Origin of the sequence: Streptomyces sp. NPDC093149 (genome assembly GCF_044754145.1) — a bacterium.
GTDB lineage: Bacteria > Actinomycetota > Actinomycetes > Streptomycetales > Streptomycetaceae > Streptomyces.
Genome location: NZ_JBIVON010000001.1, coordinates 703,604 through 760,070, shown reverse-complemented (window position 1 = coordinate 760,070; position 56,467 = coordinate 703,604). Strand labels below are relative to the sequence as shown.

General features: G+C 71.3%; 52 protein-coding genes (2 of these 52 cut by a window edge). 24 read left to right on the top strand and 28 right to left on the bottom strand.

Annotated features, from left to right (window positions below; all coding sequences use genetic code 11):
- Positions 1–347, top strand: partial view of a hypothetical protein gene (locus ACIQCZ_RS03660; protein WP_402279306.1) — the final stretch only. It extends 1,453 nt beyond the left edge of the window; 347 of the gene's 1,800 nt are visible here — the last part of the coding sequence; its start codon lies beyond the left edge, outside the window; the stop codon is at positions 345–347.
- Between the two features lie 79 nt (positions 348–426).
- Here the strand turns inward: ACIQCZ_RS03660 and ACIQCZ_RS03655 are convergent, their stop codons facing one another.
- The 5 genes from ACIQCZ_RS03655 to ACIQCZ_RS03635 all read right to left on the bottom strand — a co-directional run bounded on the left by ACIQCZ_RS03655 (position 427) and on the right by ACIQCZ_RS03635 (position 5,411).
- The gene (locus tag ACIQCZ_RS03655) at positions 427–1,548 is read right to left on the bottom strand and encodes a cation diffusion facilitator family transporter (protein WP_402279304.1); all 1,122 of its coding nucleotides are present in this window, start codon (positions 1,546–1,548) and stop codon (positions 427–429) included.
- A gap of 179 nt (positions 1,549–1,727) precedes the next feature.
- Positions 1,728–2,921, bottom strand: coding sequence for an ABC transporter permease (locus tag ACIQCZ_RS03650; RefSeq protein WP_402279301.1), 1,194 nt, complete (start codon positions 2,919–2,921; stop codon positions 1,728–1,730).
- Positions 2,918–3,646 carry an ABC transporter ATP-binding protein gene (locus ACIQCZ_RS03645; protein ID WP_402279298.1) on the bottom strand — a complete coding sequence of 243 codons (729 nt, stop codon included), beginning with the start codon at positions 3,644–3,646 and terminating at the stop codon, positions 2,918–2,920. Before ACIQCZ_RS03645 ends, ACIQCZ_RS03650 begins: the two co-directional genes overlap by 4 nt.
- On the bottom strand, positions 3,643–4,722 hold the full coding sequence (locus ACIQCZ_RS03640; protein ID WP_402279295.1) for a peptidoglycan-binding protein: 1,080 nt from the start codon (positions 4,720–4,722) through the stop codon (positions 3,643–3,645). The genes ACIQCZ_RS03645 and ACIQCZ_RS03640 overlap by 4 nt, the downstream gene beginning before the upstream one ends.
- Positions 4,719–5,411, bottom strand: coding sequence for a hypothetical protein (locus ACIQCZ_RS03635; protein WP_402279293.1), 693 nt, complete (start codon positions 5,409–5,411; stop codon positions 4,719–4,721). The genes ACIQCZ_RS03640 and ACIQCZ_RS03635 overlap by 4 nt, the downstream gene beginning before the upstream one ends.
- A 95-nt stretch (positions 5,412–5,506) precedes the next feature.
- Between ACIQCZ_RS03635 and ACIQCZ_RS03630 the strand changes: the two genes are divergently transcribed.
- From ACIQCZ_RS03630 to ACIQCZ_RS03605, 6 genes are all read left to right on the top strand, one after another.
- Positions 5,507–6,202: a response regulator transcription factor gene (locus ACIQCZ_RS03630; RefSeq protein ID WP_402279290.1), complete on the top strand. Its 696-nt coding sequence runs from the start codon at positions 5,507–5,509 to the stop codon at positions 6,200–6,202.
- Positions 6,199–7,719: an ATP-binding protein gene (locus tag ACIQCZ_RS03625; RefSeq protein WP_402279288.1), complete on the top strand. Its 1,521-nt coding sequence runs from the start codon at positions 6,199–6,201 to the stop codon at positions 7,717–7,719. The genes ACIQCZ_RS03630 and ACIQCZ_RS03625 overlap by 4 nt, the downstream gene beginning before the upstream one ends.
- Positions 7,716–8,210: a hypothetical protein gene (locus ACIQCZ_RS03620; RefSeq protein WP_402279286.1), complete on the top strand. Its 495-nt coding sequence runs from the start codon at positions 7,716–7,718 to the stop codon at positions 8,208–8,210. Before ACIQCZ_RS03625 ends, ACIQCZ_RS03620 begins: the two co-directional genes overlap by 4 nt.
- Before the next feature lie 504 nt (positions 8,211–8,714).
- Complete coding sequence (locus tag ACIQCZ_RS03615) at positions 8,715–9,371, top strand: hypothetical protein (RefSeq protein ID WP_402279284.1); 657 nt, start codon at positions 8,715–8,717, stop codon at positions 9,369–9,371.
- A gap of 160 nt (positions 9,372–9,531) precedes the next feature.
- On the top strand, positions 9,532–10,143 hold the full coding sequence (locus ACIQCZ_RS03610; RefSeq protein ID WP_402279282.1) for a TetR/AcrR family transcriptional regulator: 612 nt from the start codon (positions 9,532–9,534) through the stop codon (positions 10,141–10,143).
- On the top strand, positions 10,140–11,177 hold the full coding sequence (locus tag ACIQCZ_RS03605) for a DMT family transporter (protein ID WP_402279280.1): 1,038 nt from the start codon (positions 10,140–10,142) through the stop codon (positions 11,175–11,177). The genes ACIQCZ_RS03610 and ACIQCZ_RS03605 overlap by 4 nt, the downstream gene beginning before the upstream one ends.
- Positions 11,178–11,421: 244 nt before the next feature.
- Here ACIQCZ_RS03605 and ACIQCZ_RS03600 read toward each other — a convergent pair whose 3' ends face one another.
- The gene (locus ACIQCZ_RS03600) at positions 11,422–12,093 is read right to left on the bottom strand and encodes a PH domain-containing protein (RefSeq protein WP_402279278.1); all 672 of its coding nucleotides are present in this window, start codon (positions 12,091–12,093) and stop codon (positions 11,422–11,424) included.
- Between the two features lie 124 nt (positions 12,094–12,217).
- On the opposite strand from ACIQCZ_RS03600, the gene deoC reads away from it, so the two are divergent.
- Genes deoC through ACIQCZ_RS03585 form a run of 3 tightly spaced genes read left to right on the top strand, consistent with a single transcriptional unit; the run spans position 12,218 to position 15,576 of the window.
- On the top strand, positions 12,218–13,219 hold the full coding sequence (gene deoC, locus ACIQCZ_RS03595) for a deoxyribose-phosphate aldolase (protein ID WP_402280207.1): 1,002 nt from the start codon (positions 12,218–12,220) through the stop codon (positions 13,217–13,219).
- Between the two features lie 13 nt (positions 13,220–13,232).
- On the top strand, positions 13,233–14,681 hold the full coding sequence (locus ACIQCZ_RS03590; protein ID WP_365694126.1) for an aldehyde dehydrogenase family protein: 1,449 nt from the start codon (positions 13,233–13,235) through the stop codon (positions 14,679–14,681).
- Positions 14,671–15,576 carry an aldehyde dehydrogenase family protein gene (locus ACIQCZ_RS03585; RefSeq protein WP_402279275.1) on the top strand — a complete coding sequence of 302 codons (906 nt, stop codon included), beginning with the start codon at positions 14,671–14,673 and terminating at the stop codon, positions 15,574–15,576. The genes ACIQCZ_RS03590 and ACIQCZ_RS03585 overlap by 11 nt, the downstream gene beginning before the upstream one ends.
- Before the next feature lie 69 nt (positions 15,577–15,645).
- Here the strand turns inward: ACIQCZ_RS03585 and ACIQCZ_RS03580 are convergent, their stop codons facing one another.
- Complete coding sequence (locus tag ACIQCZ_RS03580) at positions 15,646–16,062, bottom strand: hypothetical protein (RefSeq protein WP_402279273.1); 417 nt, start codon at positions 16,060–16,062, stop codon at positions 15,646–15,648.
- Between the two features lie 63 nt (positions 16,063–16,125).
- Between ACIQCZ_RS03580 and ACIQCZ_RS03575 the strand changes: the two genes are divergently transcribed.
- Complete coding sequence (locus ACIQCZ_RS03575) at positions 16,126–16,833, top strand: uridine kinase (protein ID WP_402279270.1); 708 nt, start codon at positions 16,126–16,128, stop codon at positions 16,831–16,833.
- A gap of 304 nt (positions 16,834–17,137) precedes the next feature.
- Here ACIQCZ_RS03575 and ACIQCZ_RS03570 read toward each other — a convergent pair whose 3' ends face one another.
- Positions 17,138–17,950: a SigE family RNA polymerase sigma factor gene (locus ACIQCZ_RS03570; RefSeq protein ID WP_402279268.1), complete on the bottom strand. Its 813-nt coding sequence runs from the start codon at positions 17,948–17,950 to the stop codon at positions 17,138–17,140.
- Between the two features lie 192 nt (positions 17,951–18,142).
- Here ACIQCZ_RS03570 and afsQ1 point away from each other — a divergent pair, with 192 nt between their 5' ends.
- The 5 genes from afsQ1 (at position 18,143) to ACIQCZ_RS03545 (ending at position 21,981) form a co-directional block, all read left to right on the top strand.
- Positions 18,143–18,820 (top strand): two-component system response regulator AfsQ1, encoded by a 678-nt coding sequence (gene afsQ1, locus ACIQCZ_RS03565; protein WP_206433404.1) that lies wholly within the window; start codon positions 18,143–18,145, stop codon positions 18,818–18,820.
- A complete protein-coding gene (locus ACIQCZ_RS03560; protein WP_402279265.1) occupies positions 18,817–20,355 on the top strand; it encodes an ATP-binding protein in 1,539 nt (512 codons plus the stop codon). The genes afsQ1 and ACIQCZ_RS03560 overlap by 4 nt, the downstream gene beginning before the upstream one ends.
- Complete coding sequence (locus ACIQCZ_RS03555) at positions 20,352–20,969, top strand: hypothetical protein (RefSeq protein ID WP_402279262.1); 618 nt, start codon at positions 20,352–20,354, stop codon at positions 20,967–20,969. The genes ACIQCZ_RS03560 and ACIQCZ_RS03555 overlap by 4 nt, the downstream gene beginning before the upstream one ends.
- Positions 20,970–21,137: 168 nt before the next feature.
- Positions 21,138–21,686, top strand: a complete 549-nt coding sequence (locus ACIQCZ_RS03550) for a VanZ family protein (protein ID WP_402279260.1) — start codon at positions 21,138–21,140, stop codon at positions 21,684–21,686.
- A gap of 94 nt (positions 21,687–21,780) precedes the next feature.
- Entirely contained in the window at positions 21,781–21,981 is a 201-nt protein-coding gene (locus ACIQCZ_RS03545; RefSeq protein WP_402279258.1) for a PspC domain-containing protein, read from the top strand.
- A 71-nt stretch (positions 21,982–22,052) separates the two neighbouring features.
- Here the strand turns inward: ACIQCZ_RS03545 and ACIQCZ_RS03540 are convergent, their stop codons facing one another.
- Both ACIQCZ_RS03540 and ACIQCZ_RS03535 read right to left on the bottom strand, forming a co-directional pair.
- Positions 22,053–22,370: a hypothetical protein gene (locus tag ACIQCZ_RS03540; RefSeq protein WP_402279256.1), complete on the bottom strand. Its 318-nt coding sequence runs from the start codon at positions 22,368–22,370 to the stop codon at positions 22,053–22,055.
- Positions 22,371–22,505: 135 nt separating this feature from the next.
- Positions 22,506–23,660, bottom strand: coding sequence for an adenosine deaminase (locus ACIQCZ_RS03535; protein WP_402279253.1), 1,155 nt, complete (start codon positions 23,658–23,660; stop codon positions 22,506–22,508).
- 103 nt (positions 23,661–23,763) lie between these two features.
- Between ACIQCZ_RS03535 and ACIQCZ_RS03530 the strand changes: the two genes are divergently transcribed.
- On the top strand, positions 23,764–24,525 hold the full coding sequence (locus ACIQCZ_RS03530; protein ID WP_402279251.1) for an alpha/beta hydrolase family protein: 762 nt from the start codon (positions 23,764–23,766) through the stop codon (positions 24,523–24,525).
- A 299-nt stretch (positions 24,526–24,824) separates the two neighbouring features.
- On the top strand, positions 24,825–25,370 hold the full coding sequence (locus tag ACIQCZ_RS03525) for a hypothetical protein (protein ID WP_402279249.1): 546 nt from the start codon (positions 24,825–24,827) through the stop codon (positions 25,368–25,370).
- A 33-nt stretch (positions 25,371–25,403) separates the two neighbouring features.
- On the opposite strand, the gene ACIQCZ_RS03520 is transcribed toward ACIQCZ_RS03525, so the two are convergent.
- Positions 25,404–26,357: a LysR family transcriptional regulator gene (locus ACIQCZ_RS03520; RefSeq protein ID WP_351086452.1), complete on the bottom strand. Its 954-nt coding sequence runs from the start codon at positions 26,355–26,357 to the stop codon at positions 25,404–25,406.
- A 62-nt stretch (positions 26,358–26,419) separates the two neighbouring features.
- On the opposite strand from ACIQCZ_RS03520, the gene ACIQCZ_RS03515 reads away from it, so the two are divergent.
- The 3 genes from ACIQCZ_RS03515 (at position 26,420) to ACIQCZ_RS03505 (ending at position 29,798) form a co-directional block, all read left to right on the top strand.
- A complete protein-coding gene (locus ACIQCZ_RS03515) occupies positions 26,420–27,739 on the top strand; it encodes an MFS transporter (protein ID WP_402279246.1) in 1,320 nt (439 codons plus the stop codon).
- Positions 27,740–27,988: 249 nt separating this feature from the next.
- A complete protein-coding gene (locus ACIQCZ_RS03510) occupies positions 27,989–28,705 on the top strand; it encodes a L,D-transpeptidase family protein (protein WP_365694451.1) in 717 nt (238 codons plus the stop codon).
- Positions 28,706–28,811: 106 nt separating this feature from the next.
- Positions 28,812–29,798: a sigma-70 family RNA polymerase sigma factor gene (locus tag ACIQCZ_RS03505; RefSeq protein ID WP_402279243.1), complete on the top strand. Its 987-nt coding sequence runs from the start codon at positions 28,812–28,814 to the stop codon at positions 29,796–29,798.
- 91 nt (positions 29,799–29,889) lie between these two features.
- Here the strand turns inward: ACIQCZ_RS03505 and ACIQCZ_RS03500 are convergent, their stop codons facing one another.
- Entirely contained in the window at positions 29,890–30,258 is a 369-nt protein-coding gene (locus tag ACIQCZ_RS03500) for an STAS domain-containing protein (RefSeq protein WP_402279241.1), read from the bottom strand.
- A gap of 361 nt (positions 30,259–30,619) precedes the next feature.
- On the opposite strand from ACIQCZ_RS03500, the gene ACIQCZ_RS03495 reads away from it, so the two are divergent.
- Positions 30,620–33,895: a S8 family serine peptidase gene (locus ACIQCZ_RS03495; protein ID WP_402280206.1), complete on the top strand. Its 3,276-nt coding sequence runs from the start codon at positions 30,620–30,622 to the stop codon at positions 33,893–33,895.
- 116 nt (positions 33,896–34,011) lie between these two features.
- Here ACIQCZ_RS03495 and ACIQCZ_RS03490 read toward each other — a convergent pair whose 3' ends face one another.
- The 13 genes from ACIQCZ_RS03490 to ACIQCZ_RS03430 form a co-directional block, all read right to left on the bottom strand.
- A complete protein-coding gene (locus tag ACIQCZ_RS03490; protein ID WP_402279239.1) occupies positions 34,012–34,602 on the bottom strand; it encodes a Uma2 family endonuclease in 591 nt (196 codons plus the stop codon).
- A 115-nt stretch (positions 34,603–34,717) separates the two neighbouring features.
- Positions 34,718–35,995, bottom strand: coding sequence for a thymidine phosphorylase (locus tag ACIQCZ_RS03485; RefSeq protein ID WP_351074351.1), 1,278 nt, complete (start codon positions 35,993–35,995; stop codon positions 34,718–34,720).
- 182 nt (positions 35,996–36,177) lie between these two features.
- Positions 36,178–36,576, bottom strand: a complete 399-nt coding sequence (locus tag ACIQCZ_RS03480) for a cytidine deaminase (protein WP_351074352.1) — start codon at positions 36,574–36,576, stop codon at positions 36,178–36,180.
- Positions 36,573–37,862, bottom strand: a complete 1,290-nt coding sequence (locus ACIQCZ_RS03475; protein WP_402279236.1) for an ABC transporter permease — start codon at positions 37,860–37,862, stop codon at positions 36,573–36,575. The genes ACIQCZ_RS03480 and ACIQCZ_RS03475 overlap by 4 nt, the downstream gene beginning before the upstream one ends.
- The gene (locus ACIQCZ_RS03470) at positions 37,859–38,974 is read right to left on the bottom strand and encodes an ABC transporter permease (protein WP_402279233.1); all 1,116 of its coding nucleotides are present in this window, start codon (positions 38,972–38,974) and stop codon (positions 37,859–37,861) included. Before ACIQCZ_RS03470 ends, ACIQCZ_RS03475 begins: the two co-directional genes overlap by 4 nt.
- On the bottom strand, positions 38,971–40,581 hold the full coding sequence (locus ACIQCZ_RS03465) for an ABC transporter ATP-binding protein (RefSeq protein ID WP_402279231.1): 1,611 nt from the start codon (positions 40,579–40,581) through the stop codon (positions 38,971–38,973). The genes ACIQCZ_RS03470 and ACIQCZ_RS03465 overlap by 4 nt, the downstream gene beginning before the upstream one ends.
- 284 nt (positions 40,582–40,865) lie before the next feature.
- Positions 40,866–41,906, bottom strand: coding sequence for a BMP family protein (locus ACIQCZ_RS03460; RefSeq protein WP_376276198.1), 1,041 nt, complete (start codon positions 41,904–41,906; stop codon positions 40,866–40,868).
- A gap of 138 nt (positions 41,907–42,044) precedes the next feature.
- Positions 42,045–43,271 (bottom strand): amidohydrolase, encoded by a 1,227-nt coding sequence (locus tag ACIQCZ_RS03455; protein WP_402280205.1) that lies wholly within the window; start codon positions 43,269–43,271, stop codon positions 42,045–42,047.
- Between the two features lie 199 nt (positions 43,272–43,470).
- Positions 43,471–44,082 carry a hypothetical protein gene (locus tag ACIQCZ_RS03450; RefSeq protein ID WP_402279228.1) on the bottom strand — a complete coding sequence of 204 codons (612 nt, stop codon included), beginning with the start codon at positions 44,080–44,082 and terminating at the stop codon, positions 43,471–43,473.
- A gap of 209 nt (positions 44,083–44,291) precedes the next feature.
- Positions 44,292–45,347: a hypothetical protein gene (locus ACIQCZ_RS03445; protein WP_402279226.1), complete on the bottom strand. Its 1,056-nt coding sequence runs from the start codon at positions 45,345–45,347 to the stop codon at positions 44,292–44,294.
- 11 nt (positions 45,348–45,358) lie between these two features.
- Positions 45,359–46,294: an N-acetylneuraminate synthase family protein gene (locus ACIQCZ_RS03440; protein WP_402279223.1), complete on the bottom strand. Its 936-nt coding sequence runs from the start codon at positions 46,292–46,294 to the stop codon at positions 45,359–45,361.
- A gap of 47 nt (positions 46,295–46,341) precedes the next feature.
- Complete coding sequence (locus tag ACIQCZ_RS03435) at positions 46,342–47,562, bottom strand: cytidylyltransferase domain-containing protein (protein WP_402279220.1); 1,221 nt, start codon at positions 47,560–47,562, stop codon at positions 46,342–46,344.
- A gap of 20 nt (positions 47,563–47,582) precedes the next feature.
- On the bottom strand, positions 47,583–48,932 hold the full coding sequence (locus tag ACIQCZ_RS03430) for a DUF6716 putative glycosyltransferase (RefSeq protein ID WP_402279216.1): 1,350 nt from the start codon (positions 48,930–48,932) through the stop codon (positions 47,583–47,585).
- Positions 48,933–49,141: 209 nt separating this feature from the next.
- Here ACIQCZ_RS03430 and ACIQCZ_RS03425 point away from each other — a divergent pair, with 209 nt between their 5' ends.
- Together ACIQCZ_RS03425 and ACIQCZ_RS03420 are read left to right on the top strand one after the other, a co-directional pair.
- The gene (locus ACIQCZ_RS03425) at positions 49,142–50,131 is read left to right on the top strand and encodes a glycosyltransferase family 2 protein (RefSeq protein WP_376465115.1); all 990 of its coding nucleotides are present in this window, start codon (positions 49,142–49,144) and stop codon (positions 50,129–50,131) included.
- Positions 50,128–51,507 (top strand): polysialyltransferase family glycosyltransferase, encoded by a 1,380-nt coding sequence (locus ACIQCZ_RS03420; protein WP_402279213.1) that lies wholly within the window; start codon positions 50,128–50,130, stop codon positions 51,505–51,507. The genes ACIQCZ_RS03425 and ACIQCZ_RS03420 overlap by 4 nt, the downstream gene beginning before the upstream one ends.
- A 76-nt stretch (positions 51,508–51,583) precedes the next feature.
- Here ACIQCZ_RS03420 and ACIQCZ_RS03415 read toward each other — a convergent pair whose 3' ends face one another.
- The 3 genes from ACIQCZ_RS03415 to leuE all read right to left on the bottom strand — a co-directional run.
- Positions 51,584–53,935 (bottom strand): glycosyltransferase, encoded by a 2,352-nt coding sequence (locus ACIQCZ_RS03415; RefSeq protein ID WP_402279211.1) that lies wholly within the window; start codon positions 53,933–53,935, stop codon positions 51,584–51,586.
- A complete protein-coding gene (locus tag ACIQCZ_RS03410) occupies positions 53,932–55,446 on the bottom strand; it encodes a hypothetical protein (protein WP_402279209.1) in 1,515 nt (504 codons plus the stop codon). The genes ACIQCZ_RS03415 and ACIQCZ_RS03410 overlap by 4 nt, the downstream gene beginning before the upstream one ends.
- Positions 55,447–55,802: 356 nt before the next feature.
- Positions 55,803–56,467: the 3' portion of a leucine efflux protein LeuE gene (leuE, locus tag ACIQCZ_RS03405; protein ID WP_402279206.1), read on the bottom strand. The gene runs 1 nt beyond the window's last position; the window shows 665 of its 666 coding nt (coding positions 2–666); only part of the start codon is in view: it crosses the right edge, with 2 bases visible at positions 56,466–56,467; the stop codon is at positions 55,803–55,805.

The following is a 56,467-nucleotide window of genomic DNA, read 5'->3' as shown; positions in this document are numbered from 1 at the left end:
GCAGCAACCCGGCCGACGAGGCGATGCCGTCGCCCTCCTCCATGGCCGAGCCGCTGACGCAGGACGCGTCCGCGATACGGCGGCTGCTGCACGACAAGGGGCAGCTGCAGCGGCTGGACTACAAGGTCGACACCGACTGGTGGAACGCCTCACTGGGTATCGGATTCGGTCTCTCCGCGGGCCGGTTCAGTCTCGGCTTCAAGCTCTTCGGGATCGACATCACCCACGAGCACCGGCAGCAGACCCTGACCGGCAACCCGGCCTACGCGAGCGCACCGGGGCCGGACGGCACACGGCCGTGGAAGGACTTCACGAACTGCTCCCGCACCAGGCCCGTCACGGCCTGAGCGGCTCCGGGGCCCGGCCGTGGTCACCCCCGGCCCCCGGCCGGGGGCCGGGGGCCGGGGGCGACCACGACCAAAGGCCTCATCGGCCGATCGTCCCAGCCGTCACCGGCGGTGGCCCCGGCCGCTCGGCATGGTGGACGAGGGCCGCGTGCGGGTCCCTGCTGCCGATGGGGGCGTGGTCGGTATGGACGGTCGCGGCGGTCAGCCGCTCAATCGCGTGGATCAGGGCGTGCTCGGCGTCGACGGCCAGCTCATGCGCCTGGACGACCGTCAGCCGCGGATCGACCACGATGTCGGCCTCGGCGCGCAGGACATGGCCGATCCACCGCATCCGCACCTGTCCGATGTCCAGAACCCCCTCCACACCGCGCAGCGCGCGCTCCGCGGCTTCGACCGAGGCGGGGTCGACCGAGTCCATCAGACGCCGGTAGACCTCGCGGGCGGCGTCCTTGAGCACCAGCAGGATGGCGAGAGTGATCAGCAGACCGACGACCGGGTCCGCCGCCCGCCATCCGAGTGCGGCGCCGCCGGCCCCCAGGAGGACGGCGAGCGAGGTGAAGCCGTCGGTACGGGCGTGCAGGCCGTCGGCGACCAGCGCGGCGGAGCCGATCCTCCGGCCGGTCCGGATGCGGTAGCGGGCGACCCACTCATTGCCGACGAACCCGGTCAGGGCAGCCGCGGAGACCGCCCACAGATGGGTCATGTCACGGGGGTCGAGCAGCCGGTCGACGGCCACCCAGGCGGCCAGGGCCGCGGACGCCGCGACGGTCACCACGATGAGAACGCCGGCCAGGTCCTCGGCGCGGCCGTAACCGTAGGTGTAACGGCGGTTCGCCGCCCGCCGCCCGAGCACGAAGGCGATGCCCAGCGGGACGGCGGTCAGCGCGTCGGCGGCATTGTGGATCGTGTCGCCGAGCAGCGCCACCGAGCCGGACAGGGCGACGATCGCGGCCTGGACCACGGTGGTCGCCCCCAGGACCGCCAGGGAGATCCACAGGGTGCGCATCCCCTCGCGGGAGGTCTCCATCACCGCGTCGACCTTGTCACCGGCCTCATGACCGTGCGGCGTGAACACATGGGCGAGCCGGTGCCGCAGCCGCGTCGGCAGCGCGCCTCCCGCCCCGTGCCGGTGCTCGGTGCCGGTGCGGCCGGGCTCGTGATGGTGGTGGTCGCGTGTACGCGTGTGCCGATTGCCCTCCATGACCTCACCGTGGCACAGGGAATCGATTGCGGCTACCACCGTCATACGCCCTGCGACCAGGTGCGATGTCCTCGCATGTGCGGCTGGGGCGCGTGTGGCACGCCCACCCCGGACCAGCGGTCGCGCATCCGGCGTCGCGCACGTGGGGCGCACGGGGCGCCGCCCCGTACGCCCCCGCCTCACGTCGCGTTCAGCGCCACCGTCGGGTGGAGACGGGAGGCGCGGATCGCCGGATAGAGGCCGGCGATCACGCCGATCAGGAGGGTGGCTGCCAGGCCGCCCGCCAGGGACCAGGGCGGGACCACCGCCGTCCAGCCCTGGACCCGCGCGAAACCGAACGTCGCTGCCGCGCCCATCAGCGCGCCCGTCGCGCCGCCCAGGGCCGACAGCAGCAGCGACTCGGTGAGGAACTGGAGCCGGATCGCGCCCCGGGTCGCGCCCAGCGAGCGGCGCAGGCCGATCTCCTGGCGGCGTTCCAGGACGGAGATGACCATGGTGTTGGCGACGCCCACCCCGCCCACCAGGAGGGCCACCGCGCCCAGGCCGAGCATCAGGGTCGTCAGGCCCTTGTCGGTGGCGGCCTTGGCGGCCAGCGCGTCCGAGGGGCGGGAGACCCTGACGCTCGCCTCGTTGCCGGGACTGATGGTGCGGGCCAGGATCGCCCGTACGTCCTCCACCGAGGCGTCCGTGGAGCGCTCGAAGACGGTGGTGGGGTGGCCGTCGAAGCCGAAGTAGCTCTCGGCGGCCGGGAATCCGACCATGGCCACCCGGTCCAGGGTGGGGACCAGTTCGAGCGGCTTGAGGATGCCGACGACGACCACACGGGTGTCGTTCATCATGATCGTCTCGCCGGTGCGGGTGATGCCGAGGCGCTGCGCCGCCACCGCGCCGAGGACCGTCACGGGGAGGCGTTCGTCGGCCGGGTCCAGCCAGGCGCCCGTGTCGACCTCGCCGCCGAGCGTGGACAGCAGGTCGATGCGGGCCGCCTGGGCGGTGACGCCGGCGGTGCGCTCCTGGGGGACCACGTCGCTGCGGCGGATCCGGGCGTCGACGTCGGCGGTGGCCGTGGCGTGCTGCACCGGGCCGACGCGCTCCACCATCGCGACCGCGTTCCTGGGGAGCTTGACCGGCTTTCCCATGGGGTCCTCGCTCGCCTCGGCGGTGAGGAGGTTGGTGCCGAGACGGTCGAGCTGGGCCATCAGGCCCGCGCGGCTCGACTCGGACAGGCCGACGACCGCGACCATGGTCGCGATGCCGATGGCGATGCCGAGCGCCGAGAGCACCACGCGCGCGCGGCGGGCACGCAGGCCGACCGCGCCGACGCGGAGGATGTCGCGGGGGGAGAGACGGGCGGGTCTGAGGTCGTTCCTCATGGGCCGGCCCCTTCCGTGCGGGGGGCGGGGCGCGCGCCGGAGCGCGAGTCCGAGACGATCTCGCCGTCCTTGAACCGGACCCGGCGCGGCAGCGAGTCCGCGATCTCGTTGTCGTGGGTGATCACGCAGATGGTGGTGCCGGACGCGTTCAGCTCGTGCAGCAGCTCCATGACGATCTTCCCGGACGCGGTGTCCAGTGCCCCGGTCGGTTCGTCCGCCAGCAGCAGCCGGGGCTCCCCCACCAGGGCGCGGGCGATGGCCACGCGCTGTTTCTCGCCGCCGGACAGCTCGTTCGGCGTGTGCGAGCAGCGGTGTTCCAGCCGGACCCCGGCGAGCGCTTCCCGCGCACGCGCACGCCGTTCCCTCAGCGGAACGCCCGCGTACAGCAGCCCGTCGGCGACGTTGTCCACCGCGTCGCGCCCCGCCGCCAGGTGGAAGTGCTGGAACACGAAGCCGATGTGGCGGGCGCGCAGCGCGGAGAGCCGGGAGTCGGAGAGCCGGGACACGTCGTACCCGGCGACCTCGACGGTGCCCGTGGTGGGCTTGTCGAGGGTGCCCATGACATTGAGCATGGTGGACTTGCCGGAGCCGGACGGGCCGACGACGGCGAGCAGTTCGCCCGCTTCGACGGTGAGGTTCACTCCGCGCAGGGCGTGGACGCCGCCGGGGTACGACTTGGTGGCGTCCCGCAGTTCGATCACCGCGTCGTCCGATGAGACCGTCATGACTTCGCCGCTCCGACCTTCATGCCCTCGCGCAGGTCCGGGCCGCTGACCTCGATCTGTCCGTCGGCGGTCATGCCCGTCTCCACCCGCACCGTCCTCGAGGTGGTGCCCGTCACGACCTGGAGGCCGTAGCCGCCGTTCTCGCCGCGCAGGGCGACGACCGCCTCGACGGGGACCGCGAGGACACCCCTGTGCGCCTCGCTGACGAACTTCACGCTCGCCGACGCCTTGGCGTCCTCGCCGGACGCGGCGCCGGCCCCGCCGTCCAGGACGACCTCGACGGTGATGCCGTCCTGCGCGCCCGCTCCGCCCCCGGACGCGGGCTCCTCGGGTCGCACCGTCCCGGCGACCTTGCCGGACACGGTCCTCCCGCTCGGCAGGGTGACCTCGACCTTGGTTTTCCCGGAGACGAGCGCGCCGTCGGTCTGGTCCAGTTCCGCCCGTACGACGGGCTTGGTGGAGGCGATCGTCAGGACCGGGGTGTCCGGTCCGACCTGGTCGGCGAGCGCCGCGTCGGCGGCGACCACCTTGACCCGGCCGGGCTGGAAGACGACATCGCCCCTGCCGACCCTGCCGGTGGCCTCGCGGTTCAGGGACTTCTGCCACTGCTTGACGGCGGCCTCGGTGTCCTTGTCGTACCAGATGTCGACGAGCAGCTTCGACCCGTACCCCAAGTCGCGCAGATTGCGCTCCAGTTGGAGTACGTCACTGCCGCGGTCGCCCACCTTCATCTCGCGGAACATCGGGACCGGCCCATACAGGAGGGTGACGGGCTTGTCGTTCAGCTCGTACAGCGCCTGCCCCATGGCCACCGTCCTGCCTTCGGAAGCGGCGACCGTGACCGTGCCCTCGACGGCGGACTTGACGGGGCGGCGCTGCGCGAAGTCGAGCCTGCCGTCGACCGTCTTGGACTGCACGAGGTCGGTGCGTACGACGGTCGCGGTGGCCGGCGGCAGGTCGCCGCCCTTCCCCGAGGCGCCCGCGTCGCCGCCGTCGCCGAGGAACAGGACGCCCCCGGTGACGGCGGCGGCGACGGTCACCGCGCCGAGCGCGAGAGGAATGCCGCGGTGCTTCACTGCATGCCGTCCAGACCGTCGAGCAGCTTCGACTTGCACGCCTCGCGGGCCTGCTTGTACGACGGTGAATCCGAATCGATGGACGGGGACCCCGGGTTCGGGTCGCCGCCGGGGATCGCGTTGCCGCCGCTCATGGTCGGGTTGGTGAACCTGGAGACGCCGTTGTCCCGCATGCACTTGGCGTGCGCGAGCATCGACTCGTAGGACTTCTGCTGGTCGCGCTTGGGCTCGACCGCCATGACGGCCTGCAGTTCGGGCACGCACACGTTGTTCTTTCCGGCCTTGATGCCGTCATTGCGGCCGGGCTGGGAGCCGAGCTCGTTGACCTTCGTCCAGTCGAGGTAGCCGCTGAGCTTGGGGTCGGGGTACTCCTCGTAGCCGCCCTTGGCACGCATGCACTGGACGAACTTCGTCTGTGCGTCGTAGAAGGCGCTCTTGCCCGCGGGCCCGGTGCTCGGCCCGCTCCCGCCCTTCGTGGCGCCCGCGGTCGGCGCGTCCGGTACGTCGGCGATCGTCGCGTTCTTCTTCGCCCCGTCGGCGCTGTCGTCACCGCCGCCGCACGCGGCGCAGAGGGCGAGTACGGGCACGGCCACGAGGGTGGCCACACGCAGCCGGGCGGTGGCGCGGGGGTTCGTCCTGAGGAAGCTCATGCGCTTCACGCTCGCCGCCGCGGATGATGGCCCGTCCATGGGCACATGATGGGAACGTAACAATGCCCTCGACCTGCGCGTCCGCCCCCGTACGGAGTGGGCGGGAAGGTCCCGGCGTGCTCATAATCGGCCCCATGCCGCATGTACTGCTCATCGAGGACGACGCGTCCGTACGGGACGGAATGGAGCTCGTGCTGCGCCGGCACGGGTACGACGTCGACACCGCCGCCACCGGCGAGCAGGCCCTCGCCCTGCTGGACGGTCCCGGGGGCGGGAAGGTCGAGCTGGCCGTGCTGGATCTGATGCTGCCCGGCATGGACGGCTTCGAGGTGTGCCGTCGCATCCGCGCCAGGACCACCGCCATGCCGGTCATCATGCTGACCGCGCGCGGCGACGACTCGGACATCGTGACCGGCCTGGAGGCGGGCGCCGACGACTATGTGGTCAAGCCGGTCACCGCCCCCGTGCTGGAGGCCCGCATCCGGGCCGCGCTGCGGCGCGCGGAACCGTCCGGGCAGGCGCAGAAGGCGGACGCCGGCTTCGCCGGGCTGGTGATCGACCGCGCCGGACTGACCGTCACCAAGCGCGGCGTCCCCATCGCGCTGCCGCCCGGCGAGCTGCGGCTGCTGCTGGAGCTGTCGGCCTCCCCCGGCCGGGTCCTCAGCCGCGAGCAGCTCCTCGAATCCATCTGGGACCACACCTTCCTGGGCGACTCCCGGCTGGTGGACGCGGCGGTCGGCCGGCTGCGGGCCAAGATCGAGGACGTGCCCGGGAAGCCGCGGTACATACAGACGGTGCGGGGCTTCGGCTACCGCTTCGGGCCGCTGTGAGCCGTACGGACCGAGGCGGGCGCGGCGCCGCGACGACGGGGCGCACCCGGCGGCTGGTCGGCGGGCTGCGCACCCGGCTCGTCGTCACGTTCGTCGTCGTCGCCCTCGTCAGTGCGGTGACCGCGACCGCCCTCGCCTACCGGGACGCCCGCACCGCCGTCCTCCAGCGCACCCAGAACGCCGCCGTGAACGACCTCCGGGAGCGGGTCACCGCGGTCGCCGCCGACTTCGACGTACCGCCCGACCAGCGGGCGCTGGCCCGGTTCGCGGTGAAGGTCTCGGACGGCATCGGCTCCCGCATCGTGGTCGCCCGCTACCAGGACCTCGTCGCGGTCTCCGACTCGCTCGCCGACACGGAGGGACGGATCACCGCCGAACTGCGCGCCGCCGTGCGCGCCGGGGGCGGGGCCCGGTTCCAGCGGGTGATGTGGCGGGGCGAGCCCTATCTGGTCGTCGGCATGCCGGTGCGGTACGCCGACGGGGACCAGCGCACCTCCGGCCTGGAGGTCTTCGCGATCACCGATCTGCGGGCCGAACGCGACGACACCGCCGCCCTGCTGGACTCCGTGCGGACGGGCGTCGCGCCGGTGGTGCTGCTGGCCGCCGTCCTGGCGCTGCTGGCCGCGGGGACGGTCCTTCGTCCGGTACGGAAGCTGGGCCGGGCCACCCGTGAGCTCGCGGCCGGAGACCTCGGCAGCCGGGTCGCCGTCACCGGGCACGACGAACTGGCCGACCTGGCAAGGACGTTCAACGAGTCCGCCGACGCGCTCCAGGCCTCCGACGCGGAACTGCGCGAGCAGGAGGCGAAGGCACGCCGCTTCGTGGCGGACGTGTCGCACGAACTGCGCACCCCCCTCGCGGCGATGACGATGGTGGCCACCGTCCTGGAGGAGGACGCCGACCAGCTCCCGCCGGACGCCGCGCGGGCGGCGCGCACCGTCGGCGCGGAGACGGCACGGCTGGCCCGGCTGGTCGAGGACCTGATGGAGATCTCCCGCTTCGACGCCAAGGCGGTACGGCTGAACGCGACCGAAACGGACCTCGCCGACACCGTGCGGGCCTCGCTGGCGCTGCGCGGCTGGACGGACCGGGTGCGGACAGATCTCCAGGAGGACGTACGGGCGGTCGTCGACCGGCGTCGCATCGACGTGATCGTCGCGAATCTGGTGGGCAACGCGCTGCGGCACGGAGCCCCGCCGATCACGGTGACCCTCGGGACGGCTCTCGCGGCGGACGGGGCATGGGTGACGCTGGAGGTCGCCGACCGCGGCCCCGGGCTGCCGCCGGGGGCCCGGGAGCGGGTCTTCGACCGGTTCTACAAGGCGGACGAGGCCCGTACGCGCGGCACGGCCGACGACAGCGGACAGGGCAGCGGGCTCGGCACGGCGATCGCGCTGGAGAACGCGCGGCTGCACGGCGGCACGATCGACGTGGCCGACGCGGCCGATGGACCACGGAGCGGCGCGGTGTTCACACTGCGGCTGCCCCTGCGACGTACGGAGGAGGACGCGGAGTGAAGGTCCGGCAGGGAGTCGTGGTGGCCGCACTGGGAATCGCCCTCGTGGGCTGCGGCGTCCAGCCGACCGGGGTGATAGGCGCGGGCGAGTCCGCGTCCGGGCCGACGCGCGGAATCCGGCTGTACTACGCGTCCGCCGGTGGGCTGCGCGGAGTGCCCGTGCCGGACGTCGATATCAAGAACCTCGCCTCGGTGGTGAAGCTGCTCCTCCAGGGGCCGCCGCCCTCCGCGCAGGACGACGGGCTCACCTCTTTCGTCGAGCTCCCCGGCTTCTCGGCGACCGGAACGGGCACCCGGGTCACGCTGCGCCTCGACGGCCCCTATCCGCAGACGGGGCGCGACCAGGGCACGGGGCAGCTGGTGTGCACGCTGGCACGCGCCCAGTCCGTACTCGACCGGAAGGTCAGGACCGACGACGTCGAGGTCACCGTGCGGCCGTCCGAAGGCGCCGCGCTGGGCCCCTACCGGTGTGCGGACTTCCTCAACAGGTGAGGCGGGCACGCGGGTTGACGGTGGGTCTCCGGTTGGACGGCCGCGTCGCCGTCCACGATCCGCACCGTCCCGTACCGCGCCGTGAGCATGAAGCCGATGCCTCGGCCACCCGAACGGATCAAGTGCCGAGCGCATCGGCGAAGGCACGGCCCCGTGCACGGCCGACGGGGCCGGGCCGACGCCCGTACCCGCAGGCAGCCCGGACGGGAGAGGGGCCCGGCGGCTCCCGCCCGGACCGTGTCAATGAACGACACGCCGCTTCCGGGCCGAGCGGGTGCCGGAAGGTCGCCCGGACAGGCGAACGACGCATCAATTCACCTGCGCACAAAGGATTCCGATGGGCCGTCGGATTGCACCTGAATGGCATACGGGTGGCCGCCGTCCCGACCGGCACCGCGGGATCAGCATTTCGACACGCCCGATATGACAGGTATGGGGGGTGAAAGTACGTTCAGTCACGGGTCGACTGCGCAGCCGACCTCTCTCTGAGACAGGAGAAGTGACATGGCTAAACGTTCCACCGTGATCGTCGGCACGGTCGCGGCCGCCGCGGCCCTGATCGCCACCGGCAGCACCCTCACCTCGGCCGCCACCTCCGAGCCGACCCAGGTGGCCCCGGCGGCCCCGGCGCCCCCGATCGTCCAGCAGGCCGCCGTCCCCGCCCCCGCGCCCGCCGCCGTCCCCGACGGTGCGGCCGACACCGGAAAGGGCAACGGAGGCGGGGGCGACGAGGGCAGAGGGGACGACGAGGGCCGGGGCGGCGAAGGAGGCAGAGGCGACGAAGGCGGCAGAGGCGGCGACGATCGCGGCTACGGCGAGGGCCGGGGCGGCGGCAGGGGCGGCGAAGGCCGCGGCGGGCGCGAGCGCGAGGGCTGGATCCACTTCAACGATCGCACGTACTCCGCGACCCCCGGCGGCTGCATCACCGCCGCCAGCGGCCTCGGCTCCACGAGCTTCAACATCTACAACGACAGCTGGCGGACGGTGGAGGTCTTCAGCGGGGCGACCTGCGACAACGGCGCCCCCGTCGCCACCGTCGGACCGCACGGTGCCACCAATGGCGTGTTCCCGCGGCGCGTCGAAGGAGGCATCTTCGTCCCCGACGGGGTGGGGGCGAGCTTCCGGGTGATCGGGCACGACGACTACGACTACGACTGGTGACCGAGCCGCCCGCATGACATGACACGGACCCCGGCCCGCCGGAATCGGGCCGGGGTCCGCGCACGAGCAGCCCCCGAGGCGGCTTCGACGACCGGATCCCGGCAGCGCCGCCCTTCTATTATTAGGTAGACTGGTCTACCTAATCTGGAGAGGGGCAGGAATGACCGATCCGAAGGCCGGCGACAAGCAGCCGGTGACGCGGCGACGCGGGGCGGCACGAGGACGGATCCTCGACGCCGCGGCGCGCCGGTTCTATGCCGACGGCGTGGCGGCGACGGGGATCGACACGATCACGGCCGAGGCCGGTGTGGCGAAGATGAGCCTCTACAACAACTTCGCCTCCAAGGCCGACCTCGTCTCCGCCTACCTCCAGGCCCGGCACGAGGAGTGGCTCGGCCTCTACCGACAGCGCCTGGCCGGGACGCGGAACCCGAGGGAGGGCGTGCTCGCGGTCTTCGACGCGTACGCGGACCACGCCGATCTCGCCTATGAGCACGGCTTCCGAGGATGCGGGCTGCTCAACGCCGCTGCCGAGCTGCCCAACGGACACGAGGGCCGGACAGTGGTGCGCCACCACAAGGAGCAGGTCGAGGACCTGCTCGTCACCCATCTCCGGCAGCTGCTGCCCGGCCAGGACGAGCGGGCCCGTGCCACGGCGGAGCATCTGGCGTTCCTGCTCGAAGGGGCCATCGTGCGCGCGGGCCTCGAAGGAGACGGCGTGCGCATGCGACGGGCGCGCGACATGGCGGCCCGCCTGGTGGACGGCCTGTGATCCGGCAGGCCGGGCGCGCCTTCGGACCCGGCGCGGGCGCGTTCGCCGTGCTGCTGGCCTCGGTGCTGTGGGGCACCACGGGCACCGCGGCCACCTTCGCGCCGCAGGTGGGGCCCCTGGCGATCGGCGCCGCGGCGATGGGCCTGGGCGGCCTGCTGCAGGCGCTCGTGGCCGGGCGTCGCATCGCACAGGCCCGCGCGGGGCTCGCGGCGCAGTGGCGGATCGTGCTCGTCGGGGGATCCGGCGTGGCGCTGTACCCGCCGGCGTTCTACACCTCCATGCATCTGGCCGGTGTCGCGGCGGGAACGGTCGTCTCGATCGGCTCGGCCCCGCTGGCCTCGGCCTTGATCGAACGGATCGTCGACCGGCGGCGGTTGTCCCGGCGATGGATGGCCGGGGCCGCCCTGGGACTGGCCGGCACCGTGCTGCTGTGTGCGGCCGAGGCCGCGCGGGGCGGTTCCGTGACCGGTGCGGGGTCCGCCCGGCAGACCGTCGCCGGCGTGGGGCTCGGGCTGGTCGCGGGCCTGGCCTACGCCGTGTACGCGTGGGCGGCGCACCGTCTCATCACTCGCGGCATCGCCTCCCGCGCGGCCATGGGAGCGGTGTTCGGGCTGGGCGGGCTGATGCTCGTGCCCGTGCTGTCGGCCACCGGCGCACCACTGATCGCCTCCTGGACGAACGCGGGCGTCGGCCTCTACATGGCACTGGTGCCGATGTTCATCGGATACGTCCTGTTCGGGTTCGGCCTGGCCCGCATCCCCGTGAGCACCGCGACGACCCTGTCCCTGCTGGAGCCCGCCGTGGCGGCGGTGTTCGCGGTGCTGGTCGTGGGCGAGCACCTGCCCGTCCTCGGCTGGACCGGGATCGCGCTCGTCATCGCCTGCCTCGGCGTACTGACCGTCCCCACCCGGCCCCTTCGAGCCCCTCGGCGTGTCACGGCGGGAACGCCGTCGCCGATTCCCCGGCGCCCGCGACACCCTCGGCGCCTTCGGACCGTGCCGCCGCCGACGGCCCGGCCGGCCGACGAGGGGTAGAAGCCGGGCACCGCCCCGTACGGATGCGCCCCGGCACCGCTTCAGAGCCTGTCGGGTGGCCTCCGACCGGGCGGCCACGCCCCGGTACGCACACTTCCCGCGTCGTCGTCGGTCGCCGGGGCTCCTTCCCCGAGCTCTCAGCCGCGTTCGAGCAGGGGAGATCCCATCCGACTCCCTCCTCCGCCTCGGAACCGCACGCACCGGACCGCGCCCGCCGTCCGGTCCGAGGCCACCCGACAGGCTCTCAGCCGGTCGCGAACAGCACCACCAGCAGCACCGCGCCCACCACCGCCGGTGCGATCAGCTCGTACGCCCAGCGCACCGAGACCGCGGAGGCCGAGGTCTCCTGCGATTCCGCGGACTTCGCCGTGCCCGCAGCCGCACCCGTCTTCGCGCGCTCCACCAGCTCCCGCAGGTCCGCCATGGTCCGGTCGGCCGTCGCCATGCGGGACTTGCTGTCCTGGACGTCGGCGTGCACCGAGGTCCTGCCGTACGGGTCCTCCACCGACTGCCGGGACTGCTGCCGGGCCGCCCTCTTCCGCTGGCGCAGCGACACCGGCACCGCCCACATCTGGTACTTGGTGCCGCCCTCGGTGAACAGCTCGCTCGAATACCCGGCCCGCAGATCCGCGACCGCGGTCCACGGCATGCTGATCGTCCGGAACGGGTTGCGGATCCTGATGCGCTGCTCGTTGGCGAACACGACGGGCCGCAGCGTGAACGCCACGACCAGCGGCACCGCCGTCAGCATCCCGGCCAGCGCCAGCCACGGCACCCGCCCGTGGCCCCGGAACGCGGCATCCCCGCCGATCCAGCAGATGAGCACAAGCAGCAGGACACCACCGACGATCCCGGCGGGCGACCGGAAGGTCCGGTCGGCGTAGGTCGGCTCGGCGGGTGGTGTGGGGCTCGTCATGGGCCCGATTCTGCCTGACGCGCGCAAGGGGTGCCGGGGCGCCCGCCCCCGTACCGCACTACGCTCGGACGAGCTGGCCCCCTGTACAGGCCGCTACGCGCGTAGATATGCTCCCCTGGTGACCATGCCCACCACAGCTCCCTCCCCCGAGCTCTCAGCTGCGTTCGAGCAGGGAGGTACTCCCCTCTCCGACGCGACCGCGTCCGACAGTGCGCTGCGCCGCTTCCTGCACGGGTTGCCCGGCGTCGACGCCGTCGGCCTCGAAGCGCGCGCCGCGTCCCTCGGAACCCGTTCGATCAAGACGACGGCCAAGGCGTACGCCATCGACCTGGCCATTTCGATGATCGACCTGACGACGCTGGAAGGCGCGGACACCCCGGGCAAGGTCCGGGCCCTCGCCGCCAAGGCCGTCCACCCCGACCCGACCGACCGCACGACCCCGCGCACCGCCGCGGTCTGCGTCTACCCCGACATGGCGGCGACCGCCGTCGCCGCGCTGGCCGGTTCCGGCGTGAAGGTGGCGTCCGTGGCGACGGCCTTCCCGGCCGGCCGCGCCGCGCTCGACGTCAAGCTCGCGGATGTCCGCGACGCCGTGGCCGCCGGGGCCGACGAGATCGACATGGTGATCGACCGGGGCGCCTTCCTCTCCGGCCGCTACCTCAAGGTCTACGAGGAGATCCTCGCCGTGAAGGCGGAGTGCGCGCGGCCCGACGGCGCCGACGCCCGGCTGAAGGTGATCTTCGAGACCGGCGAGCTGTCCACGTACGACAACATCCGCCGTGCCTCCTGGCTCGGCATGCTGGCGGGCGCGGACTTCATCAAGACGTCGACCGGCAAGGTCTCCACCAACGCCACGCCCGCGAACACCCTGCTGATGCTGGATGCCGTGCGCGACTTCCGGGCGCAGACCGGCGTACAGATCGGCGTGAAGCCGGCCGGCGGCATCCGCACCTCCAAGGACGCGATCAAGTTCCTGGTGCTGGTGAACGAGACCGCGGGCGCGGACTGGCTGGACAACCACTGGTTCCGCTTCGGCGCCTCCAGCCTGCTGAACGATCTGCTGATGCAGCGCCAGAAGCTCAGCACCGGCCGCTACTCCGGCCCCGATTACGTGACGGTGGACTGAGAACCCCATGACCATGGACAAGCAGACATCTGCATTCGAGTACGCACCAGCTCCCGAGTCGCGCTCGGTCGTCGACATCGCGCCCTCGTACGGCCTGTTCATCGACGGTGAGTTCACCGAGGCGGCCGACGGCAAGGTCTTCAAGACTCTCTCGCCGAGCAGCGAGGAGGTGCTCTCCGAGGTCGCGCAGGCAGGCGCCGCGGACGTCGACCGGGCCGTGAAGGCGGCCCGCAAGGCGTTCGAGAAGTGGTCGGCACTGCCCGGTTCCGAGCGTGCCAAGTACCTGTTCCGGATCGCCCGGATCATCCAGGAGCGCAGCCGCGAGCTCGCCGTTCTCGAAACCCTCGACAACGGCAAGCCGATCAAGGAGACCCGCGACGCGGACCTCCCCCTGGTCGCGGCGCACTTCTTCTACTACGCGGGCTGGGCCGACAAGCTGGACCACGCCGGTTTCGGCGCCAACCCCCGCCCCCTCGGCGTCGCGGGCCAGGTCATCCCCTGGAACTTCCCGCTCCTGATGCTTGCCTGGAAGATCGCCCCGGCGCTCGCCACCGGCAACACGGTGGTCCTCAAGCCCGCCGAGACGACCCCGCTCTCCGCGCTGTTCTTCGCGGACATCTGCCGCCAGGCCGGCCTGCCCAAGGGTGTCGTGAACATCCTCACCGGGTACGGGGACGCGGGCGCCGCGCTCGTCGAGCACGAGGACGTCGACAAGATCGCCTTCACCGGGTCGACGGCGGTCGGCAAGGCCATCGCGCGCCAGGTCGCCGGCACGGACAAGAAGGTCACCCTCGAACTGGGCGGCAAGGGCGCCAACATCGTCTTCGACGACGCCCCGATCGACCAGGCCGTCGAGGGCATCGTCACCGGCATCTTCTTCAACCAGGGCCAGGTCTGCTGCGCGGGCTCGCGACTGCTCGTGCAGGAGTCGGTCCAGGACGAGCTGCTGGACGCGCTCAAGCGCCGGCTGTCGACGCTCCGGCTCGGCGACCCGCTGGACAAGAACACCGACATCGGCGCGATCAACTCCGCGGAGCAGCTCGCCCGGATCACCGCACTCGTCGGGACGGGTGAGGCGGAGGGCGCCGAACGCTGGAGCGCCCCCTGCGAACTCCCCTCCTCCGGCTACTGGTTCGCCCCGACGCTGTTCACCAACGTCACCCAGGCGCACACCATCGCCCGCGACGAGATCTTCGGCCCGGTGCTGTCCGTGCTGTCGTTCCGCACGCCCGACGAGGCCGTCGCCAAGGCCAACAACAGCCAGTACGGCCTCTCGGCCGGCATCTGGACGGAGAAGGGCTCCCGCATCCTCGCGGTGGCGAACAAGCTCCGGGCGGGTGTCGTCTGGGCCAACACGTTCAACAAGTTCGACCCGACCTCGCCCTTCGGCGGCTACAAGGAATCGGGCTTCGGCCGCGAAGGCGGCCGTCACGGCCTGGAGGCGTACCTCGATGTCCGATAACCGTCTGAGCGTCTTCAAGACCTACAAGCTGTACGTCGGGGGCAAGTTCCCCCGCTCCGAGAGCGGCCGGGTGTACGAGGTGACCGACTCCAAGGGCAAGTGGCTGGCGAACGCCCCCCGGTCCTCCCGCAAGGACGCGCGGGACGCGGTCGTGGCCGCCCGCAAGGCGTTCGGCGGCTGGTCGGGCGCGACGGCGTACAACCGCGGCCAGGTCCTCTACCGCGTCGCGGAGATGCTGGAGGGCCGCAAGGAGCAGTTCGTACGCGAAGTGGCGGACGCGGAGGGCCTGTCGAAGTCCAAGGCGGCGGCCGTCGTGGACGCGGCGATCGACCGCTGGGTCTGGTACGCGGGGTGGACCGACAAGATCGGCCAGGTCGTGGGCGGGGCCAACCCGGTCGCGGGCCCGTTCTTCAACCTGTCCACGCCCGAGCCGACCGGAGTGGTCGCGGTCCTGGCGCCCCAGAAGTCGTCGTTCCTGGGGCTGGTCTCGGTGATCGCCCCGGTGATCGCGACCGGCAACACGGCGGTCGTCATCGCCTCGGCGGACTCCCCCCTCCCGGCCCTGTCCCTGGGCGAGGTGCTGGCCACCTCCGACCTGCCGGGCGGTGTGGTGAACATCCTGTCCGGGGGGACGGCGGAGATCGCGACACCGCTGGCGTCCCACCAGGACGTGAACGCCATCGACCTCACGGGCGCGGACACGGCGCTGGCGAAGGAGCTGGAGATCGCGGCGGCGGACAACCTGAAGCGGGTGTTCCGCGCGCAGGCCACGAACGAGGACAGCGCCTCCGACTGGTCGGCCGATCCCGGCACCCACCGCCTGACGGCCTTCCTGGAGACGAAGACGGTCTGGCACCCCACGGGTGCGCTGGGCGTCTCGGGGTCCTCGTACTGAGCCGTGCGACCGCGGCCCGCTCCCCGGGAATCCCCGAAGGAGCGGGCCGCGCCCGCGTGCGCGCGCTTCTCAGCCGTGCAGCGCTCCTGCCGCCTGCCCGGCCACCGGGAGGTCCTTCAGCGCGCCGCCGCTGGTCAACGGGTCGGTGACGGCGGCCGTGGAGAGCGGCTTGAAGTCGGCGACCTGCGTCCCCACCGCGTTGTCCAGCGGGTCCGTGCCCGTACCGGCCAGCGGGTCGAGCCGGAGATGCGTGACCGGTGCGACGCCGCTCCTGAGCGACTGCCCGACCGCCCCGGTCACCGCGTCGCCGGCCGCCTCCGAGACCCCACCGAGGCTGCTGTCGGTGCCCGCGGCCGGAGCGAGGGGCAGCGGCGCCGCCTGGGCCGCCGCACCCCCCGCGCCGATCGCGGCACCCACCGCGGTGACGGTCAGACCTGCCCGCAGCAGGGCGCGGCGCCGGGACTTGGAAAGTGCGTGACGTGCCATGGATTTCCCACCTGATCGAGAAGATCGAGTAACCATCTGGGCACGTAGAGTAGTTGAGGTGTGATGCTCGATACCAACCCGACCTCCGGGGGATCCCCTGCGCGGGTCAATGCCTCACACTCGTGTCCTGTGAATTCCCAACCTCCCCCGACCCGCGTCGTGCTGCTCGCGGGCCCTTCCGGCTCCGGCAAGTCCTCCCTGGCCGCCCGCACCGACCTGCCGGTGCTGCGTCTGGACGACTTCTACAAGGAGGGCGACGACCCCACCCTGCCGCTCGTTCCCGGCAGCACGGACATCGACTGGGACTCCGCGCAGTCCTGGGACGCCGATGCGGCGGTGGCCGCGATCACGGAGCTGTGCCGCACGGGACGCACCGACGTCCCGGTGTACGACATCGCCACGAGCTCCCGTGTCGACCGGGAGGCCTTCCACATCCAGCGCACCCCGCTGTTCGTGGCCGAGGGCATCTTCGCGGCGGACATAGTCGAACGGTGCCAGGAGCTGGGCGTCCTCGCGGACGCGCTGTGCCTGCGCGGCCGCCCCTCGACGACATTCCGCCGACGGCTGCTGCGGGATCTGCGCGAGGGGCGCAAGTCGGTGCCGTTCCTGCTGCGGCGCGGGTGGCGGCTGATGCGGGCGGAGCGGCGGATCGTGGCGCGGCAGACGGCGCTGGGCGCGTATCCGTGCGGCAAGGAGGAGGCGCTGGGTCGGCTGGCCGCCGCCGCGGCGGGCCGGTGCCGACGGGCGCCCGCGGCACGGGGGACGGTCTAGGTGTTCTGCCCATGGAGGTTGGTGACGGGGTTCACGGCTGAGTGATCTTGAAATGGGTGAGGGCCTTTCTGGTCGCGGTGCAGATGTCGCAATCCACACCGAACCCGGAAGGCCCTCATCCGTTCAAGATCCCTCAGCCGAGATCTCGCTCACCTGTCCACAACCTCCCCGGACAGAACACCTAGCTGCCATGACGACGGGGTCGGACGGGCCCCCAGCCCGTCCGACCCCGCAGCACTTCCCCCGTGCACCACCGCCTCCCCCGAAGCGGCGGCCCCCCTCGTCCCCCGTATCCCCCGTCCCCTCAGGCCACCAGCTCGCCGAAGGACTCCTCCTCGTCACGGCCGAAGCTGAGGACCTCGTCCTCGCGCAGCCGGCGGAGCGACCGCCAGATGCTGGACTTCACCGTGCCGACACTGATGTCGAGGATGGCCGCGATCTCCGGGTCGGTGCGGCCCTCGTAGTAGCGCAGGACCAGCATCGTGCGCTGGAGCTCCGGCAGCCGCGCGAGCGCCTGCCAGAGCACGGCGCGCAGTTCCGTGCCCCGCATCGCGTCCGTGTCGCCCGCCGTCTCCGGCAGCTCCTCGGTCGGGTACTCGTTGAGCTTGCGCCTGCGCCAGGCGCTGATGTGCAGATTGGTCATGGTGCGGCGCAGATAGCCGCCGACCGCCGCCTTGTCACTGATCCGGTCCCACGCACGGTAGGTCGAGAAGAGAGCGCTCTGCAGCAGATCCTCGGCCTCGAACCGGTCACCGGTCAGGTGATAGGCGGTTGCGTACAGGGAGGCGCGGCGCTCCCGGACGTAGGCCGTGAACGCCGTTTCGGCGTCCTCGACCTGTGCCGGGGCCTTCCGCTCCCCCGTGACCTCCCCGTACGCGGCTCCCCCGTTGCTCCCCCCGCCGTTTCCCCCGTTGCCCCCCACGGACGCGTCGATCACCGTCATGTACGACGTGTGCTGACGCCCGGCGCCCCGAACGCACCCCCGCCCGCCGCCGAGCTCTCGGCTCCGGTCGAGCAGGGAGGCGCCCCCCACGGCACCGGATTTCTCGGTGCTCCTGCCGACATCGTGGAGACGCGTGACAACTGCGCTTGCGGTGGTGCTGTGAGTTGCGTTCATCTCGCGCCCCCCATCGGTGGAGTCCGTCCGTTCCTTGTGCCAATGAGCTTGCCGGGGCAGTTTCATCGGGCTGTCCGCCGACTGTCACAGCCCTGTCACAGGGCCTGCCGTCGGCGCGTCGCCGGTGCGCCGGATGTATGAGTCGGCGCCAACTGTCGAACTGGGGCTCCACCATGGGTCAGAATGACCAGCGTGCCTTTCCTGTTGCTGATCGAGGACGACGACGCCATCCGCACGGCCCTCGAACTCTCGCTGTCACGCCAGGGCCACCGTGTGGCCACCGCGGCGACGGGAGAGGACGGCCTCAAACTGCTGCGTGAGCAGCGGCCGGATCTGATCGTGCTGGATGTGATGCTGCCCGGCATCGACGGTTTCGAGGTGTGCCGGCGCATCCGGCGCACCGACCAACTGCCGATCATTCTGCTGACCGCGCGCAGCGACGACATCGACGTCGTGGTGGGACTCGAGTCCGGTGCCGACGACTATGTGGTGAAGCCCGTGCAGGGCCGGGTGCTCGACGCCCGCATCCGGGCGGTGCTGCGCCGCGGTGAGCGCGAGTCCACCGACTCCGCGTCCTTCGGGAGCGTGGTGATCGACCGTTCCGCGATGACCGTGACCAAGAACGGCGAGGATCTGCAGCTCACGCCGACCGAGCTGCGACTCCTGCTGGAGCTGAGCCGCCGGCCGGGCCAGGCCCTGTCACGGCAGCAGCTGCTGCGGCTGGTCTGGGAGCACGACTACCTCGGTGACTCCCGGCTCGTGGACGCCTGTGTGCAGCGGCTGCGCGCCAAGGTGGAGGACGTGCCGTCCTCGCCGACCCTGATCCGTACCGTTCGGGGTGTGGGCTACCGGCTGGATTCGCCTCAGTGAGTGATGCCGTCGAACGGACCCTGCTCACCGGGCTTCGCTGGACCAGTCTGCGGCTGCGTCTCGTCGTCGTGTTCGCGCTGGTGGCACTGACCGCCGCCGTGTCCGCCTCGGGGATCGCGTACTGGCTGAACCGCGAGGCCGTGCTGACCCGCACCCAGGACTCCGCCCTCGGGGACTTCCGTCAGGAGATGCAGAACCGGGCGGCCTCGCTGCCGCCGCAACCCACCAAGGACGATCTGCAGAACGCCGCCGTGCAGATGGCGAGCAGCTCGCCCGGCTACAGCGTGCTGCTGGTCGACGAGCGCGACCGCGGCAAGCCGATCGTCGGCAACTCCGACCTGGACACCTTCACGCTCGACAACGTGCCGCTGTCGCTGCAGAAGGCCGTCAACAAGAAGCAGCCGATCGAGGCGGGCAACAAGTACGCGTACCACCTCTTCTGGCAGCGGACCAGCATCCGCGGCACGCCGTATCTGGTGGGCGGGACGAAGATCATCGGCGGCGGCCCGACCGGTTACATGCTGAAGTCCCTCGACCAGGAGCGTCAGGATCTGAACTCGCTCGCGTGGTCGCTGGGGATCGCCACCGGGCTCGCGCTGGTCGGCTCGGCGCTGCTCGCGCAGGCCGCCGCGACGACCGTGCTGCGCCCCGTTCAGCGGCTCGGGGACGCCGCGCGCAAGCTCGGCGAGGGCAAGCTCGACACCCGGCTCGTGGTCTCCGGCACCGATGAACTCGCCGATCTCTCCCGTACGTTCAACCGGACCGCGAGTTCGCTGGAGAAGAGGGTCGCGGACATGAGTGCGCGGGACGAGGCGAGCCGGCGGTTCGTCGCCGACATGTCGCACGAACTGCGCACCCCGCTCACCGCGCTGACCGCCGTCACCGAGGTGCTGGAGGACGAGGCGGACAGCCTCGATCCGATGATCGCGCCGGCGGTGCACCTGGTGGTGAGCGAGACCCGGCGCCTCAACGACCTGGTGGAGAACCTGATGGAGGTCACCCGCTTCGACGCAGGCACGGCCCGGCTCGTCCTCGACACGGTCGATGTCGCCGACCAGGTCACCGCCTGCATCGACGCCCGCGCCTGGCTGGACGCGGTGGATCTGGACGCCGAGCGCGGCATGCTGGTCCGCCTCGACCCCCGGCGGCTCGATGTGATCCTGGCGAATCTGATCGGCAACGCCCTCAAGCACGGCGGTTCGCCGGTGCGGGTCGCGGTGCGGACCGAGGGCGACGAACTCGTCATCGAGGTCCGCGACCACGGCCCCGGCATCCCCGAGGACGTCCTGCCGCACGTCTTCGACCGGTTCTACAAGGCCAGCGCCTCCCGGCCGCGCTCCGAGGGCAGTGGCCTCGGTCTGTCGATCGCCATGGAGAACGCGCACATCCACGGCGGCGACATCACGGCCGCGAACTCACCGGACGGCGACGGCGCGGTGTTCGTCCTGCGGCTGCCGCGCGACGCCGAGCCGCTCACCCGTTCCGACGGGGACCGCGACCCGGGCAACCAGGACGAAGAGGGCGAGGCGACATGACGGGCGGCAACCGCCGGGCGGCCCGGTCGGCCGTGGCGCTGGCCGGTGCCGTGACCGCCGCCGTGCTGGCCACGGGCTGCGGGATCAGGACCACCTCCGTGCCGGTGGACGCCGGGGCGGCGCCGTCCCGGGTGCCGTGCTCGATGTCCGCGCAGGACGTCACCACCCAGGCCCTCCAGGGCATCCCCGTACAGATCTATCTGGTCTGCTCCTCGCAGCTCGTCACGGTGGACCGCACGGTGCGGGTCGGGGACGCGAAGTCGGACCGGATCCGGCTGGCGCAGACGCTCCTGGAGGAACTGGAGCGGAAGCTGTCCGCCGACGAGCGGCGGGCCGGGTTCACCACGGCCGTGCCGGCCGGGCTGCGGATCGGCCCGGCCCGCAGCGGCGACCGGCAGGGCACGCTGCGGCTCAGCGAGCAGCCGGAGGATCTGCCGGCCGAGGCGCTGGCCCAGATCGTGTGCACGTACGCGGAGAGCAAGACGCTCGCCCCGCAGGGCACGGTGGTGCTGGCCGGGCCCGGCACATACGCGCCGCGCGGGTATGTGTGCACCGCGGAGACGAAGGCGCGGCCGAAGGCCGTGCCGACGCCGGCGGCGCAGCCGAAGGCCTGAGAGCGCGGGAATGCCGGGGCGCGGGAGACGTCCGGGGGCCGGTTCGCCGTTCCCGCGCGCCGGGTGGACCGGGCCCGGCCCGAGCCGGTCGGGGCGCCGAACGGGCCGGGCGACGGGTTCGTCGGGCTCGGCGGAACCGATCCTGCCGCCCGGCGCGTCTTGGGGGGCGTGCGTCAAGGTTCGGGCAGTCGAGCTGCCACCCACTTCCGCGCGGCCGGGATCTCTCTCCTCCTCGCGCATCTGCTGCTTGTCGGCTGGCTGACGCTGCGCCCCCTCGACGTGCCGTGGACGACGGCCTCGAACCTCCACCCGCTCGCCGGCATCAGAGCGGACCTGTCGCTCGGCCCGGCCGAGGCCACCCGCCGGATCGGCGCGGGACTGCTGCTGCTGGCCCCGCTCGGCGTACTGCTGCCGATGGCCGGAGGGCGGCTGTTCGTCTCCCCGTGGGCCTCGATGGCCCGTACCGTCGCGGCCGGGGCGATGATCTCGCTCGCCATCGAACTGCTGCAGACCGGAGTGCCGGGGCAGGTCGTCGACGTCGACTCGCTGTTGCTGAACACGATCGGTGTGGCGCTCGCCCATCTGCTGGTCGTACCCGTGTGCCGGGCGCGGCTGCGCCGCAGGAAGCAGCGGCGGATCAGGGTGATGCCCCGCCCCAGGGACGAGCCGGCTCAGGGGCCGACCCCGACGATTCCCAGGGTCGGCATCGCACCGTAGAGCGATGCTTTGCCCCTGTTCGCCGGGCGACCATGGATGCATCGGGAGCACGACGGAGCTGCTCCCTCAGCAACGGTTCACGAAGGAGCCCGCCATGGCCGCACTCGCCCGCCCCCTCGAAGGACGCATGATCGGTGGAGTGTGCGCGGCGCTGGCACGGCGCTTCGGCACCTCCGCGGGAACCATGCGCGTCATCTTCCTGCTCTCCTGCCTGCTGCCGGGGCCGCAGTTCCTGCTCTACCTGGCGCTGTGGGTGCTCCTCCCCGCCGAGACGACCTCGTCCACCGCCTGGTGAGGCGTCGCATCACATGCCTGTGGGGCGGACACCCGGTTCGGGTGTCCGCCCCACAGGCATGTGTACGGGGATCAGCCGCCGAGCGGGAGGCCGTTGGTCGACAGACCGCCGGTCTTCAGGCCACCCGCGGGCAGACCGCCGAGCAGGCCCTTGACCGGCGCGGTGGCGCCGCCGACGAGCTTCTGCTGGCCGGTGCCGAGAAGCTTGGTGGTCGCGTCCTGGGCCGGCAGGGTCCGGGTGGCGGTCTCCAGCGCCGAGCCGGCGGCCGGCAGGGTGGTGGCCGCGGCGTCGGTCGGCAACACGGCGGCGGAGGCGGTGCCCGCGGCGGCAGCGGCGAAAGCGGCACCGAGCGCGGCGACGCCGAGAGTCCTGACGGCAGACTGCTTCATGTGAAATTCATCCTTGGGGAGGGGGAAGTGAGCGGCTCCGAAACGTAGTCAGCCCACTACCCGTCCCGCAAACACGCCCCACCCGGGCAACGGCAGGGAATTCGCCCTCCCGGCCGTTCTCCCCGAAAGTGTGAATCAGTCCCCGGAAGTCGAAGAGACGCTGGTCGTGGCGGTCTGCTCGAAGAGCCACTCGGACTTCAGCTCCGCATATCCGGGCTTGATCACATCATTGATCATCGCGAGACGTTCATCGAAAGGGATGAACGCGGATTTCATCGCATTGACGGTGAACCACTGCATGTCGTCGAGCGTGTATCCGAAAGTCTCGGTCAGCTTCTCGAATTCACGGCTCATGGTCGTACCGCTCATCAGCCGGTTGTCCGTGTTCACGGTGACCCGGAAATACAGCTTCCGCAGCAGCCCGATGGGGTGCTCGGCGTAGGAGGCGGCGGCGCCGGTCTGGAGGTTGGAGGTGGGGCACAGCTCCAGCGGGATGCGCTTGTCCCGTACGTAGGAGGCGAGTCGGCCGAGCTTCACACCGCCGTCCTCGGTGACCTCGATGTCGTCGATGATGCGGACGCCGTGGCCGAGCCGGTCGGCGCCGCACCACTGGAGGGCCTGCCAGATCGACGGCAGGCCGAAGGCCTCGCCCGCGTGGATGGTGAAGTGGTTGTTCTCGCGCTTGAGGTACTCGAACGCGTCGAGGTGCCGGGTGGGCGGGAAGCCCGCCTCCGCGCCCGCGATGTCGAAGCCGACGACGCCCTGGTCGCGGTAGCGGTTGGCGAGTTCGGCGATCTCCAGGGAGCGGGCCGCGTGCCGCATCGCGGTGAGGAGGGCGCCCATGCGGATGCGGTGCCCGTCCCGGCGGGCCCGCCGCTCGCCCTCGCGGAAGCCCTCGTTGACCGCTTCGACGACCTCTTCGAGGGTCAGCCCGGCTTCCAGGTGCTGCTCGGGGGCGTACCGCACCTCGGCGTAGACGACACCGTCCGCGGCCAGGTCCTCGGCGCACTCGGCGGCCACCCGGAACAGCGCCTCACGGGTCTGCATGACGGCGCAGGTGTGGGCGAACGTCTCCAGATAGCGCTCCAGCGACCCGGAGTCGGCCGCCTCGCGGAACCAGATGCCGAGCTTGTCGGGCTCGGTCTCGGGGAGTCCGTCGTATCCGCTCGCGAGGGCGAGGTCGACGATCGTTCCCGGGCGCAGGCCGCCGTCGAGGTGGTCGTGGAGAAGGACCTTGGGGGCACGTCGGATCTGATCCTGGCCGGGCACATGGAGGGTCGGGCTCATCATTTGGGCACTCTAGCGCCTACGCGCGTAGATTGTCGCTTGCCGATACGTAACAGTGACCGCGAATACGGGTGGAGTACACCTGTCCTTCTGACACTGTTCTGTCATGGCACAGCGCGCACTCCCCCTGCCTGCTGCGAGGCTGGGACGGGCCGTCAGGACGGCCGGAGCACCATCTGCGGTCAGCGGCGTGGTTCTGCTGCTCCCGGACGGCGAGGCCGACTCGCACCGCCGCCCCTCCCCCCTTTCGTACGCCCTCCAGCTGCCGCTGGCCCGGACCCTGGCCCGCGCGGGCCAGGAGGACGGGCTCGCCGCGCATGTCGTGCGCTACAGCTGCCGGGGCTGGAACACGACCGACGCGCAGCTCGCGGCGGACGCCCGTTGGGCGGTGGACGAGGTCGTACGGCGCTACGGCGACGTCCCCGTCTGCCTCGTCGGCCACGGCATGGGCGGCCGGGCCGCGCTCCGGGCGGGCGGCCACGCGGCGGTCGGCTCCGTCCTGGCGATGGCTCCGTGGCTGCCCGAGGACGCACGGGACGAGCCGGAGCCGGTGAAGCATCTGGTGGGCCGGCACGTCCTGCTCGTCCACGGCACGAACGATGCCCGCACCGATCCCGAGCTCTCCTTCCGGCTGGCCGAACGGGCCAAGAAGGCCAACCGTGACACCTGCCGTTTCGAGGTCCACTCGGACGGCCACGGTCTGCGCCAGCACCGGGCCGAAGTGGCGGCCCTGGTCACGGACTTCGTCCGCGGCTCGCTCTTCGGCCGGGCATACGCCCGCCCGGTGGCGGACGCCCTGGCGGCGCCGCCACCGCTGGGGCTGCGGATGCCGCTGGCCGCGGGGTTCGGCAGGTCGTTGCGGGACTGAGGCGACCAACTGGCGGGGGCCGAGCGGCACAGGGTGTGGCCGCACCCGGTCGGCCGCGCAACCGGCTTCACGGCGAACGGAGTTGAGTACGGGCACTCATGCCTCTCACGACCACGGCTCATAGGTTGATCACACGATGAGCAGCCATGAACAGCGACGACACGAGGGGGGCTCATGAGTACCGGGATCCACAGCGCGAGTACCGCCTTCGGGAGGCGGCCGACGGTCCGCCCGGTGACGGCGGCCAAAGGTGCGGTGCACACGGCGCCAGAGGGCGGGACGGCGAAGGTGAGGCGCTCGTGACCGCGGTGAGGGTACGCGTGCTGGAGGGGCCGCCACTGGTGGAGTGGCTGTGCGCCGAAACGGCCCTCACCTGGGTCTGCGTCACCGTCGTGGGTGTCCTCGGCCCTTGGGGGGACCATCCGACGAGGTGGTTCCTCCCCACCTGCCTGCTGCTGCCGGTCGTGCTGCACTACGCGCTGCGGGGCCGGTTCGCCGTACGACTGGACGATGCCGGGATCACGGTCGTCCGGCCCTGGAGCCGTCGGCGCGTGCCCTGGGCGGAGGTGGGCGGGATCCGGTTCACTCCGCTCCCGGTCGGGGAGGACGACATCGCCTGGTGGGCCGTGACGACGACCGTGGGGGCCGCACGCACACTGCCCCTGGCCACCGTCCGCGACACCGACGAACCGGCGTTCGACGCCCTGCGCCGGCACGGGCTGCTGTTCCGGCCGTTCGCCGACCGCGGCCTCGGTGTGCTCGGCACGCCGGAGGACTCGCGCGCACACGCGTACTTCGAGCGGGCCGTACGCGCGGCCGGGGGCCGGTCATCGGGTGGACGGTGAGCCGGGACCCTCTCCGGCGCCGTCCCGGCCCGGTCAGTCCGGCAGCAGATGCCCCCGCCTCGACAGCAGGAAGCGTTTGAAGGCGGCCACCGGCGGGGTGTCCGGGTGGCCGTCCAGCCAGGCGACGCCGATCTCGCGGGCCGCCCTCGGGGCCGTCACGGTGAGCTCGACGACGCCGGGGCGGGCCACCGCGGGCGGCGGCAGCAGGGCCACACCGAGACCCGCCGCGACCAGGCCGCGCAGGGTCTCCGCCTCCTCGCCCTCGAAGGCGACGCGTGGTGTGAACCCCGCCTCCGCGCACAGGTCGTCGGTGATCCGCCGCAGGCCGTAACCCGGTTCGAGGGTGACGAACTTCTCGTCGGCGGCCTCCGCCAGGCGGATGCGACGACGCGAGGCGAGCCGGTGGTCCTCGGGGACGACAAGACGCAGCCGCTGTTCGTCGAGGCGGCGAGCGACCAGATCCGGGGCGTCCGGGACGGGTGAGGTGAGGCAGAGGTCGAGGCCGCCCGCCCGGAGGCGTTCGATCATCGCCTCGCCGTAGTTCTGCACGAGCTGGAAGCGGACCCGGGGGTGGTCGGCGCGGAAGGCGCGGAGCAGGGCGGGCACGGTCTCGGAGCCCATGGTGTGCAGAAAGCCGAAGGCGACCTTGCCGGTGGCCGGGTCGGCGTCGGCCCGTACCGAGTCGGCGGCCTTCTCGACCTCGGCGAGGGCCCGCTCGGCGGAGCCCAGGAAGGTGCGGCCCGCGGGGGTCAGGGAGACGGTGCGGCCCTTGCGGGCGAACAGGGCGACCCCCAGGTCCTGTTCGAGCCTGACCATCGACCGTGAGAGCGTCGACTGCGGGACGCCGAGCTCGTGCGCTGCGCGGGTGACGTGCTCGTGCCGGGCGACCGCCTCGAAGTGGGCCAGCCTCGGCGCGAGGACCGCGCGAATGTCTTCTTCGTAACTGCTCGGTGACAGCCGTGGCCGTGAGCTGCGTTCATGCACCATGGGATTGATTATCGCCAATTCGTGCATTGGACGCATGAAACCGGGGAGCCTACTTTCGAACCATGCCTCCTGCCAGTACCGGGGCGTCCACCCTCACGGTGGCCGCCTCGCCCCAGCCGTCCCCCGTCGCCGCTGCCGCCACCACCGGCCCCGCCGGACCGGACCGTCTCGAACCCGGCCGCCCCGGTTACCGCCGGATGAGCTTCGCGCTCTTCGCCGCCGGTGTCGCGACCTTCGCACTCCTCTACTCCACCCAGGCCCTGCTGCCCGCCGTCTCCGCGTCCCTCGGCGCCACGGCCGGACAGGCCAGCTGGACGGTCTCCGCCGCGACGGGCGCCCTGGCGCTGTGCGTGCTGCCGATGAGCGCGCTCTCCGAGCGCTTCGGGCGACGGCAGATGATGACCGCCTCCCTGACGGTCGCCGTGCTGGTCGGGCTGCTCGTGCCCTTCGCTCCCTCGCTGGGCTGGCTGATCGCGCTGCGCGCCGTCCAGGGCGCGGCACTGGCCGGGCTGCCCGCCTCCGCGATGGCCTACCTGGCGGAGGAGGTACGGCCGAAGGCGCTGGTCGCCGCGATCGGACTGTTCGTGGCGGGGAACAGCATCGGCGGGATGAGCGGCCGGATCCTGACCGGCTGGATCGCCCAGCTGTGGGGCTGGCGGGCGGCGCTCGGAGCGGTCGGGCTGCTGGCCGTGGCCTGCGCGGTGGTCTTCCACTTCATGATCCCCGCGGCCCGGCACTTCACCCCGGGCTCGCTGAACCCGAAGGCCCTGGCGAAGACGGTGGGCGGGCATCTCGCCGACCCCCTGCTGCGCCGGCTGTACGCGATCGGCGCGCTGTTCATGACGGTGTTCGGCGCGGTCTACACGGTGATCGGCTACCGACTGGTGGAGGCGCCGTTCAACCTCCCGCAGGGGATCGTCGGCTCGATCTTCCTGGTCTATCTCGTCGGTACGGTCTCCTCCGCGGCGGCGGGCAAGCTGGTCGCCCGGCTCGGCCGCCGGGGCGCGCTGTACCTCGCCGTCTCCACCACGGCCGCCGGTCTGGTGCTCTCGCTCGCCGACCGGCTGGCCGCCGTACTCCTCGGCCTGGTCCTGATCACCGCGGGCTTCTTCGCCGGACACGCGGTCGCCTCCTCGTCCGTGAGCCGTACGGCGACGAAGGGCCGGGCACAGGCGTCGGCGCTCTACCAGTCCGCGTACTACCTGGGCTCCAGCGCGGGCGGCACGCTCGGCGCGGTCGCCTTCCACGCCGGGGGCTGGGCCGGGACCGTGTCGTTGGGGCTCCTCGCCGTCCTCGGCGTCGTCTCGATCACGCTGTACGGCTCACGGGCCGCGCGCGCCGAGCGCCGCCGGCTCCTGCCGGTGGCGTCCGTACAGAACTGAGACATACGAGGCACAACCATCCACTCCCCGACGCGCGTCTAGTGCTGTGGCCGGAAAGGTTTACCAGGAGGCTCGCGGCGTCCGGTGCGGTGCGTCGCAAGGCGGAGGATCGCCCTCGTGCCGGCCGCACTCGGGTGATGCGACAACGCGGCGAGGTGCCGTGCCGGGCGTCGCGAGCCGGTGAACCTTTCCGGCCACAGCACTAGCAGGCGGAATCACCTCACGGCGCGCGAAGGGAAGTTGGCGTACATGAGAGTCGCAGGAATATTTCGGGGGGTCCGGGCGCGGCGTGCGGTCGCGCTGTCCGTCGCCGGTCTGACGGCGGCGCCCGCCCTCGTCCTGGGCACCGGCGGATCCGCGCAGGCGGCGTCCTGCACGACGTCCACCGGGCCGTACCAGAAGCAGGTCGAGAAGTATCTGCACCGACCGGTCGACGGCAAGCAGTCGGCCGCCGACTGCAAAGCGATCCAGTCGTTCCAGCGCACCTACGGGGTCACTCCCACGATCGGCTACGCGGGACCGGTCACCTGGCGCACGATGAAGACGCTCACGGCCCAGAAGGAAGCCGGCAAGACCCCGAACAAGGCCAAGAAGTGCCCCACGAACAAGGGGCGGATAGCGTGCGTGGACCTGACCCGGCAGCTGAGCTGGATCCAGGACGGCAGCAAGCTGAAGTTCGGTCCCGTGCCGGTACGGACCGGGCGGAACGGGTACGAGACGCGCACCGGGTCGAAGAAGATCTACCTGCGGCACATCAACCACGTCTCGTCGATCTACCACGTGTCGATGCCGTACTCCCAGTTCTTCGACGGCGGGCAGGCGTTCCACTCGGTGGGCGTCAGCATGTGGAACCCGCCGGGGTCGCACGGTTGCGTCAACATGCGGGACGCCGACGCGAAGTCCTACTGGAAACTGCTGAAGAACGGCGACGACGTGTACGTGTACGGGCGCAAGCCCGGAACGTGACCTGATCGTGGGCCGCTTCGCTGCTTCCCGCCGTCGTTGTCAGTGGCCTGCGGTAGCTTCCACAGTGCTGAAGTGAGTGGCGTCACAGCACAACAGGGGTGGAGCGATGAGTGATCTGGCAGCGGCGGACATCGACAGCCGTCTGGAGGGACACCGGGTCGAGCTGACCGGTTACTGCTACCGGATGCTCGGCTCGGCCTTCGAGGCCGAGGACGCGGTGCAGGACACGCTGGTGCGTGCCTGGCGCAACTTCGACAGGTTCGAGGGGCGTTCCTCGCTGCGGTCCTGGTTGTACCGCATCGCCACCAACGTCTGCCTGGACATGCTGAACGCGGGCAAGAAGCGGGCCCGTCCGGTCGATCTGACGGGCCCGACGCCGCTCGCCCGAGCAGCGCTCAACCCGCTGCCGGAGAACACCTGGCTGGAGCCGATGCCGGACGGGCGGATCCTGCCCACGACGGCCGACCCGGCGGAGACCGCCGTGGCCCGGGAGTCGGTGCGGCTCGCGTTCGTGGCCGCGTTGCAGCATCTGCCCCCCAAGCAGCGGGTGGTGCTGATCCTGCGCGAGGTGCTCGCCTGGAAGGCGAGCGAGGTCGCCGAGCTGCTCGACACCTCGGTCGCCTCGGTCAACAGCGCCCTCCAGCGGGCGCGCGCGACCCTCTCGGAACGCGAGGGCCTGGTCCCCGACAGCGCGGATCCGCTCGACGAGGAGCAGCGCAGGCTCCTCGAGCGCTACGTCGCGGCCTTCGAGGGGTACGACATGGCGGCGCTGACCGCGCTGCTCCACGAGGACGCCGTGATGACCATGCCGCCGTTCGACCTCTGGCTCCAGGGGCACGACGACATCACCGGCTTCATGGTCTCCCACGGTGCCGGCTGCGCGGGCTCGCGGCTGGTGGCGACGGAGGCGAACGGCGCCCCGGCGTTCGCGCACTACAAGCCGAATCCGGACGGACCGGGGTTCGTGCCGTGGGCGGTGCAGGTCATCGACATTTCGGACGGCGTCATCACCGGGATGCACTGCTTCCTGGACACACCGCGCTGGTTCCCGCTGTTCGGTCTGCCGGATCACCTCGACGCGGACGCCGCGTGAGGCCCGGCATACGAGACGGGCGGACGTAGAGAGGGCGGGCCGGTTCGGCGGGCCGGCGAACGGGCCGGCCCGCCCCGGGCCGCGTGCCCGCTCAGGCTCCGCCGTCTCCGGCCTCGTACCGCACGTCCACCACATCGGCCAGCCCCACCAGGTCGAGCAGGCACCGCAGTTCCGGCGGTGCGTTGCGCAGCCGGAGCCGTCTGCCGCCCGCCCGGCGTGCGACGAGCCCCAGCCGCGCGATCGCCTCGACCAGGGCCAGATCCGGCTGCACGACTGCGCCGACATCGCAGTCCACCTCGGCGTCCGGGTCGTGGACGGCGCGCTCGGCGCCGTCCAGCAGCGACTCCAGCTCGGCGCAGAGTCCCGGCACGGAGTCCCGTCCGACGCGGCCGGTGACGACAAGAACGATCGGGCTCATGGCTTCCACATCAGGGTGACCGGTCCGGCGGCCGAAACTCATCGCTGCCCCGCTCCGTACTTTCCCGCCGTCCCGGACCGGCCCATGTCCCCGAATCCGCTCATCGGCTGCTCCCCCGTGCCCGGCACACACCCCTCGGTCGCCCTCGCCCCGCCGTCCGGTTCGCCCGCGCACCGATGAACTTCCGTCAACTCCGCTTGCCTGTGCGGTTTCTGTGAACCTTTTCGATCAATTCTCCCTCTAGGTAGGTGAACCGGCCGACACCGGCTTCTCAGCGGTGCCGACTGACCAGTGGCCCCTCATCGGGCCGCCTGATTCTCCAGGGGGAGAGTTGCGCAAACACGTGAGAAACGCGTGTGTTTCGACCATCGCCACGGCGGCCGCCGTGGCGCTCGCAGCCGGGATGACCACGCCGGCCGTGGCACAGCCCGATGCCGCGCGGTCCACGGGCGCCAAGTCCGTGGCCCGGCACCAGCTGACGCTGATCACCGGCGACCGCGTCTCGGTGGACGCCAAGGGCCGGGTCGTGGGCTTCCGGCCCGCCAAGGGGCGTGAACACATACCCGTGCAGCGTCAGATACGTGACGGGCACACCCTGCTGGTCCCGGCCGACGCACACCGGCTGATCAGCTCCGGCAAGCTGGACCGACGGCTGTTCGACGTCACCGAGCTGAACCGCGCGGAGAACCGCCGGGCGCAGAAGGCGGGCCTGAAGCTGATCGTCGCCTACCGGGGCGACCGGGCCGCGACGGCAAAGGCGGAGGTCCGTGACGCGGGCGCCACCCGGGTCGACCGGGCCCTGAAGACCCTGAACGCCGAGTCGGTGACCACCCCGACCCGCGACGCGAAGGACATCTGGCAGGCACTCACCAGCAAGCCCTCGAACGGCGCCCAGCGCACCACGGCCGCCGGTGTCGACCGGGTCTGGCTGAACGGCGTGCGCAAGGCGAGCCTCGACAAGAGCGTGCCGCAGATCGGCGCACCGACCGCCTGGAAGGCCGGATACACCGGGAAGGGCGTCAAGATCGCCGTCCTGGACACCGGGGTGGACGCCACCCACCCGGACCTCAAGGGCCAGGTCCTGGAGACGAAGAACTTCACCCCCTCGCCCGACACCAAGGACCGGGTCGGACACGGCACGCACGTCTCCTCGATCGCGGCCGGCACGGGCGCCAAGTCGGGCGGCAAGTTCAAGGGCGTGGCCCCGGACGCCAAGCTCATCGAGGGCAAGGTGCTCGACGACGACGGCTTCGGCGACGACGCCGGCATCCTGGCCGGGATGGAGTGGGCGGTCGCACAGGGCGCCGACATCATCAACCTGAGCCTCGGCGGCGTCGACACCCCCGAGATCGACCCGCTCGAAGCGGCGGTCAACAAACTGTCGGCCGACAAGGGCGTGCTGTTCGCCATCGCGGCGGGCAATGAGGGCGACGGCGCCGGTACGGTCGGCTCCCCGGGCAGCGCGGACGCCGCCCTGACCGTCGGCGCGGTCGACGACAACGACGAGCTGGCCGACTTCTCCAGCCGTGGCCCGCGCATCGGCGACGGTGCGATCAAGCCGGATGTCACCGCCCCCGGCGTCGACATCACGGCCGCGGCCGCACCCGGCTCCGCCATCGACCAAGAGGTCGGGCAGAACCCGCCGGGCTACCTGACCATCTCCGGTACGTCGATGGCCACCCCGCACGTCGCGGGCGCCGCGGCGCTCCTCAAGCAGCAGCACCCGGACTGGAAGTACGCCGAGCTCAAGGGCGCGCTCACGGCCTCGACGAAGCCGGGCGCGTACACCCCGTTCGAGCAGGGCTCGGGACGGATCGCCGTCGACCGGGCGATCGCGCAGACCGTCGTCGCGGACCCGGTCTCGGTGAGCTTCGGCGTGCAACAGTGGCCGCACACCGACGACACCCCGGTCACCAAGAACGTGACGTACCGCAACCTCGGTACGACGGACGTCACCCTCGACGTCGCGGTCACGGCCACCGGACCGAAGGGCAAGCCCGCCCCGGCCGGCTTCTTCACCCTCGGCGCCGACAAGGTGACCGTCCCCGCGGGCGGCACCGCCGACGTACCGCTGACCGTGAACACCAAGCTCGGCGGCACGGCCGACGGCACCTACTCCGCGTACGTCGTCGGGACCGGTGACGGCCAGACCGTGCGCACCGCGGCCGCGGTCGAGCGCGAGATCGAGTCGTACGACCTCACGGTCAAGTTCATCGGACGTGACGGCAAGCCCGCCAAGTACTACGAGTCCGATCTCTTCGGCATGTCCGGCTCGGCACGCGATGTGTGGGTGTCCCCGACGGGCGAGGGCGGCACGGCGAAGGTCCGCGTCGCCAAGGGCGGTTACGTGATGAACTCCGCCGTCTACGTCGACCCGGAGAACAGCGCCAAGGGCGTCGACTGGTTCGCCCAGCCGATCCTGAACCTCACCAAGAACACCAGCGTGACGCTCGACGCGCGCAAGACGAAGCCGGTGAGCTTCACCCTGCCCACCACGGGCACGAAGGCCCAGCTGGCGGCGCCCGACCTCCAGTTCGTCACCAAGGACAGCGGCTACGGCTACGGCTGGCTCCTCGACTCGTACCAGGGGTTCCGCACCGCGCACGTCGGCCCGAAGGTGACCGACGGCTCGCTCTCCCAGCACTGGCTCGGCAGCTGGACCAAGGGTGCCTCGACCCGGTACGACATCGCGGTCGGCGGCCCGGTGACCCAGGCGGCGACCGGATACAGCCGGAAGTTCACCACCGCTCAGATGGCCAAGGTCCAGACCTCTCTCGGCTCGCCCGCCAAGGGCAAGACCGGTGGGATCGCGGCCTGGGGCTCGCTCCCCGGTTCGTCCTCCGGCTGGACGGCCTGGTCCAGCCAGAAGCTCCCCGGTACCAACACCGCCTATGTCTCCACCGCCGACAAGGTGCGGTGGAACTTCGACTTCAGCCAGGAAGGCGGACTGGACGAGGACGGCTACCCGGTGACCGAGGCGATGTACTCCCTCGGTGACCCGCAGACCCTCAAGGCGGGCAAGACCTACAGCAAGAAGGTCAACACCGCGGTGTTCGGCCCGGCGCTCGGCGCCGGATACGGGATCTTCCGCGACGGCAACGACATCGTCGGCGCGCTGCCCCTGACGGCCGACGGCAGCGGCAACATGGGCTCCTCCACGTACAGTTCGGTCAAGACCGTCCTGTACCGCAACGGCACCAGGATCGCCCAGAACGCGGACCCGCTGGAAGGCTACACCCCCATCACCGTGCCGTCCGCGGCCGCGGACTACCGGCTGACGACCTCGGTCCGGCGCAGCACCAAGGTCTCGGCCGTCTCCACCCGGATCGACGCGAGCTGGACCTTCCGGTCCAAGAAGAGCGCCGACTCGACCCAGCTGCCGATCTCCACGGTCCGCTTCACGCCCAATGTGACGCTGGACGGCAAGGTCACCGCGGGCAGGACCGCCTCCGTGCCGGTGAAGGTGCAGGGCGCCGCAGCCGGCAAGAACCTGAAGTCGCTGACGGTGTACGTCAGTTACGACGCCGGCAAGACCTGGAAGAAGGCCACGGTCAAGGCGGGCAAGATCTCCGTGAAGAACCCGGCCAAGGGGAAGTCCATCTCCTACAAGGCCAATGTCACGGACAAGAACGGCAACAAGTCCTCCGTGTCGGTCTACCACGCGTACTTCGGCAAGTGAACGGCCTGCCGGTGAGCCGGTAGGCGCACCGACAGCATGAGAGCGGCCCGTCGGGGCGGATTCCTCCGCCCCGACGGGCCGCTCGCGCACGCGCGGGACCGGCGCGGAGCCGCTTCTCAGCTGACCGGAAAGACCTCGGTGTCCAGCACCAGCGCGAACGGCTCGGGAAGCGTCAGCTTCTGCCCGTACTCGACCGCGTCCAGGACCCGGTACGTGCCCTCGGCGGGTTCCCCGTACAGGGTGGCGGTGGGGCGGCCGGAGTGCCAGGGGTCCAGGAGCAGGAAGAGCTCGACTCCGGCCTTCGCGTATCCGTGTGCCTTGCCGATGCGGTCGTGGTTGGCGTTGGCCTGCGAGGTGATCTCGACGACGAGCCGGGCCTCTTCCGCCGGTACACGGTTGCCCGGCCCGGTCGCCACGGCACGCGGCACCACGACGAGATCGGGGATGTAGAGCCCGGCCCGGCCCGGCACGGCGACGCCGAGGGTCTGATAGATCCCCCAGTCCTCCGGGATCACGGAGTAGAGCCTGCGCTGCAGCAGCTCCGCGGTGGTGTTGTGGTCCTTGGACGGCGGTGGCGACACGGTGACGATCCCCTCGATGATCTCCACCTTGCAGCCCTCGGGTGCGTCCGTCTCCTCCCAGATCCGGACGAGGTCGTCCCAGTCCTGGCCGTGGCCCGGCGCGGGGTCGACGGTGAGTGCGCCCATGGCGGTCTCCTCTATCGGTGCGTCACCGAGTCCAGCATGCCGAACGGGACCGGCGGCAGTCCACCGGTCCCGTTCACCCGTACGAGTAAGAGCGCCGGGCGCTCCGAGCCGCAGGTCAGGCGATACGTTCCCGCACCACGGGGGTGGCCGTGAACTCCGTGCCCTCCGGAGCGATGTCGTACGAGGAGGGCAGTGCCTTCAGCGCGTAGTCGAACTTCTCCGGGGTGTCGGTGTGCAGCGTCAGCAGCGGCTGTCCGGCCGTGACCGTGTCGCCGGGCTTGGCATGCAGCTCGACGCCCGCGCCCGCCTGCACCGGGTCCTCCTTGCGGGCCCGGCCCGCGCCGAGACGCCAGGCCGCGACGCCGATGTCGTACGCGTCCAGGCGGGTCAGCACACCGGTGGACGGGGCCGTCACGACGTGCTGCTCACGGGCGACCGGGAGCGCGGCGTCCGGGTCGCCGCCCTGGGCGGAGATCATCCGGCGCCAGACGTCCATCGCGGAGCCGTCGGCGAGGGCCTTCTCCGGGTCGGCGTCCTTGAGCCCGGCCGCGTCCAGCATCTCGCGGGCGAGGGCCAGGGTGAGGTCGACGACGTCCCTGGGACCGCCGCCGGCCAGCACCTCGACCGACTCGCGCACCTCCAGGGCGTTTCCCGCGGTCAGGCCGAGCGGGGTGGCCATGTCGGTGAGCAGCGCGACCGTCCGCACTCCGCTGTCGGTGCCCAGCGCGACCATGGTCGAGGCCAGTTCGCGGGCGTCGTCCATGGTCTTCATGAAGGCGCCCGAGCCGACCTTGACGTCCAGGACGAGCGCGCCGGTGCCCTCGGCGATCTTCTTGGACATGATCGAGCTGGCGATCAGCGGGATGGCCTCGACGGTGCCGGTGACATCGCGGAGCGCGTACAGCTTCTTGTCGGCGGGGGCGAGCCCGTCACCGGCGGCGCAGATCACGGCGCCGGTGGTGTCCAGGACGCTCAGCATCTCCTCGTTGGTGAGGTGGGCGCGCCAGCCGGGGATGGACTCCAGCTTGTCGAGCGTGCCGCCGGTGTGGCCGAGTCCGCGTCCGCTGAGCTGCGGCACGGCGGCGCCGCACGCGGCGACCAGCGGGGCGAGCGGCAGGGTGATCTTGTCGCCGACGCCGCCGGTGGAGTGCTTGTCGGTGGTGGGCCGGGAGAGCGACGCGAAGTCCATGCGCTCGCCGGAGGCGATCATCGCGGCGGTCCAGCGGGCGATCTCGGTGCGGTTCATGCCGTTCAGCAGGATCGCCATGGCCAGCGCGGACATCTGCTCATCGGCGACCTCACCGCGGGTGTACGCGTCGATGACCCAGTCGATCTGCTCGGGGGTCAGCTCGCCTCGGTCCCGCTTGGTGCGGATGACGGAGATGGCGTCCATGTCCTGGGAGTCCTTCCGGCCGGTACGTACGCAAGAGTCCTGGATGACTCTACGCGCATAGAGGGTGGAGAGAGGGGTGGCCCTCCCGACGGGCGGGAGGGCCACGGTGGTTCGGCTGCGGATGCCCGCCGGTCCGGTCGGCCCGGACGCTCAAGACGGGCCGGCCGGGCCGACCGGACCGGCTACTTCAGATGGCCCGGCCCGAACGCCTGCGGCAGCATCTCGTCGAGCGTGCGCAGTCCGTCCGGCGTCTCCAGGATCAGCTCCGGCCCGCCGAACTCGTACAGCAGCTGCCTGCACCTGCCGCACGGCACGAGGATCTCGCCCGCCCCGTCCACGCAGGTGAAGTGGGTCAGCCGCCCGCCGCCCGTGGCGTGCAGCTGGGAGACCAGACCGCACTCGGCGCACAGCCCGATGCCGTACGAGGCGTTCTCGACGTTGCAGCCGGACACCGTACGCCCGTCGTCGACGCGCGCCGCCGCACCGACCGGGTAGTGCGAGTAGGGGACGTACGCACGCGTCATGACCGACCGCGCGGCGCTCCGCAGCGCCGCCCAGTCGACCTCCGCGCCGGCCGTCACTTGCCCTGGCCCTTCCGGTAGCGCATGCCGTCCGCCTTCGGCATCCGCAGCCGCTGCGCGGAGAGCGAGAGGACGAGCAGCGTGACGATGTACGGGGTCGCGCTCACGAACTCGGTGGGCACCGTGTCCGTACCGAGGTACCAGACCAGCACCGCGGCGGCGACGACCGCGCTGACCACGCCCTGGACGAAGCTCTTGCGGTAGAGCTTCCAGGCCGCGAGCACGGCCAGCATGACCACGAGCAGCAGGAGCAGCGCGTGGACGGACTCGCCGCCGTTGCGCAGCTGGAGCGCGTCGGCGAAGCCGAACAGCCCGGCGCCCATGGCCAGTCCGCCGGGCCGCCAGTTGCCGAAGATCATCGCGGCGAGACCGATGTATCCGCGCCCGCCGGTCTGGCCCTCGTTGTAGATGTGCGAGGTGACGAGCGAGAGGAAGGCACCGCCGAGGCCGGCCATGCCGCCGGAGACGATCACCGCGATGTACTTGTAGCGGTAGACGTTGACGCCGAGCGATTCGGCGGCGACCGGGTTCTCGCCGCAGGAGCGCAGCCGCAGCCCGAACGAGGTCTTCCACAGCACGAAGAACGTGAGGGCGAAGAGGGCCACGGCCAGGATCGTCAGCAGCGACACATTGGTGACCAGGCCGCCGAGGACGCCGGCCAGGTCGGAGACGAAGAACCAGTGGTGCTTCTCGATGGAGTGCAGCCAGTCGGAGAGGCCCGGGATCGTCACCGAGGTGATGTCGTCGGCCGGCGGGGACTGCTTCGGGCTGCCGCCCTTGGCCGCCGCCTCGCCCGAGTTGAACCAGAGCTTGGCCAGGTAGGTGGTGAAGCCGAGCGCCAGGATGTTGATGGCGATACCGGAGATGATGTGGTCGACGCCGAAGCTGACGGTCGCGACGGCGTGCAGCAGTCCGCCGAGCATGCCGCCGATGACGCCGGCCAGCACGCCGAGCCACGGGTTGGTCTGCCAGCCGGCCCAGGCGCCGAAGAACGTGCCCAGGATCATCATGCCCTCGAGCCCGATGTTGACCACACCGGCCCGCTCGGCCCAGAGGCCGCCGAGACCGGCGAGCCCGATCGGCACGGCCATCGCGAGCGCCGCGCTGATCTGTCCGGCGGAGGTGACGTCCGCGGCGCCGGTGATGGCGCGTACGGCGGACAGCGCGAGCAGCACGCCCGCGACGATCAGCAGTACGACGGGGAAGGAGAGGCGGGTGCGGCCGCCCTTGCCGCCGGAGACCTTGGGGGCCGCGGGGGGCGGAGTGGAAGTCGCCGTGACGGTCACGCCGACACCTCCTGCTGGTCGGAGTTACGGGCGGCCTGTGCGGCTAGTTCCGCGCCGACCTTGCTCTGCTGGCGCTTGAGTCCGTAGCGGCGGACGACTTCGTAGGCGATGACGACGCACAGGACGATGACACCCTGGATCACGCCGACGATCTCCTTGTCGTACCCCTCGAATTCGAGCTTGCCGGTACCGCGCTCCAGGAATCCCCAGAGCAGCGCGCCGAGCGCGATGCCGACGGGGTGGTTGCGGCCGAGGAGGGCGATGGCGATACCGGTGAAGCCGATGCCGACCGGGAAGTCGCCGCTGTACTCGTAGCTGTCGTTGAGGAGGGTCGGCATACCGATCAGACCGGCCACGGCGCCGGAGATCAGCATCGAGGTGACGACCATCTTCTTCACGTCGACACCGCTGGCCTCCGCCGCGGAGCCGGACTGGCCGACGGTGCGCAGGTCGAAGCCGAACCGGGTGCGCGAGAGCGCGAACCAGTAGGCGATGCCCGCGACGACCGCGACCACGATGAAGCCCCAGACGGGCGACGGGGTGGTGGGGAACTCGAAGAAGTGCGCGGACTCCGGGAGCGGCTTGGTGGAGATCTTCGTGCCGGCCTTGTCCAGGTGGCCGAGGCGGCCCTGCTGGAGCAGGTAGCCGATGACCGCCGTCGCGATGGCGTTCAGCATGATCGTCGAAACGACCTCGCTGACGCCCCGGGTGACCTTGAGGACACCGGCGATACCGGCCCACATGGCGCCGACGATCATCGCGGTGAGGATGATCAGCGGGATCTGCAGGGCGCCGGGCAGGGTCAGCGCGCCGCCCACCGCCGCGGCGAAGAAGGCCGCGAGACGGTACTGGCCGTCCACGCCGATGTTGAAGAGGTTCATCCGGAAGCCGACGGCCACCGCGAGACCCGCGAGGTAGTACGTCGTCGCCTTGTTCAGGATGTAGACCTGGCTGTCCGACTTCAGTCCGTAGTCGAACATGATGCCGAAGGCGCTGAACGGCTCCTTGCCGGTGGCGGCCAGCACGAGTGCGGTCACCAGGAAGGCGACCACGATCGCGAGTACGGGGGCCGCGATCCCCAGGAGCAGCCGCTCCTTGTCGATCTTCTTCATCGGTCCTCTCCCCCGTCCCGGGGGTCGGTGTCGGTGCTGTCGGCACCCGGGGCGTCCGGTGCTCCGGCCCCGTCCGGTGCTTCTGTTGCGTCCGGTGCTTCGAGGTGCCCGGTGGCCGCGCCGGTCATCGCCGAGCCGAGCTCCTCCGGGGTGATGGTCGCCGGGTCGGCGTCCGCGACCAGCCGGCCGCGGTACATCACGCGCAGGGTGTCGGAGAGCCCGATCAGCTCGTCCAGGTCGGCGGAGATCAGCAGGACCGCCAGTCCCTCGCGGCGCGCCTCCCGGATCTGGTCCCAGATCTGCGCCTGTGCGCCGACGTCCACTCCGCGGGTGGGGTGCGCGGCGATCAGCAGTTTCGGAGCGTGGCTCATCTCCCGGCCGACGATCAGCTTCTGCTGGTTGCCGCCGGAGAGGGAGGCCGCGGTGACCTCGATACCGGGGGTGCGGACGTCGTACTCGCGCACGATCCGCTCGGTGTCGGCGCGGGCGCCCTTGAGGTCGAGGAACGCGCCCTTGCTGTTGGGGCGTTCGGTGACATGGCCCAGGATGCGGTTCTCCCAGAGCGGGGCCTCCAGCAGCAGTCCGTGCCGGTGGCGGTCCTCGGGGATGACACCCATGCCGTTCTCGCGGCGCTTGCGGGTCGGCGTGCGGGAGATGTCGGCGCCGTCCAGGGTGAGCACACCGTCGTCGAGCTGACGCATGCCCATGATGGCGTCGACCAGTTCGGACTGGCCGTTGCCCTCGACGCCCGCGATGCCGAGGACTTCGCCCTTGTGGATGGTGAAGCCGATGCCGTCGAGCACCGACCGCACCACACCGTCCGGGTCCGTGGCGGTCAGCCGCAGTCCCTCGACGGTCAGCATCGGAGTGTCGGTGACGGTCGACTCGCGGGTCTCCGGGGACGGGAGCTCGCTGCCGACCATCAGCTCGGCGAGCTGCTTGGTCGTGGTGTGCTTCGGGTCGGCGGTGCCCACCGTCGTACCGCGCCGGATGACGGTGATCTCGTCGGCGACGGACAGCACCTCGCCCAGCTTGTGCGAGATGAAGATGACGGTCAGGCCCTCGGCCTTGAGCTCGCGCAGGTTGTCGAAGAGCGCGTCGACCTCCTGCGGCACGAGGACGGCGGTGGGCTCGTCGAGGATGAGGGTGCGGGCGCCGCGGTAGAGGACCTTGAGGATCTCCACGCGCTGCCGGTCGGCGACCCCGAGGTCCTCGACCATGGCGTCCGGACGGACACCGAGACCGTAGGCGTCGGAGATCTCCTTGATCTTGGCGCGGGCCCGGTCGCCGATCCCGTACAGCTTCTCGGAGCCGAGGACGACGTTCTCCAGGACGGTGAGGTAGTCGGCGAGCATGAAGTGCTGGTGCACCATGCCGATACCGCGGTCGATGGCGTCGCCGGGGCTGTGGAACGAGACCTGCTCGCCGTCCACCGCGATGGTGCCCTCGTCCGGCTTCTGCATGCCGTACAGGATCTTCATCAGAGTGGACTTGCCTGCACCGTTCTCGCCGACGAGAGCGTGGACGGTGCCGCGGCGCACGGTGATGTCGATGTCGTGGTTGGCCACGACCCCGGGGAACCGCTTGGTGATGCCGCGGAGCTCCACGGCATGGGGACTGCTGGACGCGTTGATGGCGCACTCTCCTTGGCAGGAGCGGAGGGCGGAGGCGGTGGGACGGAGGCGGTGGAGCGGTGGGACGGAGGCGGTAGAACGGTGAAAGGTACCGCGCCCGGCGGATGCTACGCGCGTAGCGCCACCGAATCGTTGGCCACCTGATGACAGGTGGCGGACAGTGTGTGCACGGCTACGGCACGTCGGCCGGACCCGTACGTGAAATCGGGGCCCGAGTGAAGCCGAAGCGGCTCACCCGGGCCCCGATCGACGGTGGATCAGGTCGTGGTCTTGACCGTGATGGAACCGTCGACGATCTTCTTCTTCGCCTCGTCGAGCTTGGCCTGGATGTCCTTCAGGTGGTCACCCGTGGTGGTCAGGCTGACGCCGCCCTTGGCCAGGGAGTACGTCTGCGTGCCCGTCACCGGCTTGCCGTCCTTGACGGACTTGACCAGGTCGAACACGCCGGTGTCGACGTTCTTGACGACGGACGTCATGATCGTGTCCTTGTACTTCGCCAGCGCCGGGTCGAGGGCCTGGTCGGAGTCGACACCGATGGACCAGGCGCCCTTCTTGCCCGCGACGGCCTCGATCGAACCGGCACCGGAGCCGCCCGCGGCGGCGAAGATGACGTCCGCACCCTTGTCGAGCATGCCCTTGGCAGCTTCCTTGCCCTTGTCGGGGCTGCCGAAGCCGGACAGGTCCGAACCGGTGGACAGGTACTGGATCTGCACCTTGGCCTTCGGGTTGGTGTCCATGACACCCTGCTGGAAGCCCGCGGCGAACTTCTTGATCAGCGGGAGGTCGACACCGCCTATGAAGCCGACCTGGCCGTCCTTCGACTTCAGCGCGGCGGCGACACCGGCGAGGTAGGAGCCCTGCTCCTCGGTGAAGACGATGCTGTCGACGTTCTTCACGTCGGAGACCGAGTCGACCAGACCGAAGTTGACCTTCGGGTACTTGGCGGCGACCTTGTCAACCGCGTCCTTGTACGCGAAGCCGATCGCGACGACCGGGTTGTAGCCGCCCTCGGCGAGCGACTCCAGGCGCTGCTCGCGGTCGGCGGGGGTCTCACCGGTCTTGGCGGTGAGCTCCTTCGTCTCGGCACCGAACTCGGACTTGGCCTTGTCCAGACCACGCGCCGCGGAGTCGTTGAACGAGTTGTCGCCACGGCCGCCCACGTCGTAGGCCATGCCGATCTTCATCTTGCCCTTGTCGGAGCCGGAGCTCTCGGTGGACGACTCGCCACACGCGGTGGCGGTGAGCGCGAGGGCCGCGGTGACAGCACACGCGGCAGTGATCTTGGATACCCGGCGCAAGGGAAGGCTCCTTCAAACCTGACCGAAGCGCCTCTTCCGGCGCTGGTTTCGCGGCGATCGTAACGCGCGTAGATGTCAGATAAAGCCCTGTACGGAAGCCGTTATCGGATCGTCGCGAACCAGAGGTGACGAGTCCGGTTACGGATGGTTGCCGTCGAGCAACGCGCAGGCAGTGAAGAGCTCCACCGCCACCGTGATCGCCTCCTCGTCCGCGTCGAAATCACCACGATGCAGGTCGAGACGGGCGGTGTCGCCGGGCGTGCGGACCCCGAGCCGGGCCATGGCCCCCGGGACCTGTTCCAGGTACCAGGAGAAGTCCTCACCGCCGAGGCTCTGCTCGGTGTCCTCGATCGCATACGAACCGCGCCGCGCGGTCATCGCGCCCGCGAGCAGATCGATCACGGCGGCGTCGTTCACGACCGGCGGGACGCCCCGGACGTAGTCGATCACCGTCTTGGCGCCGTGCATCCCGGCCACCTCGTCGATCGCCGCGTGCACGAGGTCCGGCGCCTCGCGCCAGGCCGCCAGGTCCAGGCAGCGCACGGTGCCGGAGAGTTCGGCGTGCTGCGGGATCACGTTGCAGGCGTGCCCGGCCTCCAGTCGGCCCCAGGTGACGGCGAGCCCGGCCCGCGCGTCGACCCGGCGGGCCAGCAGTGCGGGCACCTCGGTGGCGACCTTGGAGGCGGCGGTGACCAGGTCGGTGGTCAGATGCGGCCGGGCGGTGTGCCCGCCGGGGCCGTCGAGGCTGACCTCCAGCCGGTCGCAGGCCGAGGTGATCGCCCCGACCCGCAGCCCGATCCGCCCCACGTCCACCTTCGGATCGCAGTGCACCCCGATGATCCGCCCGACGCCCTCCAGCGCCCCGGAAGCGATCGTGTCGGGCGCACCGCCCGGCAGCACCTCCTCGGCCGGCTGGAAGATCAGCCGCACGGGGTTCGGCAGCAGCCCCTGCCGGTCCAGCTCGGCGAGCACGAGCCCGGCGCCGAGAACCGCGGTGGTGTGGATGTCGTGCCCGCAGGCGTGCGCCCGGTCGGGGACGGTGGAGCGGTACGGGACGCCCGCCTTGGTGTCCGGGATGGGCAGGGCGTCGATGTCCGCGCGCAGGGCGAGCATGGGCCGCGTGTCGCCTTCCCGGCCGCCCACGTCGCACAGGAGTCCGGTCCCGGTGTCGAGTACCCGTGGTTCCAGTCCCGCCTTCTCCAGCCGGGCCTTGATGGCCGCGGTGGTACGGAACTCCTGGTTGCCCAGCTCGGGGTGCATGTGCAGGTCGCGCCGGAAGGCGATCAGTTCGGCACTCAAGGACTCTGACAGGGCGCCGGGCAGCGCCTCGTCCCCGGGCAGCTGGGCATCGGAATCACGGGACATCAACTGGTTCACCTGGTGAAGCGTAAGCCTCTTCCCGCGTCAACTGACCATGAAACAAGAAAAGTTCAGCCACATAGACGAATAAATGACTGCGTCGTGGCGTGTGAGGTGATGGCGAGGTGGGTAAACTCGCCCATTTCGCTCCCTGACCGGTCACCCCGGCCGCCCGCCACCCGCACGACATCCCGGAGGGGCCCCGTCAGTCGGGCAGCCCCCGCCGCACCGGATACAGCGCCGGCCCGATGCACACGGCTCCGGCCGGCAGCAGGTCAAGGCTCATGGCCATCAGCACGGTCCCGGCCAGCACGGCCACGGGGGCCCACGCCCGGACCAGGTCCCGGCGGAAGAACGCGAGCAGGGTGACCAGGGCCAGCAGCCCGACCCAGAACAGCAGGGGCACCACGGTGTAGACGAGCGGCATCACTCCGGGTACGTCCTGCACCTTGCCGAACAGGTCGCTCATGGACTGCTCGTCCGCCGCGACGAACCCGACCCCCAGGTCGATCAACGCCTGGACCGCCACCGCCGCCGCCCCGAGCACTCCCGCCCAGGACGCCACCTCGACGGCGACCCGCCTGCCGCCGCGCACCCCGGCGAGCCCCCGAAGCCCCCGGAACACCGCCACGAACGCGACCACCGCGGCGAGGAACAACAGATGCGCCACCGTCCACCACGCACCGGGCCCGTAATCGCCGACGGCCCGCCCGACCAGCCGCACCACTCCGTACCCGGCCATCAGGGCGGGTCCCACGAGGAGGGCCGTGCCGGCCGTCCCGCTCTGTCGCGCCGTCGCCATCCGCATCGTCGTCATGCGTTGATGCTCGTGCCCGGCCGACCCTGCCCGCTATCGGGAACTTCCCCCAACAAACCCTGGGTGTACGCCACTTACGGGTCAGGGTGATCCATGACGCCTCGCCAGGATGCTGCTCGACGCACATGCCGTCCTGCGGTGGCTCGACGACTCCGCCGAGCTCACCGACGTGATCGGACACCTGCTGACCGACCGGGCCTCGGCGCGTGTCACGCCTCCGTGATCGCCGTCGCCCGCCAGGGCGCCAGCCGTTGGACGTCGCGGGCGGTCTCCGTCACGCCGGACAGGAACCCCTGCGCGCGGGGGGACGCGGTGTCGCGGAGCCATTCCGGGGCGATGTCGCAGACCGCGACCTTGACGTCCGTGCCGACCAGGGCGAGGGGCAGGGTGTGGACGACCGTGGAGGGGAAGCTCAGGACGGTGCGGCCGATGGGGCCGCGGCGGGCGATGAGTTCCAGGGGGAGGTCGGGGCGGACGATCTCCAGGCCGGTGGCGGCCTCCAGGGCGTGGAGCTTCTCGGTGGACTCGCGGCGGTGGGCGAAGTAGCGGGTGGCCCCGTGGGTGCGGGCCAGGGCCGCGACGGCCTCCAGGTACTGGGCCTGGTCGACCACGCCCGTCTCGACGAGCGAGGTGCCGACCAGGTCCGCGCCCTTGGTGAGCAGCGGCGGGCCGAAGCGGGCCCGGGTCCAGGCGAAGGTGTTGGGGGTGACGGTGACGCCGGGCGGAGCCTCGACCGGCATGGCCGTGAAGACCTCGACCGTACGGGTGGCGGACGGGGTGAAGCGGCTGCGGGCACGGGCCGTGACGGGGGCCAGGACCAGTTCGCGCGGGCCCGAACTGCCCTTGCGGTGCCAGCGCACCAGGCGTTCGCCGCGCGCCAGCTGGGCGACGAACTCCATGGTGGCCGTGCCGTCGTCGACCACGGTGAGGTGCCGGGCGCGCACCATGGTGAGCAGCAGCTGGACGTAGCGGGAGAACGGGTCGCCTATCACGATGCGCTCCGCCCTGCGCAGCAGTCCGGCCAGGGAACGCAGGGTCTTCAGGGGCGCGCCGGCCCCGCCGCGCGCCTCCTGCCAGCGGACGTTGACGCCCTCGTCGCGGGCCAGCTCCGCCATCCGGCGCAGCTGGCCGCGCGACATCGGGTCGACCGGGGGGAGGACGACGACCGTGATGTCCGCAAGGACGTGGTCGTCGCCTCCCTCTGTGCGGGCCCACTCCAGGACGTTCAGGAGCTGGACCGGGCTCTCGACGAAGGCGAGGTTCACCGGTCGGCCCGTCAGACCGCGACCGGCTCGGCGGCCGGGGCCGCCTCGGCGTTCTCGGCGACGACGCCCGCGACGCGGCGGAGCTTCTTCATCGGGCCGAGCTCGGACTCGTACACCTTCTTGATGCCGTCGCCGAGGGAGGCCTCGATGGTGCGGATGTCGCGGACGAGGCGGGTGAGGCCCTGCGGCTCGACGGAGGCGGCCTGGTCGGAGCCCCACATGGCGCGGTCCAGGGTGATGTGGCGCTCGACGAACGCGGCGCCCAGGGCGACGGCCGCGAGGGTCGTCTGGAGGCCGGTCTCGTGGCCGCTGTAGCCGATCGGGACGTTGGGGTACTCCTGCTGCAGGGTGTTGATGACCCGCAGGTTCAGCTCCTCGGCCTTGGCCGGGTAGGTCGAAGTGGCGTGGCAGAGAAGGATGTTGTCGCTGCCGAGGACCTCGACCGCGTGGCGGATCTGGCGCGGGGTCGACATGCCGGTGGAGAGGATGATCGTGCGGCCGGTCGCCCGCAGGGCGCGCAGGAGCTCGTCGTCGGTGAGGGAGGCCGAGGCCACCTTGTGCGCGGGGACGTCGAACTTCTCCAGGAAGGCGACGGCCTCGGTGTCCCACGGGGAGGCGAACCAGTCGATGCCGCGCTCGGCGCAGTGCTCGGAGATGGCCCGGTACTCGGCCTCGCCGAACTCGACGCGGTGACGGTAGTCGATGTACGTCATCCGGCCCCAGGGGGTGTCGCGCTCGATGTCCCACTGGTCGCGCGGGGTGCAGATCTCCGGGGTGCGCTTCTGGAACTTGACGGCGTCGCAGCCGGCCTCGGCGGCCACGTCGATCAGCGCGAGGGCGTTGTCGAGGTCGCCGTTGTGGTTGATGCCGATCTCGCCGGTGACGTAGACGGGCCGGCCCGGGCCCGCGGTACGGGTGCCGAGGGTGCGCAGACGGGAGGTGCTCATGAGGTGCGTTCCTTACTCGGGGGAGGTGCTCGGGGGACTTGGGGGGGTTACTCGGGGGACTTGGTGAGGGTGGGGCCCAGCAGCCAGGCCGCTATCTCGCGGATGGCGCCGAAGCCGCCGGGGGTGGTCGTGACGGCGCGGGCCGCGGCCCGTACCGAGTCATGGGCGCTCGCGACCGCGACCGGCCAGCCGGCGAGTGCGAAGCACGGCAGGTCGTTGACGTCGTTGCCCACGTAGAGGACACGTTCCGGAGCGATGGACTGTTCGTCGCACCACTGCTTGAGTGCCAGGTCCTTGCGGTCGATGCCGTGCAGGACCGGGATGCGGAGCTTGTGGGCGCGGGCGGCGACGACCGGGTTCTGTTCCGTGGAGAGGATCAGCAGCGGCATTCCGGTCTTGCGCAGGGCCGCGATGCCCAGGCCGTCGCCGCGGTGGACGGCGACGGTCTCGCGTCCGTCGGCGTCGATGAGGACCCGGTCGTCGGTCTGTGTGCCGTCGAAGTCGAGGACGACCGCGTCGATGTCGTCGAGGGTCGGCAGCGGTGAGGGGTCCAGGAGCGGGGCGAGGGCGCGGGCGCGGGCCAGGTCGTGCGGATCGTCGATCTCCAGGACCCGTGCCGCGTCGGTGCGCACCAGGGCGGTGTGGCCGAAGAAGCGGTGGCGGTGGGTACGGAAGCCCGCGGCGTTCATGGCGTACGCGGTGCCGGTCTCCAGCAGGTCCTCCGGGCGGTCCTGGCGCATCTGCCGGACGGACTTGTCGTGGTTGACGCCGTGGTTGTCCTCTTCGAGCGCGCCGCCGTCGCGCCAGAGGAAGCCGTGGAAGGGAGCGACCGTGACCGCCGTGTCGGCGCCTTCGTGGGCGACCGCCGCGGCGACGCCGTCGATGTCCTCCCGTACGACGAACGGGCTGGTGCACTGGACCAGCAGCACCACGTCGGCCGTGCGCTCACGCATCGCCTCGTACGCGTCCAGGGCGTGCAGCACCGCGTCCTCGCTGCTCGACCTGTCCCCGGCGATGGCCGCGGGGCGCTGCACGATGTGCACCCGCTCCGGGGCGCCCAGCGTGTCGCCCGCGGCACGGGCCGCGTCGGCGATGGCCGCGTCGTCCGTCGTCACGACGACGTCCGTGACCTCACGGGAGGCCAGGCAGGCGCGGACGGCGCGGGCGACCAGCGGTACGCCGCCGACCTGGGCGAGGTTCTTGGCCGGTACGCCCTTGGATCCGCCACGGGCGGGGATCACGGCGAGCACGGTCGGGGTCGGGGTCATCTCTGCTCCTGAAGTGGTGTTCACAGCTCGCCCATCCGTCGGATCACCGGGGCGACCCGCTGGACGCCCTGCCGGTACGCGCCGCGCGCCGCTTCCCGTACCGCGTCACGGACCGCGCCGCGCATCCCGCCGGTCTCGCGCGGCCGGTCGGTGCCGGGCAGCGGGTGGCCGTCGGGCGCCAGGTGGTGGCGGGCGAGGATGCCGGGCAGGTAGCCGGGCGCGGTGGCGGGCGTGTAGTACGGGGCGAGGTCGGGCAGCCGGCCGGCGGCGAGCAGGGCGTCGACGCGGGTGCGGGCGTGGTCGTAGGCCGTGGCGTACGTGCCGTCGGCACAGACGCCCTGGCCGGCCAGCCACGCGGCGTCGGGCTCCGGGCTGTGGCCGCCGTCCAGGTGGTCCCAGGAGGTGAGCAGGCCGGAGCCGATGAAGTGGTGGTTGCCGAGGGCCTCGCGGACGCCGAGGTCGGTGAGGACCGCGGTGGGGATGCGCCGGTGCAGGGCCTCCAGCGCGGCGGTGGAGGAGACCGTGACCAGCAGATCGGTGCGGTCCAGGACCTCGCCCATGTGCCCGTACACCAGGCGGAGGTTGGGCGGCAGTCCGCCGGGCAGCTTCTCCGCGAGCCGCTGGTAGGGGAGTTCCTCGATGTGTGTGGTGTGCTCGCCGGGCTTGGAGCGCAGCTTCAGCAGCACCTCGCGGTCCGGGTGCAGCCTGGCGTGCTCGACGAGCCTGCGCAGCAGATACGTGCGGTCGGCGCGGGAGGCCGGTACGGAGGGCTGGGCGGCGAAGACGACCGTGTCGCGGCCCTCCCGCGGGCGGTACGGCTCGCCGCCGAGGAACGGCAGTGCGGCCTCCGTGACGGCCGAGGCGTCGGCGCCCGCTCCCTCGTACACCGCGCGGAACCGTTCCGCGTCGTGGCGGGAGTTGGCGAGGACGATGTCCGCGCCGTGCCGCAGCAGCAGTCCGTCGGCGAGCTTCTCGTAGACGACGCCGACATAGCCGGTGACGACGACGGGCCTGGCCGGCAGCCGCAGCGCGGCGAGGCCGTGCAGCATCGCCTGGACGGCTCCGCCGACGAGGGCGAGGACGACGACGTCGTATCCCTCGTCCCGCACGGTGTGCAGGAACTCGACGGCCGTCACCTCACGCACCCGTTCGGCGCCGATTCCGACGTCGCCGACCTCGGCGAGCTGGCGCGGGGTCGGGGTGGCCCGGCCGCGCAGCAGGAGCCCGGTGATCTCGGCGCGCCGCGCCGACCCCCCGGACCCACCGGTGGTGAGACGGCGCGCGGTGAGCGCGCCCCATTTCCACCGGGTGTCGGAGTCGGCGAGCACGGCTACCCGGAGGGCGGTCGTCTTATCGGTACGTGGGGGCACGCCCCAGAACTTAGGAAGGCATTTCGATTCGCGGCCCAACGTGACGGCAACAGATGGTTAACAGCCCGCCGACGCTTGGCGAATCGCCTTCACAAAGGGGACGCAATCGCCCACGAATCAATCCGGTTCATCATTCCGACATTCGCCGTTCACCCGGTGTCCCTCCTGGGGCCAAGGCAAATGACGGGCTCCCGCCTAGCGTGAGAGGGGTGGTTAAGCTCTCGGTCATCGTGCCGTTCTACAACGTGCAGACATACGCCCCCGACACCTTGAGAAGCCTGCGGGCCAACGCCCGCGAGGACTTCGAATTCATCCTCGTCGACGATTGTTCGACCGACGGGACCGCGGACGTGCTGCGCCGCGCCGAGGACGAGATTCCGGGGGTGGTCGTCCGCAGACATGAGCAGAACGGCGGACTGGCCACCGCCCGCAACACCGGCCTGGACGCGGCGCGCGGCGAGTACGTCACCTTCCTCGACGGCGACGACTGGCTGGCGCCCGGCTACTACGCCGACATCCTGGCCCGGACCCAGGCGCTGGGCTGCGATTTCGTCCGTACCGACCATGTCCAGGTCGAGGGCAGGAACCGTACGGTGCACCGCGTCCCGCACGGCAGGCGCGGCGAGGTCCTGGACCCGCGGGACGCGATCCTGCCCGCCGAGCGGACCACCTCGGTCGACTATCCGTACGCCTGGGCCGGGCTGTACCACCGACGTCTCCTGGACCGCGGACTGCTGCATTTCACGGACGGTCTGCGCACCGCGGAGGACCGCCCGTGGATCTGGCGGCTGCACCGCGAGGCCGATTCCTTTGCGGTGCTCGGACTTCTCGGAATCTTTTACCGGCGCGGGGTCGCCTCTTCGCTCACCCAGATCGGCGACGTGCGCCAGCTCGATTTCATTCGCTCGTTCGACCAGGTCATTCGGGAAACAGCCGAGGACCGCGACGCACAGGCGCTGCTGCCGAAAGCGGTCCGCACCTATTGCGCGATCATTTCTCACCACATGAGCTCGATCGAAAGGTTCGAACCCGCGGTGGCCCGCACACTGAAGTCGATGAGTGGAGCCGCGCTGCGGCGAATGCCGCAGGGGGTGCTCGACGAGGCCCTCGACTCGATGGACGTGCAGCGCGCCACGCTGCTGCGCAGGCTGCGGCGCCGTCCGGCCGCCGCGGGTGCCAAGGAGGTGGCGGCCGCGTGAACGGCGCCCGGTCCCGCACCACACAGATCTTCTTCGCGTCCACCCTCTACGGCACCGCCACGCTCGCCGCCGCCCTCGACGCCGGCTGCTTCCCGGACGCGGACCGCCGCATCCTGCTCGTCTCGAACAACGCGGCCGTTCCGGAGACGACGCCCGCCGTCGACGCGATGCCCGGGTTCGACACGCTGCGAAGCCGATTCGACGACGTGGTCTCGTGGAACGCGACGATCGCGCCCTTCCACCCCGGCGGCTGGGCGCCGCGCCCCGACGACGTGCCCCTGTGGGAGCGGCATCTGCGCCTGGCCTGGGGGCTGGGCGACGACGACATCGAGCTGGCGGTCGAGTCGATCCAGGTCAACCCCGCGATGGCCGTCACCCAGATCTTCACCGGCGCACCGGTCGACGTCTACGCGGACGGGCTGATGAGCTACGGTCCCACCCGCAACAAGATCGACCCCCTGGTCGGCACGCGGGTGCGCCGGCTGCTCCATCTCGACCTGGTGCCCGGCCTGAAGCCGCTGCTGCTCACGGAGTTCGGGGTGCCGCCGCAGATCGTGCCGACCGAGGTGTTCCTCAAGGTGCTCGGTGAGCTCGCGTACACGCCCGGGGTCCGGGACGGCGTGCCGTCGGTGGAGGCCCCCGCCCTGCTGCTCGGCCAGTACCTCTCCGCGCTCGGCCTGATCGGTGCGGCCGAGGAGGAGGACCTGCATCTGCGGATGATGCGCGGCGCGGTGGCGCTCGGTCACACCCGCCTCGTCTTCAAACCGCACCCCACGGCCCCGGCGCGGTGGTCGCGCGCGATGGGCGCGGAGGCCGAGAAGCTCGGCGCCGAGCTGACGGTGCTGGACGCGGGGGTGCTCACCGCCCCGGTCCTCGCCGAGGTGCTCTATCAGCGGATGCGGCCCGCGCTGGTCGTCGGCTGCTTCTCGACGGCGCTGCTCACCGCGTCGGCGTTCTACGGGCTGCCGGTGGCCCGGGTCGGCACCGGGATGCTGCTGGACCGGCTCGCCCCGTACGAGAACAGCAATCGCGTCCCGGTCACGCTCGTCGACGCGCTGGTGCCGGAGGTGACGGACCGGGCGGCCGTCGAGCGGGCGGGGACCGCGGCCGACCCGGCCGATCCGGCGGATCTGACCGGGCTGGTCACCGCCGTCGGGTTCGCGATGCAGCCGAAGATCCATCCGGGGCTGCGGCCGGCCGCCGAGCGGTACCTGTCCGCGCACCTGGACGCGACGACGTGGCGGTACTTCAAGCGCAAGCGGCTCACGTCGCTGGCGCTGCCGGGGGCGGTGCCGGCGCAGCTCGCGTTCCTGCCGCGCAACGCGGTGGTGCGCAGGGTGGCACGGTCGGTGCGGCGGCGCGTGGTGCGGCAGTAGGCACCGGCCGCCCGGCTGTCCCGGGCGCCGGACGGGTTCGTTCCGATCCCGTCCGGCGCCCTCGGGCTTCCCCGTGTCAGTCGCGCACGCCGCCCCGGATCACCCTCAGATCGGCCGCGTTCGCCTCGGTGACCTTCCACAGTTCCCGCTGCCGGCCGTGCACATCGGCGACGGTCGCGGCATGGTCGTCCAGCAGTCCGGCCGCACGCTCGGCGAGCCGGGCCCCGAGGTGCCGGTCGTGGACCGAGATCCCCCACTCCGGGCGCTCGATGTCGGCGAGGAAGTACGCCATCTTCGGGTGCGAGATCAGGCTGATGATCGGCGTACCGCAGCCGAACGGGATCATGCCCGCGTGCCCGCGCATCCCGATGACCAGCTTCGTGCGCGCGTAGGTGTCCCGGATCGCGTCGTTGTCGAAGTCGTACATCGGGATCACCGGCAACGCGATCCCGTGCTCGCGCCGCAGGTCGAAGGCGATCCGCTCGTCGTCCAGCGAGTGGGCGACGCAACTCACCTCGGCCCGCTCGCCGAGCGCCCGCACCGCGGTGGCCATCTCGCCCAGGAAGTGTCCGTAGTCATGGCCGAAGCGGAGCCCGGACCGGTCGTACGCGGCATTGATCAGCACGGTGTCCTCGCGCCGCTCCGGGTCCGTCCAGCCGTCGACCAGTTGTCTGGTCACCGTCGTCGGGCAGGGCTGGAAGCGCACCTTGTCGTGGAGCGAGGCGGGCAGCAGCTCCCGGACCTTCTCGATGGAGCCGTGGTTGCGCAGCCCGAAGAACGAGGCGCGCTCCACCAGCTTGCGCAGGGAGGAGAGGAACCGGTCCCGGCCGCGGCCGTAGGCCTGGCCGTCGAAGGCGTTGAAGCCGACCGCGTACACCATGACGGGTACGTCGATCCGGTCGAGCAGTTCGTCCGGGACGTTCCACTGCCAGCCGCTGTTGCCGTTGGGCGCGGTGTCCGGGATGAAGAGGCCACCGCCGCCGATGACCAGTCCGCGCCGCTCGTTGACCCGCTCCAGCGCGGCCTCGTCGAAGAGCCGGTGGGCGTGGATCGAGTGCCAGCGCCGCGGGCCGGTGTCCCGGCCGAAGGCGAGCCGTACGCTCTCGGGCAGCAGCTTGTCCCCGGCGTTGCCCTGCCGGTCCATGTAGAAGGCGACATGGGCGAGCTGGCCGGAGGCGGGGCCCTCCACGGGTGCGGGCGCGTCCGTGGCACGCTGGTACATCAGCCGGTTCGCGCGGTGCGTCGGGTCGACGCCGAGGCCCTTCAGGGCGTACTCGGCCGCCGCGCCGTCGTCACCGTGGATCCAGGCGATCTGGGCGAGGCGCCCGAAGGCGGTCGCGGCCCGGTTGGGCGCCGCGGTGGCGAGCAGGAGCCGGACCCGGGCCTCGTCGTAGCGGGAGACGCTCATCAGGGCGTGGCCGAGCACCTCGTGCGGCCAGGCCTCGTCGACGGGTGTCCGCACCCCGCCCAGCAGGTCGGCCGCCTCCTGGTACTCACCGGCCGCGATGTGGGCGGCGGCGACCTTGCGGGCGGCCTCCGGTGAGCCGGTGCGCCGCACGTGCGGGGTGCCGTAGTGGACCAGCAGATCATGGTGCTTGGCGCCGGGCAGCGCCAGGTACGCGGAGTGGAACTCGGCGTCGGACAGCTCGAATTCGTGCCAGCGTTCCTCGGCCTCGCGATACCCCGACTCGCCGCCCTGCCAGGGCTTGTGCCGCCCGGTGAAGTGCAGGACGGCGGTCGATTCGGGAACCGGCAGGTCGCCGGAGAGCCGCCGCTTGACGAAGTTGTAGCGGGCGTCGAGCTGCACGAAGTCACCGTCGAGCACGGCGTTGAGGATGCCCTGGTCGTGCTTGTCGAGCTCGTACGTACCGGCCCGCCCGACCTCGTCGATCCTCGCGCAGAACGTGTCGCTCAGGTACTCGCGCTGGATGACCAGCAGCCCGCTGTTGAGCTTGTGCTGCCCGTAGAAGAACTGCGGCACCGCGGCCAGCCCGTCGCGCAGCTTCAGCAGCTCTCCGAGATCGCCGAGGACCACCATGTCGGTGTCCAGGGTGATGACGGTGTCGTAGTCGCGCACCCGGAAGATGTCGAGGATGAAGTAGGCCTTGCGCACCAGGTAGTTGTCCTGGTCGCCCTTGGCGTACGAGTCGTAGTGCGCGGCGTCGACCCGGCGGAAGTCCACGCGCGGGTGCAGCGCCCGGATCTGCGCGACGGAGGCGGGGCGCAGTCCGTCGTGCAGGACGAGAAAGTCCTCGCAGACGTTCGGGTTGGAGAGCGCGAGGCTGCGCAGCAGGGCGAGGAACCCGGGCAGGTAGTTCTCGTCGACGAAGCTCGCGAAGGCGACCCGGCGCTTGCCGGTGAGCGCGTTCGCGGGGGCGGGCGACACGGGCACGGCCGTGGTGGGCAGGGGCGTGGCAGTCGTCGTCATCGCAGTCGGATCCTCATGTCGGTGACGCTCTGGGCGCGTTCCATGACCCACGCCTTTTCGCTGGTGTACTCGTGCACGGAGGTGATGGGCATCTTCATCGCGGTGGGCAGCCGGTAGGCGCCGCTCTCGTAGAAGTCGAAACCGATCAGGTCGAGGCGGCTGCTGACGTCGAGGTGGTCGAGGAGCCACAGCATGTTGAACCCGGTGGTGGGGATGGCCGGCCAGACGTCCGCGCCGACGCGCCCGATGTCCCGCAGCGGCCAGCGCAGCGACTCGTCGCCCAGGTACTGCTGGGCGCCCGGGACGAGGCGGTTGCGCAGGGAGTGCTTCCAGTCGCCGGACACCCCGCCGAAGACCAGCCGGGTGTGCACCTCCTGGTCCCAGTTGAAGCCGTGCTTGTGGATGGTGGCGTGGATGTCGGTGCGCGCTCCGGTCGCCGCCGGGTCGATCCGGTACGAGTTGAAGCGGACGACCAGGTCGTAGCCGTCGATCTCGGCACCCATCGAACTTGTGCCGACACGCTGCGAGTTGGCGATGAGGCAGATCGACTTGCCGGCTATCCGGTTACGGAACTCGCCGACCGTGGTCCACCGGACGCCGCCGAAGGTGGGGTCCTCGACCGGACCCCGCATGCGGCTTCTGCGCTGCTCGGCGTAGAGCGCGACGAGTCCGGTGAGTCCGGCCACGGCGTCCGGGTCGGTCCCGGCCGCCTCCATGGCCAGGTCGAGGTACTGGGACATGGCGTCCTGGAGCTCGGTCACCGGGGCGCCGCCCCGCTCCTGCGCGAGCAGGGCGCCGATCAGCCGGGGGCGCGCCCCGTCCCGGTCGCCGCTCGCCCGGAGCGCGAGACCCTCGGCCCAGGACTCGGTGACGGGCCGGACGGCGAACGCCGCGGCCTCGGGGCAGTCGCGCTCCAGCCCGCGCAGCAGCTCGTACCGGCGGTCCTCGCCCAGCCGAAGGCCGACGACCTTGGCCGCGACGCCGAAGCCGTCGTCGTCGGTGAATTCCAGATAGCGCTCGTACGCCTCGATGGCGGCGGCCTCCGCACCCATCGCCTCCAGCGTCCGGGCCCGCAGCCGCCAGCCAGCCCGTGAACGCCTGCGCTGGGTCAGCACGGTGTCCCCGATGAGTACCGCGAGCTTCAGCTCGTCCTCGTAACCGCAGTCCAGCGCCTTGTTGCCGACCGTGAGCAGCGGGTCGAGCAGTTCGTCCGCCAGAGACGCGGCGCCGGCCGGGCTCTTGGCCGGGCGCCGGATCATCGCGAGCGGGGATCCGCCGGACGCGGGCGGGGCGGTCTGTGCCGCGGCGTGCACGGCCAGCAGATGCCGCAGCGCCTCCGCGAGTGCCGTGCGCCGCCGGTCGAGCCCCGCCACCAGCTTGGCGCTGTGCGCGGCGCAGGCACGCAGACACACGTCCAGGTCGGTCGGCGTGACGGTGGCGAACTGCGACGTGACGCCCTCGGGCGGGGCCGCGTCACGTTGCCGTGGCCAACGGGTGCGGGCTTCTCTCATGGCGCTCCAAGCGTCTGGTGCCCGTGGGGGGAGGGGGCGTATCCGGGTGTGCGGTCACCGCAGCGCGCCCGGGACGTGCCCCACCCCGTCGGAACGGGGCGGATGCTCCGCGCGCGTGTTCGGTTCCACGACACGCTAGGAAAGCTGTACGGACACCGGATGAACTCGCCCTGTCGGAACGGGAAACGGCGCACCGACCCCGCTGGTACGAGCCCTTTTCGGCACACCTCGTACCGATGGCCGCGAGGCGTACGGGAAGGGCCTGTTCCTGGTGCGCCCCGACGGCTGCATCGGCCGGGCGGGCGAGGACACCCCGGGGACGGCGGGGTATCCGTCCCCGCTCGGCCCCGCCCCCGTCACACGCTGCTGAGCGACAGCTTCGCCGCGAACCCCAGGAACAGCAGGCCGGCCGCCGAAGTGGCCCCCGCCGACAGCCGCTTGCGGCGGCGGAACGCGGCGGACAGCCGGGTGCCGCCGAATATCAGCATCGACAGATAGAGGAAGCTGGCGATCTGCAGCAGTGTGCCCAGCACCAGGAAGGACAGCGCCGGGTAGGCGTAGCCGGGGTCGACGAACTGCACGAAGAACGAGATCAGGAACAGGATCGCCTTCGGGTTGAAGAGGCTCACCACCAGCGCCCGCCGGTACGGCCGCTCCATCGCGGCGGCGGACTCGGGTCCGTCGCTCTCCTCGGTCAGCTCGGCCATCCGCCGGTGCCGCTCGCGCCACATGGCCACCGCCGCCCGCAGCATGCCGATCGCCAGCCAGGTCAGATAGCCCGCACCCGCGAACTTGACGACGGCGAACAGCACCGGCGTCGTCCGCAACAGCGACGAGGCCCCCAGCGCGGACAGCGTCATCAGCACGGTGTCCCCGGTCCACACCCCGGCCGCGGCCACATAGCCGGTCCGCACCCCGCGACGGGCGGCGACCGACAGCACATAGAGCGAATTGGGCCCTGGCAGAAGGACGATCAGCACCAGGCCGGCGAGATAGGTCGGAAGGTCGGTGACACCCAGCA

Bases quoted from the DNA above. Each gene is read 5' to 3' on its own strand.
- ACIQCZ_RS03655 (WP_402279304.1), bottom strand. From the start codon at position 1,548: ATGGAGGGCAATCGGCACACGCGTACACGCGACCACCACCATCACGAG.
- ACIQCZ_RS03650 (WP_402279301.1), bottom strand. From the start codon at position 2,921: ATGAGGAACGACCTCAGACCCGCCCGTCTCTCCCCCCGCGACATCCTC.
- ACIQCZ_RS03645 (WP_402279298.1), bottom strand. From the start codon at position 3,646: ATGACGGTCTCATCGGACGACGCGGTGATCGAACTGCGGGACGCCACC.
- ACIQCZ_RS03635 (WP_402279293.1), bottom strand. From the start codon at position 5,411: ATGGACGGGCCATCATCCGCGGCGGCGAGCGTGAAGCGCATGAGCTTC.
- ACIQCZ_RS03630 (WP_402279290.1), top strand. From the start codon at position 5,507: ATGCCGCATGTACTGCTCATCGAGGACGACGCGTCCGTACGGGACGGA.
- ACIQCZ_RS03615 (WP_402279284.1), top strand. From the start codon at position 8,715: ATGGCTAAACGTTCCACCGTGATCGTCGGCACGGTCGCGGCCGCCGCG.
- ACIQCZ_RS03610 (WP_402279282.1), top strand. From the start codon at position 9,532: ATGACCGATCCGAAGGCCGGCGACAAGCAGCCGGTGACGCGGCGACGC.
- ACIQCZ_RS03600 (WP_402279278.1), bottom strand. From the start codon at position 12,093: ATGACGAGCCCCACACCACCCGCCGAGCCGACCTACGCCGACCGGACC.
- deoC (WP_402280207.1), top strand. From the start codon at position 12,218: ATGCCCACCACAGCTCCCTCCCCCGAGCTCTCAGCTGCGTTCGAGCAG.
- ACIQCZ_RS03590 (WP_365694126.1), top strand. From the start codon at position 13,233: ATGGACAAGCAGACATCTGCATTCGAGTACGCACCAGCTCCCGAGTCG.
- ACIQCZ_RS03585 (WP_402279275.1), top strand. From the start codon at position 14,671: ATGTCCGATAACCGTCTGAGCGTCTTCAAGACCTACAAGCTGTACGTC.
- ACIQCZ_RS03580 (WP_402279273.1), bottom strand. From the start codon at position 16,062: ATGGCACGTCACGCACTTTCCAAGTCCCGGCGCCGCGCCCTGCTGCGG.
- ACIQCZ_RS03575 (WP_402279270.1), top strand. From the start codon at position 16,126: ATGCTCGATACCAACCCGACCTCCGGGGGATCCCCTGCGCGGGTCAAT.
- ACIQCZ_RS03570 (WP_402279268.1), bottom strand. From the start codon at position 17,950: ATGAACGCAACTCACAGCACCACCGCAAGCGCAGTTGTCACGCGTCTC.
- ACIQCZ_RS03555 (WP_402279262.1), top strand. From the start codon at position 20,352: ATGACGGGCGGCAACCGCCGGGCGGCCCGGTCGGCCGTGGCGCTGGCC.
- ACIQCZ_RS03545 (WP_402279258.1), top strand. From the start codon at position 21,781: ATGGCCGCACTCGCCCGCCCCCTCGAAGGACGCATGATCGGTGGAGTG.
- ACIQCZ_RS03540 (WP_402279256.1), bottom strand. From the start codon at position 22,370: ATGAAGCAGTCTGCCGTCAGGACTCTCGGCGTCGCCGCGCTCGGTGCC.
- ACIQCZ_RS03535 (WP_402279253.1), bottom strand. From the start codon at position 23,660: ATGATGAGCCCGACCCTCCATGTGCCCGGCCAGGATCAGATCCGACGT.
- ACIQCZ_RS03530 (WP_402279251.1), top strand. From the start codon at position 23,764: ATGGCACAGCGCGCACTCCCCCTGCCTGCTGCGAGGCTGGGACGGGCC.
- ACIQCZ_RS03520 (WP_351086452.1), bottom strand. From the start codon at position 26,357: ATGGTGCATGAACGCAGCTCACGGCCACGGCTGTCACCGAGCAGTTAC.
- ACIQCZ_RS03515 (WP_402279246.1), top strand. From the start codon at position 26,420: ATGCCTCCTGCCAGTACCGGGGCGTCCACCCTCACGGTGGCCGCCTCG.
- ACIQCZ_RS03510 (WP_365694451.1), top strand. From the start codon at position 27,989: ATGAGAGTCGCAGGAATATTTCGGGGGGTCCGGGCGCGGCGTGCGGTC.
- ACIQCZ_RS03505 (WP_402279243.1), top strand. From the start codon at position 28,812: ATGAGTGATCTGGCAGCGGCGGACATCGACAGCCGTCTGGAGGGACAC.
- ACIQCZ_RS03500 (WP_402279241.1), bottom strand. From the start codon at position 30,258: ATGAGTTTCGGCCGCCGGACCGGTCACCCTGATGTGGAAGCCATGAGC.
- ACIQCZ_RS03495 (WP_402280206.1), top strand. From the start codon at position 30,620: ATGACCACGCCGGCCGTGGCACAGCCCGATGCCGCGCGGTCCACGGGC.
- ACIQCZ_RS03490 (WP_402279239.1), bottom strand. From the start codon at position 34,602: ATGGGCGCACTCACCGTCGACCCCGCGCCGGGCCACGGCCAGGACTGG.
- ACIQCZ_RS03485 (WP_351074351.1), bottom strand. From the start codon at position 35,995: ATGGACGCCATCTCCGTCATCCGCACCAAGCGGGACCGAGGCGAGCTG.
- ACIQCZ_RS03470 (WP_402279233.1), bottom strand. From the start codon at position 38,974: ATGAAGAAGATCGACAAGGAGCGGCTGCTCCTGGGGATCGCGGCCCCC.
- ACIQCZ_RS03455 (WP_402280205.1), bottom strand. From the start codon at position 43,271: ATGTCCCGTGATTCCGATGCCCAGCTGCCCGGGGACGAGGCGCTGCCC.
- ACIQCZ_RS03450 (WP_402279228.1), bottom strand. From the start codon at position 44,082: ATGACGACGATGCGGATGGCGACGGCGCGACAGAGCGGGACGGCCGGC.
- ACIQCZ_RS03440 (WP_402279223.1), bottom strand. From the start codon at position 46,294: ATGAGCACCTCCCGTCTGCGCACCCTCGGCACCCGTACCGCGGGCCCG.
- ACIQCZ_RS03435 (WP_402279220.1), bottom strand. From the start codon at position 47,562: ATGACCCCGACCCCGACCGTGCTCGCCGTGATCCCCGCCCGTGGCGGA.
- ACIQCZ_RS03415 (WP_402279211.1), bottom strand. From the start codon at position 53,935: ATGACGACGACTGCCACGCCCCTGCCCACCACGGCCGTGCCCGTGTCG.
- ACIQCZ_RS03410 (WP_402279209.1), bottom strand. From the start codon at position 55,446: ATGAGAGAAGCCCGCACCCGTTGGCCACGGCAACGTGACGCGGCCCCG.